This is a genomic window from Clostridium chromiireducens (assembly GCF_003575225.1).
GTDB lineage: Bacteria > Bacillota > Clostridia > Clostridiales > Clostridiaceae > Clostridium > Clostridium chromiireducens.
In genome coordinates, this window is the sequence record NZ_QXDJ01000003.1 from 752,179 (window position 1) to 809,849 (window position 57,671).

The following is a 57,671-nucleotide window of genomic DNA, read 5'->3' on the forward strand; positions in this document are numbered from 1 at the left end:
CATTTGTTGTGCTGCTCCTCCAAGGTTAGTTGTAAGAAGTCCAACAACTAAATTTATACCAACAAAGCCTATACCAATTGTCATACCTGATCTAAATGCCTTTTTAAATCCTTGTCCAAATATTATACCGATAATAGTAATTGTTAATGGAAGCATAACGGTTGGTCCTAAGTTCAAAATGTATTGTACTACCTCTAATAACATTCTTTTTTCCCCCTATATTATCAATTTCTATTTATTTTAATAAATTCTTAATTAACATGTTGCTATCCTAAGCTTCAAATATATATTTTTATGTGTTATAATAGTGTGTAGTTCAATTAATTTAATTTTTTATATAGGTCCACCTTTAAAGTGGCCTATTTTTTTACTTTAAAGCTTCAATTATTCCTTGGTCGACTTTGCCTGGATTAATATTAGTTAGATAGTTCATAGCGTTTATTACAGGAAATTTATAATTTCGTGATGAAATTGTAGTTGTTACTAAAAGATCTGCCTGATCTTCATAACCAGATACTTCTGAAATCTTACATTGTATAATTCTCGCATTAATGCCATTAGTTTTAATTAGATCCTCCACCTTTTTACATACAACTGTTGAAGTTGCAATTCCTGTCCCACAAGCTACTAATATTAGTTTTTGTTTGTCCATTTTTTTACCTCCTTAAAATATAATTCTATAATTTAAATAATTGCTCATTACTTATTCGCAATTATAATTAAAGCTTGAAACGATATCATATACCTTGTCACTATTTTTTGCTTGAAGCATATTTTCTAGAATACTTTCATTCTGGATTAAAAACATTAATTGCTGTAACATTACTATCTGGCTGTGAGGTTCATTTAAGGCCATGGTAAATACTATATTAACAGCCACACTTCCATTTCCATCCATACAATTAAATTCAACAGGATCTTTTAGTGTTGCAATAGCTATAGCTGGCTTTTTAACATGAACAGCATCTGTATGAGGTATTGCAACATTGTATTTTCCAAGTAATAAACCTGTTGGAAATTTATTTTCTCTATCTACTAATCCATTAAAAAAGGAATTTTCTACAAATCCTGCTTCAAACAATATGGGAGACATCTTCTTAAAGACATCCTCTGCTGATTTAGCCTCAAGGTTGCTTACTACTAAATCTCTTCTTAAAAATTCTCTAATACTTCTAGTCATTTAACTTCCTCCTTTTTTATAAGTCTTTTATACGTTTTCATCCATGATTACATTCTCATATATTTATTAAGCAATTGTCATGCCAAAACTATGTTGAAAAAGTAATATGTTATTTTAAATATAAAAAACAAGGTAGATTTTTTTATTTTCTACCTTGTTATTTAAATAAATGCTACATTTTAAGTAATATGTCTGAAATTTCTTTAGCTGAATTTGCATGCCTTATTCTATCAGCTACTTCACTCCTTGATAAGGTATCAAATAATTGTTTTACTATTTTTCCATCGCTCTCTTTTAGCGCAAGCATAATAACAACATCAACTTTACAATTATAATCCCATAAGATTGGATTATTAAGTTTAAAAATAACCAATGATGATTTCTCCACAAACTCTGAAAAACCATGAGGTATACCGAAAGTTCCTTCAAACAAGGTTCCACCCATCATTTCTCTTTTATATACACTTATTGTAAAATTTTCTTTAACCCTTTCTTTTGTAATGAGCATGTTACACATTTCATCTATTAGATCACTTTTTACAGATACATTATCCCTAATTTGTATGAATTCTTCATCAATTACATTAATTAAAGGATTGATACTCTTTTCTATTCCAAGTAAATCTTTTAGTCTTGATTTACCTGACTCTTTTAGAATATCTTGAAAAGATATAAATGGAATATTATCTAATTCCGGATCAATGGTTCCAACAATTGCGGCTATATTATTTTCTCTAGTAATTTTAATTATCTCATCCTGAGCATTCTTTCTATTCATGATTCCGATTGGTATAATATTTAAATTTTTATTTAAACTCCCCAATACATCTTCAAGATATTTTTTTATTTTTAAAGCCGTGCCTTCTCCAGTTATACATACTGTAATTATAGTTTTAATATAGTTCTTTACACCTTGTACTTTTCCAACATAGGCCTTGTCCCCATCAAGTGCCTTAGAAATTTCATACAGATTGCTATTTTCAATTAAAGATCTTCTAACAGCTTCCAATACCATTACCGTATCTACCCTTCCAATAACCATTGTTGGAATTCCTGTTTCTTTAGTTATGATTTCTCCAAAGGTAACTAATGACCCCATATCCACTAATAATAAGCATCCTTTGCCTTCATGGACTTTCTTTACAGCCTCTATAGTTCTTTCAAGCAAAATTTGAGGACTTTCATCAAGTGACATTTCTATTCCTATGGCAAGATTTGTACCTAACAGCTTATTTGCTACATCGGCCATACCACAAGCAACATGTCCATGACTTAATACAATAACTGCCACTCTGCGTACATTTTTATCCACCTCCGAAAACGTTTTTAAGTACATGGCAATAAAGCCTATTTCATCTTCTGGAAGTTCAATATCTAAACTTTTATTTATCTCTTTAGTTAATATTTTTGCAATTCTATATTCGTTATAATATTCCTTTTTAATATAGTCAGACTCAGGATTCTTTATTATCCTGCCCTGTTTTAATCTATCAAAGGTTGAATTTAAGTGCATTGCTACACAATAATAAAAATTTTCCTGGATATTTTCTATATATTGTTTTGCAATATTAGTTACTTTTTCAACCACATTTAATATCTTTTCATCTATTATATTTTTTAATTCTTCCTTAGGAAAAAATATATTTGCTTCTATATTTTTTGCAAATTTACTTAAATTTGATTCCACCTTACTCCATAATATTTTGTTAATTTCATCTTTACTGAGTCCTTGCTTTTCGAGTTTATAATACTTCTCCTCTATATTACTATATATTCCATCAGGTAACATATATCTATCATCTTTTGATTTTTGAGTAACAACATCATTAGGACTCGCAACTAAATCTTCATTAAAAATTTCTTCAGACACTAGTTCTCTATCCTCAACGCTTAATATCCCTAATGGAACGTGCTTAGGTAAATTCTTTATATTAATAACTACTTCATTTGAATTATTGCTTAATGAATTACAAAAACCTCTTGCACACGCAACTTGTATATCACTTCTTAATTGCCCTATGTTTCCTGGACAATTGTATAATAATAAGGATCTAATAACCTCATAGCGCACGGTAATTTCTTTTCCGACTCTTGCTGATTCTTGTGAAAAAAAGCTTTTGACTAGTACATATTTTTCATTAATAGGCCTGTTATTAATGGAAGGAAGCTCAATTATCATTGGTATTCTTCTTCTAAATGTTAATAACAAGGATGATTTAGGATCTTCTGTAGTTGCTGCAATTATCATTACATTAGCTGTTCTGCTATTTTCAGTTTCACCAAGCCTTCTATACTTTCCCTTATCCAGCAAATAGAATAATATTTCCTGTCCTTCGCTTGGCAATCTATGCACTTCATCCAAAAATAATATTCCATTATTTGCTTTCTCAACTAAACCAACTTTGTCTGTATTAGCACCAGTGAAAGAACCTTTACTATAACCAAATAGTTGAGAAAGGAGTAATTGTGGATTATCTACATAATCAGCACAGTTAAATAGTATAAATGGTGCATTTTTTTCAAAGTTGGAAGAATTGATTGCAAAGTTAAACATGGCTTCTGCAAAAAAACTTTTTCCAACACCTGATGGCCCAAGTAAAAGAGTGTGTAGTCCATGAGGTGGATATAAGACCGCTGCTTCTGCTTGACTAATAGCATTTTTTAATGAACCATGATATCCTATAATTTTTCTTAAACAATTATTCTTTTCTTTATTTTCTTGGTTAATTGTATCTACAATTGCTTGATCACTTATTTCTTGTATGTTTTCGTTTACCAAACATTTAACTTCAGTTGAGCTTTCCGGTAAATTCTCCGCCACTCTCTCTACTCCATCCAGATTCTGTTGAAATATTTCTGCAATTATATTCTTTTTTATCTGAGTCACAGAATATCTAGAAATATCATATCCAAGAAGAGATAATTTTTTGCATAATTGCCTGTCTGAAATATCTTTATCTTCAATTACTATTTTTTTTATATCACTGTATAATATAGATTCTTTTCTTTGGCGAGAATTATTTATATTTTTTTCAGTCCTAAATTGAGTTATATATTCTCTAGTTGTATTTACTAATCTAGCTATATCACTATCTGTCAATGGATTTCTTTTATCTTCATTCTCAATTAGTTCAAGGATTCTATTTTCGAGCAAAATTCTTCCCCCTCGGTTAATGAATTCATATTTACAAACATAATAATTATATTATAATTCATTTTCCTATTTTTTCCATAGATTTATTTGCTCATTTCTCTTTAATATCTTGTTTATTTTTATCAATAAATATCGTTGCTATTTAACTTCCTAACTGTTTATAATAGAAATATTAAATATCCTTATTCAATAAGATCATTTAAATCCTTAATTATAATTATTTTACCTCGTTCTAATTTTATATATCCTTTTTTCTCAATTTGTTTTAATTTCCTGCTTACAACTTCTCTTACAGAGTCAATTTCAAAAGCTAATTCACTATGAGTTGCATATACTATATTATTTTTTTTGTTACTTAATAATTTTATAAGTCTTGTTTCCAACGATTCATGAACTATTTCCTCTTTATTTTCAATGACTTTCTTAAATTTATTATATAAATCTTCATATATATATGATAAAAATTCAACATCTTTTATAACATAATATCTCATGACATCTATTGGAATAACGCAAATCTCTGAATCTTGAATTGCTTTTCCTATTATATTTAATGACTCAAAATTTGATATGCAGTATAGAGCGGCATGACAAAATTCACCTTGTTTTAAGTTATATAAGTTTGTTTCATCACCATTTTGATTTATTTTTTCTATTTTAATAGAACCTTTTAATACGAACAAAATTCCAGTACATAGCCCTTCTTCTGACTTTACATATTCATCTGCATAAATAGTTTTAAAAATTGCATTTTTACTTATTACATTATTATTTTTTTCATTTATTCGTTTTAGTATTGAGTAGTTATCATATAAAGTTTTTATATTATTATCTCTTATATCACTGATTTTCATTGTGTACCCTCCATGAAATAATTACATTTATATGAACGTAAAATATTTTTTATACCTCCCATAATTCATACTAAAACCTTACTTTAACTTTTTATTTCTCATATTAATATTTTTAAACCAATACCACTAACCTTTTGTGACTTAGTCATATTATATATTATTCATATATAGGACTACATAAGAAAAGAGTGTTACAAAATTCAAAACACTCCTTTCTTATATATCTATTAGCATTTACATACCTTCATCAATTACTTTTTATGATTCAGAATAAGTTCTTAGGTGTATTATAAGCCTTATTCATCCTTTTTTTACATTCAATTCGTTAAAGCCACATGCCATTCAACTATTTGTCCTAAGGAGGATGAGTATATTGCTCTTAACTCTGAGGTGCACTTGTTAATGTAGCATTAAGATACATACCTACACCTTCTTTTGCTGAATCAAGCATACTTGAAACTATTATTTCATGAAAAATCTCGATTATACAAAGACATTATTAAAATATGCTTCCATAAATTTTAGGGCTTTTCTTTAAATCGTCACTATAATTATCAGAATATTTGTTAAAACTATTTACTTTGACTATATCATTACTTGTTGATGAATGAACAAAATTTCCTTTTTCTAAATACATAGCAACATGTCCAGGAAAAAATATCAAATCACCTTTTTTTAATTTTTCACAAGTAATTTCTTTAATTGGAAAACCTTCTTTAATCTTAGCATCTCTATAAATTAATATCCCATTTAACATATATGCCATAGAACAAAGGCCCGAACAATCAATCCCTAAAGGGGTTTTTCCTCCCCATCTATATTGAGTTCCTAAATAGCTTAACGCAGATTTAACTAAATTTTCTCTTAAAACCTCTTCCCCATCTATAGTGTAAGTTTTTTTCAAATCCGAAATAAAATTTTTTCTTATCCACCCTATTTTAGAATTAGGTAATATCACTTTTACAAATTTTTGATTTTCACTTATATGGTTAGTTGAAATTAAATTAGCTCCCCGTGTTAAATTTGCTAGTTGGTATCCAGATGCCTCTGGTTTATTAAGTACATCTGCAAAGGAATTTATTACTACTACATTCTTTTCTTTTTCCCATTGTTTCGATATTTTATCACTTATCATTAATGCTTCTTTATTAATGTAACCTTCATATTTATAGAGTGTTTTTATATAAACCCAGTTATTCAGTGATTCTTTTATTATCTCAACATTCATTCCAAATAATACTTCATCAACATTTTCAGAATTATCCTTTGGTTCACTTTTTAATACTCCAATGGTTTTATTGACTACTGCATATTTCATCATCTACTCACCTCATATTATTTTAATTGTCTTAACACTAGAGTACTTGGCCTACGGTATAATGTATTAAAGTACAGTTATTTTACACTTATCCCCATTGATTTTCACTTTTGATCCCATTGGAAGACTTAGAGTAGGCATACAATGACCACAAGCTAAATTATAAATTGTTGGCTTATTTTCCGGTTTTATTAGCTCTTCGAATACTTCTATTAAATCTAAGCTATTTTCTCCTTCCTTTGCTTCGCAATTTGTCCAAGCTCCTAAAATAATTCCTTCTGCATCTTTAAACTTTCCACATTGTTTCAACTGCAGAAGCATTCGATCTATTTTATACGGCGATTCATCAACCTCTTCTAAAAATAATATTCTTCCTTTTATATCCAATTCATATGGCGTTCCCATAGATGAAACGACTAAAGAAAGATTTCCTCCAATTAATTTTCCTTTTGCTTTACCACATACCAAACTTTTAAGTTCTTGTCCATTAGGATTATCAATCGCACCTAAAGGTTCATCTGAAAATATATTTTTCTTAAAGTAATCTAGTGTGTAGTCATCTATCCCCTTATAAAATTCTGTTGATGCCATTGGAGTATGGAAAGTTATTAATTTACATTTCTCATTTAATACATTGTGCAGTGCTGTCACATCACTGTATCCAGCAAATACCTTAGGATTTTTCTTTATCATATCATAGTCTAACAGGTCTAATAATCTCGCTGCACCATAGCCACCTCTTATAGCAAAGATACCATTTATATTTTTGTCATGAAACATGAGATTTATATCATTTGCTCGTAACTCATCATCTCCAGCAAGAAATCCATGATAACTTCTACAGCTCTCTCCTAAAACTACTTTAAGTCCTAAATCTTCCATAGCTTTAATTGCTCGTTCAATTCTTTCTTGTTTTACAGGTCCCGAGGGAGCTAGTAAGCCTATTTTATCTCCTTTTTTTAATGGTTTTGGCCTTATCATTTTATCACTTCCTATATAAAATTTATTCATAAAATCAAAATCATTATAGTTTAATACACTGCCCCTATTTAATGTATATTTAAATTTTAATTAAACATTACATTTTATAAATTTTTCTTTATAATTTAGTATTCTTGATACGTAAACTTTTCATAATAATACTGATATTATAAATTCCAAATAAATTAATTTGACATATATTTTAAACGATGATGAGGTCATGAAATATAAATTATTAAGCATATTTAGACTATAATTTAAAATTAAAAAGCATCTAAAATCGGGTGTAGCGCACACGTGAACACAACACCCGATCTTAGATATATAAAAATTGTTTGTTAAAGCTTATTCGCAAGCAACTTTAACTACTACTTTTTTAACTTTTGAGCATTCATTTAATGCACATCCAGGCTTATGACCATCTTCCGGAAAGAAGATAGCATAATCACCACTCTTAAATTTTATATTTGCGCCATTTGTAGTTTCATTGTAAAAAATCAAATCTTTATCCATTCTAAAATCTTCTTTAATCTCAAGGCAACTTACAGGTGCAAAACCCATTACTTCTTGTCCATCAACTATTAATTGAATATCAATATATTTTTCATGAGATTCCCAATTCTTCTGTTCTTCCCTTTCCGTAGTATATTCTTGAATCATCGCAAATATTTTTTCTCCTTCTATTTCATATTTTCCTACGGCTAGCTCCTTTAAATTTTGCCCTCTTAAATACTCAAAAGCCTTCTCAAAATTCTTATTAATACTTGAATAATTTCTGTTAATATTTATGTTCTCACAAATCATAACTAACTTCCTCCTAAATTCTTATTAGTTTTATTTCATAATTTAACTACATATTTCATATGATATACTTACTATCAAAAAATTTCAAATAATTATTAATATTCTAAATGTGTAAATTTTTTCTACAAATACATTCTTTCTATTACAAATAAAAAGAGCTATAAGAAAATCTTATAACTCATTAAATCCAAACAATACTATCTTCTGTTGTTTTGTTCTTTTTTTATTCTTCTACAAGCTATACATCTTGTAGGTTCATTTGTGAATCCTTTTTCTTGGTAAAATTCTTGTTCTCCAACTGTGAAAACAAATTCATTTCCACAATCTCTGCACACTAAAGTTTTTTCTGTCATATTAAGTTCCTCCTTTTTATTAAAGATTAATATATTGATTCATATAATTCTCAAAAAGGAGAAGTTTACATATCTATAAAAAACCTTCTTAAATTTTAACTACATATTTTATTATAACAAATTTCAAGAAAATAACAAGCCTTTTCTTTTTATTCTAAATCTAATTATAAAATCCCATTGAAACATCCAAAAGAGTAGTTGCTTCATCATTAGTTACCTTCTTTGATTGAGATATCTCTTCTATTACTATTTTTTTTGCATTAACTAGCATCTGTTTTTCACTTGAATTCAAATTATGTTCCATTTTTAGTTGAGTTAGATTACATATGATTTCAAGATAATTTTCTAATGTTCCAGATTTTAATTTCGAGTCGTTAATAATTTTTCTTTCTTTAAAATTAACTTTTGAAAGCAAACCTGGTTCAACTGTATATTTATAAATATTCTTAAGGCTACTATCTAAAGTTTTAGAATCACTAATTAACCTCATGTTTGATGATTCTATCCTGCAAAATGGCAAAGTTAATTTCATAGAACTATTATTCAATTGTATTGTATAATAGTTTTGTTTTTCACCTTTAAACTCTTTTTCTTCAATAATATCAATTACTCCTACCCCTTGACTTGGATAGACAATTACATCTCCTATATTAAACAAATAATGACCTCCTTAATTACTTCCCTAATACACATTATAACATACAAATTACTTTTTGTAAAATTTTTATTTTATCACGAATATATTATAGTGTCAATATTTTTTATATTAGATTTTTTTCAAAGTAATCATTGTTTTTTAATCTCCGTAATATACCAAATAATTAAATGATTCAATTTATCTTACAGATTTATTATGTAGCAATGATAACTTAATCCTTTAAATAAATAAATTCGTAATAATTATAATTATAAAACATATATCAAGCCAGATTAATGCTCATTTTCGTAAAAATATATTTAAATTGTTTATTGTCATAAATATTAATAATATTGAGAATACTATTCTTATAATCATATGGCTGATTATTTTCATATTGTTATTGTAAACAATACTTATTAATTTACACAATAAGAGCATAATTTTCAATTTTATGTTTTCATATAGTAAATTTTAGAGTATAATTAAATTGAAAAAGGAAACTTAGTATGAAAAATGTAATAATAGGTTTTCTTGAGATATTATAGTTTTTATAATAAATATACAAGTATACGGAGGTCGTAAAATGTTAACATCAGCTAAAGAAATGTTAAACAAAGCTAGAGAAGGAAAATACGCGGTTGGTCAATTCAACATCAACAACTTAGAATGGACTAAAGCTGTATTATTAACTGCACAAGAAAACAATTCACCAGTTATATTAGGTGTATCTGCAGGTGCTGGAAAGTACATGACTGGATTTAAGACTGTATCAGCTATGGTTAATGCTATGATTGAAGAATTAAAAATTACTGTTCCAGTAGCATTACACTTAGATCATGGTACTTATGACGAATGTTATAAATGTATTGAAGCTGGATTCTCATCAATCATGTTTGATGGATCTCACTATCCAATAGCTGAAAATATTGAAAAGACTAGAGAATTAGTTGCTGTAGCTAATGAAAAAGGTCTTTCTTTAGAAGCAGAAGTTGGTTCAATCGGTGGAGAAGAAGACGGAATCATCGGTAAAGGTGAAGTTGCTGATGCAAATGAATGTAAGCAAATTGCTGATTTAGGAGTTACAATGTTAGCTGCTGGAATTGGAAACATTCACGGTAAATACCCTGCAAACTGGGCTGGATTAGATTTTGATGCATTAGCTAAAATAGAAGAAGCTGTTGGAACTTCTATGCCATTAGTATTACATGGTGGTACTGGAATTCCTGAAGATATGATTAAGGAAGCTATATCTCTTGGAGTAGCTAAAATCAACGTTAACACTGAATGTCAATTATCATTCCAAGAAGCTACAAGAAAATATATTGAAGCTGGAAAAGATTTAGAAGGAAAAGGATTTGATCCAAGAAAGTTATTAAATCCTGGATTCGAAGCTATTAAAGCTACAGTTAAAGAAAAAATGGAATTATTCGGTTCAGTGAATCAAGCATAATTTCATTATATATAAAAGGAGCATCTATTTTTAGTTGCTCCTTTTTAAATTGTTATTTTGATTAAACTCCCTTCAGAATCTGTGATAAAACCTTCATAATATCTATCACTAATTATCCTAGTTTCTTTATCTTTCTCATATCTGGCTTGTCTGATTCTTTTAGTTAAATCATATAGTTTTTCTTGTCCTCTATTAGAGCTTACTATCCTAGAATACATGTCAGTTGAATTCTTATTCTCTTTAGGATTGTTATATTTTTTATTTATTAACTTTAAGTTAGCTCCAGCTCTAAAGTCATTAAGATATGAAGGTAAACATCGATTATTATCAACAGCATTCTCCTCTATTCCTATATTAAAAATATTATCAGCGCGATTTTCAAATGGTGTCACATTATTAATTAATGTATATAAATTAAATTCTGAATTTTCTTCTAAACTCATTTTACTATTTAGTTTTTCAAAAATCCAATTATTACTTTTATTTTTTACAAGCTTACCTAAAATATCTAACTTCTCTCCACCAGTCAAATTATATTTACTTAAAATTTGAATAACCTCAGCAATCCTAGCATTTACTTCTACAAAATCTAACCCTTTTTTTATACAAGCTAATTGAGAAATATATTTTGTATCATTTATAATTGCGCTAGTTGAACGTTCACAATTACTTTCTTTTATTTTCTTCAAACCATCGTTTAATAAATTTAATATATATATAAACATTTTATCATCTCCTTGATTGGAATAAACTTATAAATCTATACGTTTACATCTATTGCATAATTATATTCTATTTTTCGTTTTATTTCTACATAAATTAGTGATTTCCTTATTATTTTTAATAATATTAATTTATTTTTATTTAATTTATTATTTCTCTATGATGTAAGTTAATATAATTAAGTTTCCTAATTAATTTAATAGTTTAATTAACTATTTTATTTCGATTTGCAGACTCTATAAATTTCTATTATCAACCTCTCAAAGAAATTATTATTTGCAGTTTTTAATTTGAGTATTATATTTGCTTTTGTATATATAATAATATATAAATACTATAATTTATACAATGGAGGTATCTTATGAATAATAAATATAGTGATTTATTTGATGAATTGGTTAAATCATACTATAACGGCAATTTTGACGAAACTCTTAAACGCATTATGGTATGTCATAAAAAATCACCTCAAGAAACCTTTAACATCATTAAGTCTTTATGTGGAGTTGATTTAGAGTTTGATAATAATTATGTATATAATTTAAAGAAAGCAATAACTGATTATACTGTTGAGACAAGATTGCTTGATAAAATTAAAGGATGCCCTGAATCTTGTATTAAAGATGAAAATGGAAAATACAGTTGTCAAGCAGCATGTCCTTTTGATTCTATAATATACGATAAAAAAGTAAAGAATGCTTACATAGATAATGATCGCTGTTTACAATGTGGAAAATGTGTAGACTCTTGTAAAGAAGGGTTAATTTTAGATAAGGTTTATTTCCTACCCGTTTTAGATTTAATAAAAAATAATGAACATGTTTTTGCGGCTGTGGCTCCTGCAATAACAGGACAATTTGGAGATGAGGTGACAATGGATCAAATAAGATCTGCACTTATTAAAATTGGTTTTACTGACATGGTAGAAGTTGCCTTTGCTGCTGATGCTTTAACAATTAAAGAAGCAGTAGAATTTGATAAACACGTTAGTGGACCAGACGATTTTTTTATCACCTCTTGTTGCTGCCCTATATGGATAGGAATGTTAAAAAAGGTATATAAAGAGCTCGTTCCAGAGTTATCTCCGTCTGTCTCACCAATGGTTGCTGCTGCAAGAATGATTAAAAGACTAAATGAAAATGCTAAAGTTGTTTTTATAGGTCCATGTATTGCTAAAAAAGCAGAAGCTAAGGAAAAAGATTTAAATGACGCTGTAGATTTTGTATTAACTTTCCAAGAACTTGATGATGTATTAAGAGCTTTGGATATTGAACCAAGTAAACTTGAAGGCGTTCCTTCAATTGAATATGCTTCAAGAGGTGGAAGATTGTATGCTCGAAGTGGTGGTGTTTCAACTGCAGTTGCTGATACTATTGAGGAGCTCTACCCCGAAAAATCCCAACACTTTAAATCTGCATATGCTTCAGGCGTTAAAGAATGTAAGGAACTCTTAGATAATGCTTTAAAAAGAAATATAGATGCGAATTTCTTAGAAGGTATGGGCTGCGTTGGCGGATGTGTTGGCGGTCCAAAAGCACTCATTCCACCAGAACAAGGAAGAGAAGCTGCTAATGACTTTGCTTATAACTCGGCAATAAAAGTACCTATTCATAGCAGATTACTTGACCAAGTGCTTGAAAAACTTGATATTCACTCTGTTGATGATTTTAAAAATCATGAGAAAGTTAGTATTTTCGAACGTGAATTTTAATTTTATACGTAATTTCATCTCAAAAATGCATTAAAAAATATAAAAGAGGTTAATCCATTTTTTATCTTATTAAAAGTATTAGGATAAAAAATGAATTCAACCTCTTAATAATAATCTATATAATTTTTAGAACTAATTTCCCCAAAATTTTCATAGATAAATATTATATTATTTTACAGTTTCTAATGCTTTCTTAACTTTAGGGACTACATAATGACTTCCTCCCTTATCCTTTACATCTTCAACCATCATTACAACTAACAAATTATTAGGTGCTTTATTTGTTGTCATACCTACAAACCAACCAAGTTCAGTTCCGTTTTTATCAGTTTGTGAAGTCTTTATTTCAGCAGTACCGGTTTTACCAGCTATAGTTAAACCTGCTGTATATGCTTGATGCCCTGTACCCCTCGGATTTTCTACAACTTGAACTAAATCTTGCAATACAGTATCTGCTGAATCTTTTGATACAGCACTTTCCTTCCATATTTCACTTTCTGGAGTATCCTTATAAACAAGATATGGAGTCAGAATATTACCGTTATTTTGAAACATTGTATATATTGATGCCAGGTGTACTGGATTTATTAAAACTTCAGCTTGTCCGTATCCGCTGTCTGCAAGCTGTATTTCTGTCTTAAAATTCCCATCACTTGAGAATTGTGAATTAAATAAAGGATATTCAAAAGGTATTTTATCAGAAAATCCAAAATTATTTAATTTCTCTTTAAATGTATCTTTACCTATGTCTAATGCTGCTTGTGCAAAATATATATTATCTGAATAAACAAGTGCATTTGAAAGATTTGAAGGTCCTCCATAATCACTTACTCTTGTAACAGAATAATTTCCCCAGCTACTATTCTTTTTCCACGAAAGACCTGTAATATTTTTATTAGCATTTGGATCAATTTTCTTAGTATCAACTCCTATAGCAGCAGTAATTGGTTTAAATGATGAACCCGGCACCGAAATTGCTTGAAATCTATTATATAAAGGCTTATTAGGATCATTATTCAAGCTATTCCATTTATCGTTAGATATACCCAAAATAAAATCATTAGGATTATATGATGGAGTACTTACCAATGCTAATACTTCCCCTGTGCTAGGATTCATAGCAACTGATGCTCCTTTTTCCTTTGAAAGTTCATTATATAATATACTTTGCATATTACTATCAATTGTTAATTTTAAATCAGAACCATCTTTAACTTCCTTAGTTAATAGGGACTTCTTTTTTTCTCCTTCTTTATTTTGAATGTATATTTCTACCCCATCAATTCCTCTAAGTGTATCTTCAAAAGTTTTTTCTAGGCCAGACTTTCCAATCATAGAATTTTCATTATATTCTTCATCTTTATGCTTATCTAAATCATCAGCATTTATTTGTTGGATATATCCCGTCAAATGTGCGGCTTGTTCGTCAAATGGGTATATTCTTGCATCCTTATCATTAATTTTAACACCGGAAATCTTAAGTAAACTTGGAATTCTTGCATCACCTGCTGGTATAGTCTTTATAGGTACAAACATATCTGGCTTTACATAAGATGCATTCAATTGGCTGTTTATATAATCTACTGATGTTTCTAACAACTTAGCAATATCATTTATTGACTTATCCTTATCAGACCCTAAATTTCCTGGAACAATCCCAACATTAGATGCAACAGAATCAGTTGCAAGCTTTACACCATTTCGGTCTAAAATATCCCCTCTTTTAGCTTTTATTGTTTTTACTCTAATCTTATCATTATCAGTTAGATCCGGGAAAATCGTTTTTGAATTCCAATTTATAAAATAATCTTTTCCAAGATCCTTTATCATAGTTATACTATTCATAAATTCAAACTCACCACATATTGTATCCATACTTGTATCATAAGTAACAGTAGCCTGACTTCCATTCTTCTCAATATTTTTAATTGTTACTTTTAAATTACCTGCTTTAATCCCTTCATAAATGTTTTTATTTCTTGTAACAAAGTCGTCTTTTGATAACTTTTGTTTGGTCTCAGCATCTGTTAATTCATACATTTTTTCATAATCTTTAGCATTAATTAAGTTGACATATTCAATTAATCTATTTTCGGGTTTATGTTTGTTATTATATATGAAAAATGCTATTACGCTTAAAATAAACGGAATAACCACTATGCCAACCCCAACAAATATATATGTGTTTTTCCTTTTCTCCATAACTATACCTCTTTACTTTAATCTATGAATAAATTATATCACAAGCACTTCTACAACGATACATCCGCCTCATATTCTGTAAATTTCAAAAGAGATTGCTTTAAAACAAAACAATCTCTCTAACTCTTAACTAACTTATAAACTCAACTTATATTATATAGTACTATTTACTCAATAAAATACTTACTATTTTCTTATTACTTCTACCATATATCCATCTGGGTCAGTTACAAAGTAATATCCCGGTTTTTCTCCTGGCAAGCCCTTTAGTGGAGTAACTTCATATCCCATTTCAATATGTTTTTCTCTCATTTCTTCTAAGTTTTCAATACCTATTGCAGTATGACTAAATCCATTTCCAATATCATACTTCTCCACTCCATAATTATAAGTAAGCTCAATTTCATATCCACCAATTTCATTTGATAAATAGACAAGAGTGAATTTATGTTCAGGAAAATCTTTTCTTCTAGTTTCTATAAGTCCCAAAGCATCTCTATAGAATTTTAAAGATTCCTCTAAATTTTTAACTCTTATACACGTATGCAACATTTTTACTGCCATTCTAGTACCTCCTTAGTTATTATTAATTTTAAAATTCCTAATCAGTTCAAACCTAATCTTTAAATTAAGCGTAATAAATAATAAGCAATTTATTATTTTATTATACAATATTTTCTTATTAATAATATACCATATAATTTAAATTCTAAAAATAGTTTGAAAAAAAATTATAATTCAGTTATTATTTATTGAAATAACTAGCAAAATATAGCATAATTAAGTTTTATAAATTATAATATTATATATCGCCAAATTATTGGTTAAGCGCATATTAATATTTGATTTCAACTTTTTTAAAATTCATAATTAAGTTATAGAATTAAGTACACAGTAAATTAAGGAGGATAATTATTTTATGAAACCATTAAAGTATATGCTTATTTTTATTCCAATAAGCATTATTGCAGAATTTATGCATGTGTCTCCATCAATTATGTTTATACTTGCAGCATTGTCGATAATTCCTTTAGCAGGACTCATGGGAGAGGCAACAGAAGAAATTTCATTTTATTCTGGCCCTAAAATAGGAGGCTTTTTAAATGGTACTTTCGGAAATGCTACAGAATTAATAATATCTTTTTTTGCTCTTAAGGAAGGCCTATTTGAAGTTGTTAAATCTTCCATAGCTGGTTCAGTGATAGGAAATATTCTTTTAGTTCTTGGAGCAAGCATGCTTGCAGGTGGCTTAAAACATAAAACCCAGACTTTTAACAAAAAAGTTGTGGAAGTTTCTTCTAGCATGCTTTTATTTGCCGTAGTTGGCTTGTGTGTGCCTGCATTATTTACACATACTGTTGATTCCTCACTTCTAAACACAAAATATGAAGGATTAAGCATTATTGTTGCTATAATAATGTTTGTAATATACATATTAAGCTTAATCTTTTCTTTCTTTACTCATAAAGATATCTATTCAGTCGATCACGAAGATGAAGGTGCTACGGCAAAATGGACATTGAGAAAAGCTATATTAGTATTAGTTGCCGCAACAGTATTAATAGCAATAGAAAGTGAGTTTTTAGTAAGCGGCATAGAATCTATTACTGAAAGCTTTGGACTTAGTGAATTTTTTGTGGGTATAATCTTAATACCAATCATAGGAAATGCTGCCGAACATAGTACATCTGTTGTAATGGCAATGAAAAATAAGATGGATGTTGCTATCGAGATAGCTATTGGATCAAGTTTACAAATTATACTATTTGTTGCCCCAGTTTTAGTATTTTTAAGTTTACTCTTTACTCCAATGAGCATTATATTTAATGAATTTGAATTAATTGCATTGATAGTCGCAGTGTTAATAGCTAACAGAGTATCTAATGATGGAGAATCCAATTGGCTGGAAGGAGTGCAGCTCCTTGCTGTATATTTAATAATTGCAGCATCATTTTTTATATTATAAATTGAAAAAGTACCTAAAAGCTAACTATTAAAGTTTACTTTTAGGTACCTTTTCAGTTTAAAATATACATTCTTATTTCAAATAATTATGTAACTTCTGATTTTTCAGCCAATTTACTAATTTCTTCTGATACAACTTGAAAACCACATTCGTAATCAATATCTGAAATCTATATTTTAATTAGATAATTCATATAATGAATTAAAACCATTTATTTTTTTTGAACCAAAGAATACATAAAACAACTATACAAATACTTACGAATATAACAACTGGGTAACTATAGCTCCAACTATATTCAGGCATATTAAAATTCATTCCATACCAGCCTACTATAAGAGTAAGTGGTAAGAATATTGTTGTAACAACAGTAAATAATTTCATTAAGTTATTTTGATTTATATCCACTTGAGCTTGATATGCTTCTCTAACTTGTGTAACATAATCCCTTAAATTATTTACTCCTTGATATAGACGATTCGTTCTATTAGTAAACATTCTGAAATATTTTATTATCTTTTTTTCAATTAATCCGTTATCATTTTCTTCAATTGATTCTGCAATATTTATGAGCCGCTCATAATATCTTTTTAATTTCAAAAGCTTCTTCCTTAGAATAATTATTTTGTTTAAATAATTGTCTTTTTTAGAAGTTATTAATCCCTCCTCAAGTTCTGCAATTTCATATTCAATCTTTTCAATCCAAGCTGTATCCTCAAATGTAAGTTTATCGAAAAAGTAATATAATATCTTACTAAGACTTGTAAATTTCACTTCCCCACTTTTAGCCCTTGAGATGATATCATCAATAATGTGAAAATTATCGCCTATAAATACAAGAATACTTTTTGTAAAAAAAATACAGACTTTTTTAGATGGCTTTAAAACATCTTTTACATTTGGAATCTTTATTGAGATATAATCAAAGCCTTCATAACTTTCAAACTTTGACGTTTTGCCATTTAAACATTCAAAAAGTATTTTTTCATTTATAGATAATTTTTCTGCATATTGTGAAAGTTGAGCAAATGTTATTTTACAAATAAAATACCTTTCACCGTTTTGGCTGATGTTATCAATTGATTCTTCAACGAGTATATCATTTTTTAGTGTATATATCATATTAATCACCTATTTTTAATTTTCTTCTATTTTACTATTTTTTCAATCAACGCATGTAAAATAATCAATAATTATTTTGTAAGCTTTAAAATTAATTCTTTATATTGGGGATATTTTTCCAACAAGTATATTTTTTCAAACAATTCAAAATCTTTAAATTCAAATCCAGGCGAAACCATACATCCTACTAAAGCATATCCTTTATTATTCATTGCGGAACCAAATATATAGTTTTTTGGCACCAATACTTGAGGTTTCTCACCTTTTTCAATATTTAAGCCAAGCTGTTCTATAATGAGCTCCCCTTCTGGATTAATCATATAGATTGTTAATGGTGAACCAGAATGGTAATACCACATTTCATCTGATTTTAATCTATGAAAATTTGAAACCTCACCGTCTCTTAATAAAAAATATATGCTCGTCCACAGCCTTCTAATTTCTGTAGATTCAGAGGTTGTTCCTCTTACAGGAATGTTTTCATCAGATGCATAAACCTCCTTGTAATAACCCCCTTCTGGATGAGCAGTCATATTTAAGTTTTTAACAAAATAATCTGCTGTATACATATTATTACTCCTTCTATAACTTATTAATTTACTATGTAAATAATATTATAAACAAATTTATTTTGAAAAACTATGTTTAAATAAAATAATATAAAATCTATTTTTGCACATAATAAAAATAGTATCAAAAGGAGGTTTATTTATGAATAAAGGTATGAAAATTGCAATTATTGTAATTGGAATCTTAATTATTATTGGTATTCCTGTTAGTGGATATAATCAATTAGTATCTTTAGAGCAAACAACAAATTCTGCTGCTTCAAATATCGATACACAATTACAAAGAAGATCTGATTTAATTCCCAATTTAGTTAATACTGTTAAGGGTTATGCTGCTCAAGAAAAAACTATATTTACAGACATAGCAAATGCTAGAAGTAAACTTGCAGGCGCTACAAATGTACAAGAGCAAGCTACTGCTGATACTCAACTTTCTGGCTCTCTCTCAAGATTATTAGCTATAGTTGAAAATTATCCCGAATTAAAGTCAAATCAAAATTTTAGAGATTTATCAGTTCAGTTAGAGGGAACAGAAAATAGAATTGCTATTGCGAGGCAAGATTATAATACAGCTGTAACAAATTACAATACTAAAAGAAGAAAATTCCCTATTAATATAATTTCATCAATATTTGGGTTTCAAGAAAAACCACTTTATAAAGCAAGTGAAGGTGCAAAAGACGTTCCTTCAGTGGATTTCACTAAATGATAGAGACGTTCAAAAATAAACGTATATATTGTTTTATATGTTTTCTTCTTTTAATAACATCATTTTTTTGTTATGAAGTAAAAGCTGAAACTAACATTCCTTCTCCTACAACATTAAAATATGTAAATGATTATTGTAAAGTAATTAGTCAATCGGAGTTGAATTCTATAATTTCTATCGGAAAAGAATTAGAAGACAAAACAGGAGCACAAGTTGTTGTAGTAATAGTAAATTCTACAAATAAAATTCCCATTGAAGATTATTCTCTTAATCTTTTTAGAAACTGGGGAATTGGGCAGAAAGGTAAAGATAACGGGTTACTTATTCTTTTATCATTAAATGATAAAGCATGGCGAGTAGAAGTGGGGCGTGGACTTGAGGGAGCAATACCTGATGTTCTCAGTAATAGAGTTATGGAATCACTCGCCAAACCATACTTTGTTAAAAATCAATTTGGAGAAGGTCTTCTTAATTCTTATAGTACTTTTTGCGATTATATTGCTAAAGAATATAATGTCACTCTAGATAAGTCGTTAAATATATCTTTACCAAATTCAACTACAGTAGTTAATAATACAATGTGGAAAATTTTTGGAGGCATATTAATTAGTTTATTTCTTTTAGATATTATTTTTAATAAAGGAAGAATATCTTATTCACTATTACATTTTATGTTTTGGAGTAGTTTTTTTAGAGGTAATGGTCCAAGAGGCGGTTCGTCTGGAGGAGGTGGATTTGGTGGGTTCGGCGGTGGTTCTTCAGGTGGCGGCGGTTCAAGTGGTAATTGGTAAGGGATTTTATTAATTAAGATAGTTTACTGTATCATTTCCCTATGAAGAAATTACACTTACAATTTCTTCATATGACTAATTACTATCTTAATTAAATATACCTATTTGGGTTTGTTATCTATCATGATTAGGGTTGATACTAACTTTATTAATCGCTTTAGTAACTTGTACTATAATATCCGTTTCTACTTGTTGTTTAGTACTTTCTAGCTTAGCCATTATTTTACCTAAAGGTGTAGCAACATAGTATGGCTTAAGATTATTTAAAGCTAATGTGTAAATATCTCTTTTACATTTATCACATTGACAACCATCGATTTTTTCAATCAAAACCTCCATATATTCCCTTACCCATATTTCCATGTAGTTAATAACATTATCCATTATCTTTTCTCTCCCTTTATTGTTACAGTAAATATACTCTTATTAAACATTGCATTTAATAATTTCCACATAATTTACTGATGGCGCAATTATACTTATTGTACAACATTTTCACTTAAATGAAAAGTATTGAATCAGTAATATTTTCATATATAATCCATTTTTTTAAATTATAGTATATTTTTTTATTTTACCATGTATTTACACAATTGATTATACTGTCTTTTACATAATATGTAAAGGTTGAAATCTAGTCTACTAACTTTTTATACATTATATTAATATGCTTAATAAAAAAACAAAAAATGAATAAAGAAGGTAAATTTGTTTTTTATCACCAAACAATTATTGTACCTTCTTCATTTTACATAATAATCCACTAAAAAAACAAATTCTATACCACTTGGCCGTTCTTACTATTTATTATCTATTATTCATCTTTAATCTTTTTTGCTATTTCAAAAAGATCTTGCTGATTATTTAATTCTGGATATTCTATAACTATCTCTAATAATTTTTGCAATGTCTCTCCTATTTCTTGGCCTTTAACAAATCCTAAACTTATTAAATCTCCCCCATTGATCTTCAAATCCTTTAGATTAAAACATTCTTTTTGAGCTATTATTAGATTTAATTTTTCTTCAACTTCAGCTAAATTCTCTAGCCTTTCCCATCTATAATCGGGATTTTGAGCTAATATATCTGCTCTTTGAACTTTTATGAGATCTCTTAAAAGTTCCTCACCAATCTTATTTAACATTCTTTTTACTGATAATTTACTCTTCAAAGTACAATCATGGTACTGTATAAGTGTTAATATTTTTTCTATTGAATTATTATCATATTTTAATGATTTAAGTATTTCTTTTGATAATCTCACTGATTCTTTTCCATGACCATAATAATGTGAAATACCTTTTTTATCAATGCTTTTAGAAATAACCTTTCCCAAATCATGTAAAGCCATAGTTAATCTTAAATATAGACTCGGCTCTATTGACTCAATAGACAATAGAGTATGACTATAAAGATCATGTATATGATATGGATTATTTTGATTGAAATTATAAGTTCCTTTGAACTCAGGAATAATGAATTCTAAAAGTTCACATTCTCTTAAAATATCTATTTTTCTTGGGTTATAAAGTAATATTTTATTGAATTCATCTCTTATTCTTTCTCGTGATATATTTTTTATATTATTTTTAAGCTTTTTTATTGAACACAGAACATTTTCACTAATGTTAAAATCAAGTTGGGCTGAAAATCTAACTGCCCTTAGCATTCTTAAAGAATCTTCATTAAACCTTTTTTCTGGTTCACCTACTGTTTTGATAATTTTATTCTTTAAATCTTTAGCCCCTTCAAAATAATCTATTAATCCCACTTTATAGTTGTATGCCATAGCGTTTATTGTAAAATCTCTCCTTGCTAAATCTTCCTTCAATGAATCTACAAACTCTACTTCCTTTGGATGTCTGTTATCCTCGTATTCTCCGTCAGTTCTGTAGGTCGTCACCTCATAATTTTCTCTATCAAGGACAACCGTTACAGTTCCATGCTTTAACCCCGTTAAAATAACTTTATCAAATAATCTTATTACTTCTTCAGGTCTAGCTTTAGTTGTTATATCCCAATCTTTGGGCTCTTTATTTAAAATAATATCACGAACACAACCGCCCACGATAAATGCTTCAGATCCACTTTCGATTAATGTGTCAATAATATATTCAACATTTCTAGGCATATTCACTAACATACTCATAAATCTATCTCCTTAAAATTTCAACTTTTTATATTCTTACTTTAGTGAGTTCCATTGTATAAAGCAATAATAATCTTCCACTGACAAATAAGCACTATAATACATGATTATTTTATAAAAGTGAGCTGTTCTCGTATTTTTCCGAGAACAGCTCACCACTTATATTATCTTTATATATGTTTAATCATCAGATACATTTCTATTATTGTATGAATAAACATTATATGTTTGCCATATTTGTTCTAAATTTCCGAATATGTCTGAAATATTTTCTTTTTCTCTCATTCCAACAGCTATTATCAATGCATTAATTACTGATAATGGTGCAACTAATGAATCAACAAAAGATGCCATATTACTTTGTGCTATTAATGTATAATCAGATCTTGATGCTAGTGGCGATAATAAACTATCTGTAAGTGCTACTACTTTTGCACCCCTATCTTGAGCAAATTCTAAAACATCTATTGTCTTGGCTGCATATCTAGGAAAACCAATTCCAATTACTAGATCCCCATCACCTACATTTATCATCTGCTCGAATACATCGGATATCCCATAGCTTACAATTTTGACATTTTGAAGTATTATATTAAGATAAAATCCTAAAAATTCAGCAATAGCTGTTGAACTTCTAAGGCCTATGATGTAAATTCTTTTTGCATCAAATATGCTTCTTACAACGTCTTCAAATGTATTTTGATTTATTTTTTCTAAAGTTGCTCTTATATTTTCCATATCTGCTTTAAGAACACCCTTTAAAGCGTCTCCATCCGAAAAATAATCATTTCTAAGTTCTAGCCTTTGAACTGTAGTCAGCTTATTTTTTATAAGTTCTTGCAATGCCTTTTGTAACTTAGGATAACCTGAAAATCCCAGCTCGTTTGCAAATCTAACTACTGTTGATTCAGATACTCCTACTGAAATTCCAAGCTTTGCTGCTGTCATAAATGCAGCTTTGTCATAATTTTTTAATATGTACTCTGCTATTAGTTTTTGCCCTTTACTTAACCTAATAAATTTCCCTTGAATTAATCTCATCAAATCTTTACTATTTTCGTTATTTATTTCGTCCATCTTTTGCCTTCCTGTTATCACTTTGAATAATATTAATTTAATTCTATCATCTTATCTCCAAATGTTCAATAAATAACTGATTATTCACAGAAATTATTAAAAATCTGCAAGTTTTTATTTACTTACTGTTATTTTCTATAAATTATTTATATATTCAAGTTCTTCTTTACTTAACTTTCTATATTCCCCTCTTTTTAAGTAACCTAATTTTATTTCTCCAACAGCTATTCTCTTTAATGATAAAACTTCATGATTTAAAGCTGCGCACATTTTTCTTATTTGTCTGTTCTTTCCTTCATGTATTCCAATTTCTACTGTTGAAACATTCCTATCATAGCTTAAAACATTTATTGTAGCTGGAGCTGTTATATATCCGCCAATATCAATACCAATTTCAAATTTTTGAATATCTCTCTCTAAGATTTCACCTTTTACCACAGCTATATATTTTTTTATAAGCTCTACTCTTGGATGAATAATCTTATTATAAATTTCTCCATCATTTGTTAATAATATCAATCCTGAGCTATCATAGTCCAATCTACCTATTGGATATATCCTTTCAGTTGTTTTAACAATATCTAGAATTGTTGTCCTGCCTTTTTCATCCTTAACAGAGCTTATATACCCTTCTGGTTTATTAAGCATTATGTATACTTTATTTTCTTCTTTCTTTATAATTTCACCATCAACCTCAACTATATCTTTTGATGGATCTATTTTAATTCCTGGTTCATTTACTAAAACCCCATTGACTTTAACTTTTCCTTCGGCTATAATTTCTTCGCATTTCCTTCTAGATGCAACACCACAACTAGCCATATATTTCTGTAATCTTTCTTCCATAACTTTAATCACTCCATAATTTTAGTTCTTTATATAAATAATTCCTCTTCCGTAATTTAAATTATATCTTTTTAAATAGTATAATACAACTTTCAGAATATTATTATTTATGCATAAAAGATAATAGAAACGCTGATTACAGCGTTTCTATCATCTAATTATAAGGCCACTATACAGTTGATTCCTTAAGATTAATCAAATTACCAGAAAAATCCTCCGCAACCTGCTCCGCCACCAAGGAATAAAATTAATAAGATCCAAAGCCAGCTTCCGCAGCCTCCAAAGCCACCGCAGCCTCCTCCGAAACCTCCACCGAGGCCTCCTCCGAAACCACCACCGTAGCCACCGCCACCATATCCACCACAGCCACAACCACAGCTATTACAGCAGCTAGGTTGGCATTGGCAACATGGAGTACATTTACAACAGCAACAATCTTTTGAACGTCTAGACATGTTTATCATCTCCTATTCTTTTGTTAATATATACTATTCAATCTTAATATTTTTTGTTCTTTTTTGATTGAAATAAATATTATATAAGAGACTTTTTATTATTCTTTATACGAAATTTCTTATTATTTTTCTAAGAATTTTATATATAGCGAATGCTACTATTGCAATACATGCTATATCGGCTCCAAATGCTTTAAGAAAATTTTCTCCAAGTAAAGCTGGTCCCCCATTTTTATGCTGCATGTTGTTAATATAATTCTCCAAAAGAAGAAATGCACCAAATGAACCTACAGCTACTGATATTATTGTGACAATAATTTTCTCATTAATCTTAGATGAAAATATTTTGTTGCAATTCTCTAATCTAAATTTTCTTTGAACAATATTATATATTATCATCAATGAAACAATTATTATTGCAGTGACTACAATTTCAATTGAAAGATTATTAAAAGTAATATCTTTTACTGTAATCTCATCAATTAAAATTTTTGAATATCTTCTAAATTCTTGATTAGGATTAACCAATTCTATTTTATCTAATAAACTATAGTTATCCCCCACTCCAAAGTATCCTAAAATATTAACTATTTTCATAAATGTTATAAAAATAGAAAAAGGAACTATAGAAATCATGCTCATAAAACCTATTACTGAATTTGAGAACATTGAATCTATAATTAACATAGAAATGATTCCAATTATACCAAACAAAACTATTTTCAGAATTTCTATCAATATAATAGTTTCATAACCTTCAACAATATACAATAATTCTCGATTACCTATATAAGACATAGTTGCAATATATGCATAGGTTATAACAAAAAATATTAATGTAACTAGTAGACTTATTAATTCGTTGTATTTAATTTGTTTCTTTGTATAAGGGCCACTAGATAAGAACATTTCAGTATTCCTTTTATTAATCCCTTTTGCCATAGAATAAATGCCTATAAATATTACCCCTAACATTATATATTCATATAATCCAGTAGCATGATAATAATTATCGAAATTATTTGCTATCTCATTTTTTACCATGGATAAGTTTCTTTTTATAATTATGTTTGCAATAATACCCCATACAAAAATGCCAATTCCAATAGGTGCTTTTGCAGAGTTGAACCATGCATATAATAATCCCTTATTTAAATACTTTTTCATCGTTCTCCTCCTTGTCAACTTTATATATAAAAACATCCTCTAGGCTAAGATCAATTTCCTCAATAAACAATGGATTAAATTTCCTTAAACTTTTCATAAAATTTTGGTCATACTCATCTGTTATTATAGTAAACACTCTACCAACTTTATTTATTTTAAAGATTCCTTTTAAATCTAAGTCTTCCTCATAAACAGGCTCATTAAATGCTACTTGTATTTTTCGTATTTTATTTTTCATATTCTCTACCGAGTTTTCATAGGTAATTATACCATCATCTAAAATAGCAACATCATCACAGATTCTCTCAAGTTCATTTAAATGATGTGAACTTATTATAATTGTTGTATTATTCTCAATAACCTCATCAATAAATATCTTAAGAAGCTTATTTTTTAGTATTGCGTCTAAGCCTGATGTAGGTTCATCTAATATTAAATATTTTGCATTAATTGAAAATGCAAGAACTATTGAAAGCCTCATCTTCATTCCTTTAGAAAGTTGAAAAATATATTTATTTAATGGGATATTAAATGTTCTATTCAACTCATTAAATTTTTCTTCATTAAAATCCTTATATGAATATCTATAATATTTTAATATGTCGCTTACTTTGAAATTAGTTTGCATTATATTTTCATCTGCCACATACCCAATTTTACTTTTAACTTCAATATTATCGTAAACTTCTTGTTCATCATAAATTACGCATCCTGACGGAGAAGAATATATTCCAGTTAAGCACCTTAGTAACGTCGTCTTACCAACTCCATTTGGTCCTATTATACCAAATATCTTCCCTTCCTTTATTTTCAAGTTTATATTTTTTAGGATTTGTTTCCCCTCAATTTCGAAAGAGAGATTATTTACTTCTATCATTATCACTCACCCCTAATTCAGAAAATATCTGAAGTGTCAATTTCATAAATTCTTCCTTACTAATTCCCCCATAACTAGCTTCAAGTATAAGCTTTTTTAATTCCCCTGAAATGTACTCCATTTTCTTCTCATCTACTTTCCCTTTATAATTATTTGTTATGAAAGTCCCCTTTCCACGTAGAGTTTCAATTACCCCTTCTCTTTCAAGTTCTCCATATGCTTTACTTATCGTATTTGGATTGATAGTTAAAATTGATGATAATTCTCTGACAGATGGTAATTTTTCTCCACCTTTTAATGCACCTTTTAATATTAGTTCCTTTATACCAAATTCAATTTGTTCATAAATAGGAGTGCTACTCCTCGGATCTACTCTAAGCATCAGCGTTGCCTTCTTCGTCAAATCTATCAGTGTTATATTCCTTAATATAATCTATAACTAAGCCTTCCCCTTCATCAACAAGTACCAAATCAATGGTAATTTTTTGTGGGTCGTTATATTTCAACTTTCCTTGACCAGTATACATATAATGATATGCATCAACATTTAATCTAATTGGCTCTTCAATTGTGATTGGATGTCGTTTAGAAAAATTATTTCTAAGGATTTCATATTCATTTAAAATAGATTTCTTTTGCTTATCATTTAGATCATAAATTCTCTTAATATCAATTTTCCCGTAATAAAAATTTAAATCTGTTAGTCTCTTCCTTTCTGAAAAACATTCTTTCAAATCATTTGTTTGCGTTATTTCTCCATTATCTTTACTTCCTACAAGTGGTTTATCTTTCATTTGTTCTAACAGCTCACTAGCAGTATTAAAGTATTTTTGTTTCTTATACATCAGTTCTTCACTCATTCCAAGAAAAGCTGTGAGTATAATAAATACTCCAATTATCACTACAACAGTAGATTTTTTCATATTTCATCCTCCTATTTGTATTAAGTGTACTATTTCAAGTAGTACACTTAAATTATATTAAATAATAAATAGGTAATCAACTAAAAACTTCTTTATTATTTCTTAAGATTTTCTTAAAAATCCAATTAACGGAAACTACTTAAAAAACTTTGAATATATTTATATCTCCAATTAATATAACAAATGATCGTACATCTTTTATCAATCCATAAAAAATAACTAGAGTCAAAATCACTCTAGTTATTATATAAATCATTATTTATTTTCTCTTTTCACTACTTCCATAAATTAAAGACGCCAGGATAATAAATAATATCGGTCCTGCAATCATAGCTATTGCTGAGCTATAATTTCCATTTAAAGCTGGTTCTATGATAGTAAATATGTTCGCAAAGCCAACCACAGCAGTTACTATCATTCCTACAACTACTGCATTTTTTTTATTCTTTATCATTAAGAAAGGTTTCTTTATGTTATCTTTTTTTCTAAACGAAATATACGCAATAGACAAAAATAAATATGGTAAAGTCATTGCAACATTTGTCATATCAACTAATAATCTAAAAAATACTTTCGCGCTGCTTCCCCCCATTGAAACAAATATTACCATAACTGCTACTATAAAAGTCTGAATTTTCATCGCATTTATTGGCATTTCATTTTCATCAATAACAGACATCTTTCCAGGCCACAGTTTTGCAGGAGTACCTTCGATTAATTGTTTTAGCGGTGCATATGATAGTGTAAAAAATGCTCCCGTTAATGCTAAAAACATGGATAATCCAACAAACCTAGCAAGCCAATTCCCCATTTGTGTTGCTATATCAACACTTAGCCCAAGTGATTCTCCAATTGTATACCCTAAGTTGTTCATAACCACATAAGCGATGTTTCCCATATTTACATTTTCACCTGATAATTTTCCAGCCCAATTTGTAAATATACCTATCAAGAAAATCCCAAGAGAGTATCCAACTGAAATTATAGCTGCTGCTATAAGAATGCCTTTAGGAAATGTCTTTTCCGGATTCTCTGTTTGATCAACAAGTCCACTAACTGCTTCAATGCCACCATATGCAAATAAAGCAAAAACCAAAAATGATAAAATCGAACTGATAGTTTGATAGCCCGGATTTGGCGAATTAACAAATGACATAGCTGATGTAATAGGTTCTCTAAATTGTCCCTTATTGAGTGCAAATACAATAATTGCCCCTATTATAAGAACTATATTTAAGATCGCAACTGCCATCCCACCAACTGATGTTATTTTAGTTATCTTACTTATTCCTCTTTTTGATATTGTAAATGTTGCGTACACCCACATAACCCCAAGTATTCCTAGCACTTGAGTTGAATTCAAACCAGCTATTCCCCACTTTGATGTAGTATCTACTCCGAAGATTGTATTTGATAATGGTATCCAAATAACTGAACATATATTTATCATCCAAACTACATATGAAGCATACCACATAAAAACTCCCATAAATGCGAATTTAGGACCTACAGATTTCTCCATCCAAGAATAAATTCCACCTTTTTCATTTTTAAAAGCTGATCCATATTCTGCCATCATGAATGCAAATGGAATGAAATATGTTATTCCACCTAGGATGAACCATGGAATTGCTCCATAACCCATAAGATAAAAGGATCTAGGCATATTTGCAAATCCAAAGACAGAAGTAAAAATCATTAGTATTAATGTAATTAAAGTCAATTTCTTTTGTTTTTCGTTTTTAGTCATTATTATAACTCCTTATTTTTTTCATTTCGTGTAATAAAATTTAATCTACTTTTATTATTTACTTGTATTATTAAAATTATTGATGAAATAAATAATTAGCTTTGTTTCTATATATTTACTTCATTATGATTTTAATTTGCATCTGAAAAATTCATATCAGCATATACTAAGCCATAAATATAATACTATCTATATTTCGTCATTTCAAATTATTTATTTTATCTTTTACTTATAAAAATTTTAATATTTTTGACAATTTATTAAATCAACTCAGCTTTAAGATTTAATTTGAAAACCATTTATCTAAATTACTACCTTATTGCTATTAATTTTTTAATAGCAAATATAGATAAGTAAGCTCTCTTTATAAGCAACATAACAAGATTCTAATTTGCTCTAATTTCATTTTTTCAAAGGAACTCTCAAAATATTACAATTAAAATATAAATAAAATATAAAATTATATTCTAACTAATTTTAATAAGCTATTTTTGTAGCAAAATAAGTCTTTTGAAATAATCTATTATTAGAAGCAATTTTATCTTAGGAGAGAAAATGGTAAAAGAAGCTATTGATTGTATAGATGCTGGAACTGAATACTGCCCCTGTAAACTTGCAGAATATGGACAATGTTTAATTTGTTCTCAATGTCAAGGTCAAGTATTTTGCGACTGTTTAAATTGGAAGGGAGTTTGTATTTATCAAGAACTTCATAATAATGGATATAAATCAAAGGAAGGACGAAAAACTTTTGACTGCAATGTAGAAGAGGTAATTAATCATAATAATAATCTTATTGTTATTAAATTCAAAGCGCCACATAAGTTAGTTTTGGATTTAGTTAAGCCTGGAAGCTATATTTTTATAAGGACAGATGGAAATCAGTACTTTGATATTCCTATTTCAATTATGAATTCTGATATAGAAAATGATATAATTTCAATTGCTGTTGAAATTAGAGGAATAAAAACTGCTAAACTGCTAAACACAAAAGCTAATGAAAACATAGTAATAAGAGGTCCTTATTGGAATGGTGTATTTGGAATTAAAAATATATTAGCTCAAAATAATACTAAAGCATTAATTCTTGCAAGAGGTATTGGATTAGCTCCTATGATACCTGTTATTCGTAAGTTACTTTCTCAAAATAATGAATTGTATGCGGTTTTGGATAAAGATCCCTTTAATATAAATTTTGCAACTGAGTTTTTAGATAAATATAAAATTAAAACTTCTGAAAATTCTTTATTAGAAAAAGGCCAGCTTTCTGATCATGCAAAAGTCATAATTAAAGATAATCTTGAAAATGGAGTAACATTCATCCATATCGCAGGTGCTGACATTTTGACCTATTCTGTAATTAATTACCTAAACGAAATAAATAGAAATGACATTACTCTTTCCTGCTGCAATAACTTTAAAATGTGTTGTGGTGAAGGTATTTGTGGCGCTTGCACATCTAGATTTTCTGGACATAGAGTAAAAAGATTCTGCAAGGAGCAGGCTGACCCAAGAAATATTTTTGAAGGGAGAAGGTTTATATGAAGGTTATTATTATTGGTGGAGGTTGGTCTGGTTGCGCCGCAGCAATTTCAAGCAAGAAGGCTGGTGCAGATGTTACTGTAATTGAAAAGACTGATTTATTACTTGGTCTTGGTAATGTTGGCGGGATAATGCGTAATAATGGGCGATTTACGGCAGCTGAAGAACTTATCGCTTTAGGCTGTGGCGATTTAATTGAAATAACAGATAAAATATCGACTCATAGAAATATAGATTTTCCTGGACACAAACATGCCACCCTTTATAATGTAAATATGATTGAAGGTGAAGTTAGTAAATATCTAAAATCTTTAGGCATAAATCTAATGATGGAAAGTAGAGTAAATGATATTAACTTTGATGGACAAAAAATAAACGGAGTTAATTTAAGTGATGGAACTTATATTGATGGAGATGTATTTATAGAAACCACTGGTACAACTGGCCCTATGGGCAATTGTTTGCGTTATGGGAATGGATGCTCAATGTGTGTCTTAAGGTGTCCATCATTTGGACCTAGAATAAGCATTAGTGAACGATGTGGCGTTCCAGATATTCAAGGAGAAAGAGGCGATGATATATTAGGGGCATTCTCTGGGTCTTGTAAGTTAGCTAAAGAAAGTTTATCTGATGAGATTAGAAACGAGCTCGACTCTAAAGGTGTTGTTATTTTAAAAATACCTCAAGAAGATATAAATTATGATAAATTAAGCACAAAGGTATGTCAACAATATGCTTTAAAAGAATTCGCCGAAAATATCATTTTGCTTGATACAGGACATGCAAAGTTAATGACTACTTACTACCCACTGTACAAGCTAAGAAAAATTAAAGGATTAGAAAATGCTAAATATGTAGACCCATATGCAGGAAGTAAAGGTAACTCAATACGATACTTGTCTGTAGCACCACGAACTAATGACCTAAAAGTCACTGGTGTGGATAATTTATTCTGTGCTGGTGAGAAAAGCGGTTTATTTGTCGGCCATACAGAAGCAATTTGTACAGGTACTTTAGCTGGTCATAATGCAGTAAAACTTGCAATGGGAATGCCACTTTTGATATTACCATCTTCTATTGCAATTGGAGATATAATAACTTATGCAAATGAAAAGTCTTTGACTAGAGAAGGAAGAAAGGACAGATATACGTTTGCAGGATCTGTATATTTTAATAGAATGAAAGATTTAGGTTTATATACAACTGATATAGATGAAATAAGAAAAAGAATACAAAAAGTAAATTTAGATAATATATTTAACCAAAAAATTTGCTAACCTATATTCATATATAAATTAAAGCTACCTAATGTTTAGGTAGCTTTAATTTATAGTTATACTAATTCTTTTACCGTATGGTTTCCAAAAGCAACTTTTTCTAGTACATGATTATATATTTTATCTGTCACATTCCATCTATCTGGACAGTTTAAAACAACAATTATTATATCTTTACCATTATTATTTACGGATGATACTAAACACTTTCCGGCTTGGCCTGTATACCCTGTTTTGACGCCATTTGCTCCCGGAATTTTCCATAATATCTTATTGATATTATTATAATCTCTAGTAAAATTATATTTATCTTTTGAAATTGATTTACTTCCTACAACTTCCCTAAATAACTCGTAATCCATACCTTTAGCCGTAAGTATAGCTAAATCATAAGCTGATGAATAATGATTACTGCTGTCAAGTCCATGTGGTGATTCAAAATGTGAATCTAATATTCCTATTCCCCGTGCATAATGATTCATAATTTCAGAAAATCCTTCTATAGATCCACCTAATTCTTCAGCGATTGCAATAGCTGCATCATTTCCTGATTTAAACATCAGTCCAAAGATTAATTCTCGTAAAGTTATTTCTTCATTTACTTTATAACCAACTGTAGAACCTCTAATACTTGCTGCTTTTTTACTTATAGTAACTTTTTTATCTAACTCGCCATGTTCAATAGCAATAAGAGAAGTAAGTATTTTAGTTGTGCTTGCCATTGGAACTATTTCATAAGCATTCTGCTCAAATAAAACAGCCCCCGTTTCTTTGTCCAATGCAATCGCACATCTTGCATTAACTCTAAAGTTTGTATCATTCTTCCCTTTAGCACTTACACTAATATTTAATATTTGAGTCAAGATAAGGCCTAGTATTAATATCGAAATCTTTGTAGTACCCTTCCTCATAATTAATCACCTTCTAAACTTACTATTTGGTTCTAGTTTCCCTTTAAAATAATTTTTTAAACCTAGTTTTATCAAACTTTAGGTTTAAAATTTTTCTATTAGTCAATAATTAGGATGTATACCTATTGGGGAGGAACTTTATGAAATTATTTTTTATTGTTTTTGGAATTTTATTAATATTTTTTATTCCTATTCCTATTAAGCTTAGTATGTACTTTTCTACAGTAGATTATTATATAAAATTATATAAAATTACTATTTTCTCAAAAAAAAAGCGTAAAAGCAAAACTGATTCTCGAAATAGCAAACCGGTCGTAAAAAAAGAAGGTGAATTTTTCTCTAAATTTTATAAGAAAATTAATTTTAGCTCTTTAATAAAATCCCTATATCATCTAAATTTGAAATTCAAGCCGTCATTGCGCATAAAATTATCACTTGACTACTCATTAAATGATGCTGCAAGAACTGCAATATTTTATGGTATATTGTCTCAACTTAACCCAATTATATATATTACACTAAAACGTCCTTTTCACGTAAATAGATATAATATTAAAATTAACCCAATATTCGAAGACAGGTTTTTACTAAAAATTGAAACTTCAAGTATAATTTTCTTGTCCTTTGCAAACATTATATATATAACAATTATATTTCTAAAAATATTATTAAAACAAGGGAGGTGACCCCTGATTTTAGGGGGGTAATTATGTCAAGCGAAAAACACGTTGAAAATTTAATGTCTAGTACAATGGAAAATCTTAAAGATATGATTGATGTAAACAAAGTAATTGGAGAAGCAATTGAAACGAAAGATGGCACATACATAGTTCCTGTCTCAAAATTAAGTTTTGGTTTTGTTTCAGGCGGAAGTGAATATCAATATGAGAATTCCGACATTTCTAGTTCAGCTTTTCCATTTGGTGGTGGTTCCGGTGCAGGTGTTTCAGTTAAGCCAGTTTCATTCTTAGTTGTAAAATCTGATGGTGTTAGAATGCTGCCAATTAATCAAGATACTACTTATGATAGAATTGTTGATACTGTTCCACAAGTACTCGACATGGTTAAAGGTATGATAAAAGATTTGTGTAATAAAAATAAAACAAATGAAACAAATAGTACTACTAATATAACAAACATTACAACTACAGATGAACATTTAGCAAGCGAGGATGATAGTGTTGATTAATTAATCAGAAACTTTAATAAAATTCATAGGAGAAATAGAATTTGTTTATTATACAATTTCTATTTCTCCTATTAGTCTTTAAGTGTAACTATTCCATCTCTACTTCCTTTTCAATTAAATTATCTTCAAGCAGATCTTCTTGTCCAAATAAATCTAGTGAAGGTAGCTGCTTTAAATCACTTAATTCAAATTGTCTTAAAAATTCATCTGTTGTCCCATAAAGAATTGGTCTTCCTGGCACTTCCAATCTTCCAACTTCTTTTATAAGTTCCTTTTCTATTAATCGTTGAATCGCGCTATCTGATTTAACTCCTCGAATTTCATCTATATCTATTCTTGTAATAGGTTGTTTGTATGCTATTATTGCTAAACTTTCTATTGACGCTTGGGAGAGTGACTGCCTTTTATTTTTCTTTAAAAGTTTTTGTATGTAATCAGAATTATCAGCTTTTGTGACTAGCTGATAATTCCCTTTAATACATATTATTTTTATCCCTCTACTCAAAACTTCATATTCTTCTATCATCTCTTGAATAAGTATTTCAACAAACTTGTCCTTTTCTTCAAGATGATTTACTAATTCCTGCAAACTTAACGGCTCACCACTTGCAAATAATAATGCTTCAATTGCCGATTTCAAAGAATTCTTTTTTATATCATCCATAAATGGAATTTGAAGCCCTTCATCTTTATGCATCTTCCGTTCTCCTCTCTATCAATATATTTCTAAAATTATCACTCTGATATACTTTAACCATTCTTTGTTTTATCATTTCAAGTAAAGCTAAAAAAGTTACAACACACTCTAATTTACATTCACAATTTTCTATAATTTCATAAAAGCTGTTTATATTTTCATACTTAAGTTTATTCATAATATATTCCAGCTTATCTTCTATTCTGTATTTGTCTACATATATTTTCTTCTGTATAACATTATTTCTATTCTGTTTATTATTATATATTTCTAGTAAATTATTATATATATTATATAGTCCTATAAGACTTATTTCTTTAAACAAGTCTTGCTTAATATTTTCCTCCTTTTTCTCTTCTATTACCTCAGGCTTTTTACCATATACTTCTCCAGCACTTATATATCTTTCTTTAAAAAAGGCTGAAACACCTTTAATTTTTTTATAAACAATAAGTTTTTCTAAAAGATTTCTTTCTTCATCTTCTTCGTTTTCATCCTCTTTTTTAATTTTAGGCAACAAATGTTTTGATTTTATTTCAATAAGTGTTGCCGCAACCACAATAAATTCTGATGTAATATCTAAATCCATTTTCTTCATTTCATTAATATAATTCAGATATTGATTGGTAATTTCGAATATTTTTACATTATATATACTCATTTGATTTTTCTTTATTAAGTGTAATAGCAAATCAAACGGTCCCTCAAAATCATTTATCTTTATTCTTGGAAGTTCCATATGTTGTTTTTATACCTCCACTATTAATTCATATATTATAGTTATACTAAATTATGTTGCTCCACTATATATAATACCAATATATATCTATCAAAACAAGAATGTTTAGTAACGTTCATATAAAGGTTTAATACGATTTTAATTTTAAAATATTGCTTATTTTCATTATCAAACTTTAGAAGAAGCTATATGAACAAAATATATCAAATAAAATTAACATAGCTTAATAATAAAGATTTCCTCAAATTATTAAGCTATGTTTTATTCTGTTTTTCTATTATATTTATTAGAAAATTAGTATTTTATTTAAACTCCCTTTTCAAATAAATTCTTAATATTATGCTTAATGTTATCAATTATATTACCTTTCTTTATATCTCTATCGCAATATATTGATACCTCTCCAACTTTTTCATCACCTAAATAAACTTCATATTTACCAACTATATCTCCGGCTTTATACTCTTTTTGTAATTCTTCAATAACAATTTTCTTTTCTAACTCTTTGTTTTCTCCCTTAGGTAAAATTACAACCAAGTCATCTTTTGCCATTGCCATAAAGAATTTATCAGTTTGTTCATCCATATAAACTTTATCTATTTCTTGATCCTTTGACACAAGTTTTTTACCTTCGTATTTTGAAAATCCGTGATTAAGTAACAAACCTGCATCACGATTCCTTATTTTATAAGTTGGTGCTCCCATAATTACAGATAGCATTCTTACTCCGTTCCTTGTTGCCGTAGCACTTATACAATATTTGGCTTCATCTGTAAAACCTGTTTTTAGTCCGTCGCATCCTTCAAAAAACCTTACCAACTTATTATGATTTACAAGTTCTATTGGAGATTTTCTTCCCTCAGATATGGTCTCCATATAAGTTCCTGTATACTTTAAAACATTCGGATGATTTAGTAGTTCCCTAGACATTATCGCAATATCCTTTGCTGTAGATAAATGTCCTTCTGCAGGTAAGCCATTGCAATTTTTAAAAGTTGTATTATTCATTCCTAGCTCTTGTGCTTTTTTGTTCATCATATTAACAAAATCTGCCTCAGTACCACCTAAATATTCAGCAAGTGCAACAGCAGCATCGTTCCCTGAAGCAATAGCTACTCCTTTTAAAAGTTCTTCTACAGTTCTTATTTCCCCTGTATCGAGAAGCATTGTACTTCCACCCATTTTCTTAGCGTTTTCACTACAAGTTACTTTATCATCAATCTTGATTTTTCCGCTATCAACTGCCTCCATGGTAAGTAACATTGTCATAATTTTAGTTACAGATGCAGGTGCAAACTTTTCATCTGCATTTTTTTCATATAGTATTTTTCCGCTCATAGGCTCCATTAGTAAGGCTGATCTTGCTTCTATTTTAGTTCCTTCAGCCTTAGCATTTTCATTTGCTTCTACAGCATATGCTAAGTTAATTGGCAAAAGTAATATTGTAAAAATAAATATCAAAGTTAAAGATAAAATTCTTTTTATTTTATTTTTCATTTTACTGCCTCCTTTCAGAATTAGTGTTACCATAAGAACAAATAATATAACAAGTAATCCAAAATTCCTCAAAGATTTGACAAGAAATTTATCTCATATTTAATTTTATATTCCAAACTTCTATTCTAATATTTTTTGAACTCTTCCAACAATATTATCTTCAAGCATAACTTTTATGCCTCGATTATGTATTTGAGAATTCGTAAGTATTCTTTTAACTATTCCTTGTGTTAGCTCACCTGTTCTTTGGTGCTCTTTTTTTACTACAAGTACCTTTGACCCAATCTTAATATTTGACCTATTAATTCCGTCCATTATTCCGCCTCATTTACATTTTATTTATTATCGAATTTCATGCCACCTAAAAGTGCAGCAAATGGATTCTCGTTAAAATCTTCTGCTTCTTTTTTCATTTTTTTCATATAATTATTTACTTCTCTTTTATCAACTTTTCCATTATTTTCGAACCTCTTCTTAAATTGCGCAGCCTTTTCTCTAAAATTGCAAGTACTTCCTGTGCATACATATATAGCACCTTCTCCATGACCGCGAAGCTCTAATTTCTTTTTACATTCAGGACATCTTGCGTTTGTGATTTTCGCTACGCTTTCTCTATACCCGCATTCTCTATCCTGACAGACATTCATTACACCATTCTTACCTTTAACTTCTAATAGATATTTTCCGCAATTAGGACATTTTTTTCCTGTTTTATTGTCATGAACGAATTTTGTATTTCCACCCTTTACGTCTTCCACAAGTGCAATTGCATAATTCCTCATTTCTCTGATAAATTCATGATCACTTGATTTACCTTTTGAAATTTCATCTAATCGCTTTTCCCACTTTGCAGTTAATAGTGGTGATTTCAGTTCATTAGGAACTAATTCAATTAATTGTTTTCCTTTAGATGTTGGAACTATATCCTTGCCTTGTTTTTCTATAACAAAAGAGTTAAATAGCTTTTCTATTATATCTGCTCTCGTAGCAACTGTGCCAAGACCTCCAGTTTCATCTAATGTCTTAGCTGCATCCTTACCTACACTTACATATTTATGTGGATTTTCCATAGCAGATAATAATGTTCCCTCATTAAATCTTGCAGGTGGATTAGTTTGACCTTTGTTTAATTTAACATCTTCTATCTTAAACTTATCGCCTTTATTAACTTTAGGTAATACTTGTTCCTTGATGTCATCTTCTGAGGATTCATCTTCAACCTTATCATAAAGTTTCTTCCAACCTTTAGATGTAATCACTTTACCTTGAGCTATAAATTTTTCTTCTTTAACTCTTCCCTCAATCGTTGTTTGTATGTATTCAAAAGGAGGAAGCATTACACTTAAAAATCTCTTAACTACTAAATCATAAATTTTTCTTTCTTCTGAGCTTAAAACAGCTAAATTAGGTTTTTGCTCTGTTGGAATAATAGCATGGTGATCACTTACCTTTGAATCATCCACAAATCCTTTATGTCCATTAATCTTTCCTCTTAATAATTCTTCTGCAGCAATTCTATACTCTCCAATGGAAATAGCTTTTAATCTTTCTGGAATAGTTGCAACTATATCTTTTGTAATATATCTTGAGTCAGTTCTTGGATAAGTTAGTATCTTATAATTTTCATATAATCTTTGCATTATCCCTAATGTCTGTTTAGCCGAATATCCCCATATCTTATTGGCATCTCTTTGTAGTTCTGTTAAATCATAAAGTGCTGGTGAAAATTTCTTTTTACTTACTTCGCTGACATTTACAATTTCACCTTCCTCCCCTTTAACTGATGCGACAATTTTATTAGCATATTCTTCTTCAAAAATTCTAGAATTATTATCTTTATTCACCCACGAAAGATTATATCCTTTTGTTTTTGCTCCTATTGTATAATACGTTCTCGGCTTAAAGTTTTTAATATCTTCTTCTCTTTGAACTATAATGGCTAAAGTTGCAGACTGCACACGTCCTGCGGATAATTGAGCATTATATTTACAAGTTAATGCTCGTGTTACATTTAGTCCAATAAGCCAATCTGCTTCTGCTCTACAAACTGCAGCCTTATATAGATTTTCATATTCTTTTCCCAATTTAAGATTTCTGAACCCATCTAAAATTGCCTTATCTGTTTGGGATGATATCCACAATCTCTTAAGCGGTTTTTTTACTCCAGCTTTTTCTATAATCCATCTTGCAACTAATTCCCCTTCTCTTCCTGCATCAGTCGCTATTACTATTTCATTTACATCTTCACGTAACATTTGCTTTTTCACTTCATTATATTGTTTACCAGTCTTTTTAAGCACAGTTAGTTTCATATGTTTAGGTAACATCGGAAGTGTCTCCATGTTCCATGTTTTATATTTAACATCATATCCTTCTGGATCCATAAGACCTACCAAATGTCCCATAGCCCAAGTAACTATATATTTACTTCCCTCTATATATGAACCTTTATTTTGTGAACATTTTAATACTTTCGCTAAATCTCTACCTACACTCGGCTTTTCAGCTAATACAAGAGTTTTACTCATCAATTTTCTTCCTCTCTCAATGACTTTTAAAATATTTTTAATTACATTTACCCATTATATCATATAAAAATACAAAGAGTTACCTTTAAAATTTTAAGCGGTAACTCCTTATAATTTAGCATTTATTTTATAATGTATTTTATCCTCTTTGTTACTTGTAAATATTTTTTAATTTCTTCCTTGTTTTCTGCTTTAAAAGTCACTTTCTTTTGACCAATATTAGTTTTATATTTAATTATGTATTTATTATCTTTTTCTTCTGACGAAAAACTCTCAACTCTATCCCAAATCATTACATATGAGTTTACCAAGAATCCGTTTTCTGTTATTCCACGCTTATTACCAATAAAAGCCAGAGGTAATATCGCTATTCCAACTATTATGTCTTGTAATCTATAATTATTTGAAAGGAATGTAACAACTACAAAGCCAACTACTAGTATTGGCATTATTATTTTATATTTATTAATTCCTTTGAAAATAAGTTTATTCTTTATGTCGATTCCTATAAGAACTATATCTATAATAAGAATAAATGCTATAATTAAAATCGTTGATATATCCAAATTTCTCACTACTTTCTATAAAAAAATTCTATTTAAATTCCCTTTTTTCTTAAATATTATTAATGTATTTCTTCAACTCACTTTCATCTTCTTTTTTAAATACTAGCCTTCTCTTAATATTTTTATCTGTGATATAAAATTTTCTCCCAAAGCACCTTATTATAGCATATTTTATATATTTTCTCTATAAATGTGCTACCTGTTAAAATATATATTATCCTTTTGACACCGTTTTATATTAATTACATAGTATATCAATTTGTAAATATCATTCTATTTAGTTTAATTGTCGTATATATTTAAATATATGCATTTTGAGATTAAATTACGTATTGGATAAATATTATACAACTAAAGGAGGTATTTCATGAGAATTAAAAGTTGGACAACGACAATAAACAACATTACCTATAATATAAAATATACTTCGTCATTTTTAAAAAAAGAATTATTTGTTAATGATAAACGTATTAGGCTTCAACCTTCAAAAACTTTTGGAGTAACTCGAGAAACATCATTTGATTTAGGTACTAAAACTGCTATTTTGGTAAATATAGATAATGATTGTGATATTTCTATTGATGGTTATTACTTAGATTCTGGAGAGAAATACATTGAAGTTAGGAATATACCAATTTGGAATTATATTTTCTTATGTATAGTATCTACAATCTTCATGTTTTCTCATGGCAATATATGTTCTGCTCTCTTCACCTTAGTTGGTTTTTATTTTCTTATAAGGACAAGTATCGAACCATCTTTAACTGTAAAAAAACGTATAATAATTTGCTCAGTAATAACATTTTCTATGCATTTGTTTTTTTGGAAAATTTTATATATATTGCTTTCTATACTATAGATTACTTAGATTTTAGTTAGTTGAATTATTTATTTATTCTTAAATTATTAGAAACATATTAAATTTACTATTATTAATTTTGATTAATGGCACATACTATATTTGTACACAAGAAAAAAGGAGATGATTCTATGGATAATAACAATAATAAAGATTACTCAAAAAGTAATTACTTGCGAAATGGGAATAAAACACAAGGACAGTATGGAAAAAGCAGTTATAATACCACTATAAAAAGACCTGGAATAAACGAAAGTGGATTAGAAGCTGAAAAAAGAGGTTTCTAAAACATTACTTAAAATTATATATTTTTAGCTTTGAATAAAAAATGAGTTTCTTATAAAAACTTTTTATAAGAAACTCATTTTCTATTTGCAAATAAGTATCTTTAAAACATATATCTTTATAATACTAAATTTTTAAAAATTAATATTATATTCTTCAAGTAAACCTAATATTTTCTTTACTGCATGTTTAGCGTCTTTAGGAAGTTTGTCCATGGCTTGCTGCCTTTGATTTTCATCTCCTATCTGAGCTATTTGTATTACTTTCTGTTGAAGCCCTGGAACTTTATTAAGTTCTAATACTACTTTATTAAATTTATTGGCAAATTCCGGGTCCTGTTGCATTCTTTGTTGAACCATAATAATTAATTGATAAGGATTCACTTATATAGGCCTCCTATATTTCCTTGTTACTTGATATCATCATATTCATAATTCAATTAAATGTGCACTATATTTTCTGTTAGAAATTAAAACCTAAATACAACTTTTATTCTATGTACATTATGCCAATAGACTTTAATTTAAAAATAAAATTGCTTCTTATTATAAATAGAATTAATAACAAAGAGGTTTCATTAATTTAGAATGAAACCTCTTTGTTTATTAGTTATATAATGGATGTTTGTCACAAAGAGCTTCCACTCTTACTTTTAGTGATGATAAATCTCCAGCTCTATTATCTATTGCTTCGCCTATAATTGCTGCAATTTCAGCCATATCTTCCTTTACAAAGCCTCTAGTTGTTATAGCTGCAGTACCAATTCTTATTCCAGAAGTAACAAATGGACTTCTTGTCTCATTAGGCACTGTATTTTTATTAACTGTAATACCTACTGAATCTAATAACGCTTCAGCTTCTTTTCCAGTAATGTCTTTATTATTTAAATCAACTAAAAATACATGGTTATCTGTTCCACCTGATACAATTTTAAATCCTTTAGCTATCAATTGATTTGCAAGTTCTTTACAGTTTTCCACAACATTTTCACCATATATTTTAAAGCTTGAATCTAACGCTTCTTTAAAACATACTGCTTTAGCAGCAATAATATGCTCTAGCGGACCACCTTGGATTCCTGGGAAAATGTTTTTATTTAAAGCTTGAGCATACTGCTCTTTACAAAGTATTAGCCCACCTCTTGGACCTCTTAAAGTTTTATGAGTTGTTGTTGTAACAAAATCAGAATATGGTACTGGTGATGGATGAACACCTGCAGCGACAAGTCCTGCGATATGAGCCATATCTACCATTAATAATGCTCCAACTTCATCAGCTATTTCTCTAAATTTTGGGAAATCTAATATTCTTGCGTATGCGCTTGCACCTGCTACTATAAGCTTTGGTTTATGTTCAATTGCAAGCTTTCTTACATTTTCATAGTCAATCATTTCAGTTTCCTTATCAACTCCGTAAGATACAAAGTTAAATAATTTTCCTGAAAAGTTAACTGGAGAACCGTGAGTTAAATGTCCACCATGGCTTAAATCCATACCTAAAACAGTGTCTCCTGGTTCTAATACTGCAAAGTATACAGCCATGTTTGCTTGTGAACCTGAATGTGGTTGAACATTTGCATGTTCTGCACCAAATAATTCTTTAGCTCTGTCGATTGCGATTTGTTCTATTTCATCTACAACGTGACATCCGCCATAATATCTTTTATTTGGATATCCTTCAGCATATTTATTAGTTAAATAAGAACCCATGGCTTCCATAACAGCTTCACTTACAATATTTTCTGAAGCTATTAATTCTATTCCTTTTTGTTGTCTAACTAATTCTTTCTCAATTAGATCATAGATTTCTTTATCTTCTTTTTGTATATTTTCAAAATTCATCCTAATAATCACCCCAATATTTTTTTTATATTCAAATTATAAGATTTCTTAGTAAATTTATCAACTATTTTTTTACCAAGTAGATCAATTTTAGTAAAATTTGTTGCAATTTATATCATTTTGATATTAATTATGTTAATTTTATTGCACAGTTTATACTATTCACTAAATAATATGTTTTTCACAACCATCATATAATATTATCTCCCTATATGATTTTTTTATTATATGTTATAATTCTGTTATTATAAAAATTCAATGGAGAATAAAATTATGGACTTAGATAAATTACTTAAAGTTTCTACTCTTGCAGGAAAAATTATGTTGGAAAGTGGCGCTGAAACTTATAGGGTTGAAGAAACTATTAGCAGGATATGTCTTGCTTTTGGTGCTCACACTGTGGATAGCTTTGTGATCCCAACTGGAATTATAGTTACAGTTACCTACTATGATGAGGTTTCAACACTAGTTCAAAGAATTACTTCTAGAGGCGTAGACCTACATAAAGTTGATTTAATTAATGATCTTTCAAGAAAAATTCAAACTGAATCTATTGATATTGATGATTTTAAAAATGAAATCATCAATATATTAAAGGAAAATAGATATTCTCGCTTAGTTACTCTATTATGGTCTTCTATTGCAGCTGGATGCTTTAGTATTATGTTTGGTGGAAATATTAAGGATTTCTTTTCTGCGTGTTTAATTGGTGCAGCAATTAAAATAGTTGTTATAATCTGTGAAAAATTAAATATAAACGAGTTCTTTATCAATTCTTTAAGCGGAGGTTTATGTGCGCTTTTAGCTATAATACTCGTGCAATTAAACTTTGCTAACAATTTAGATAAAACTATTATAGGTTCTATTATGCTTCTTGTCCCTGGACTTACAATTACTAATGCTATCAGGGATACTATAGCCGGTGATTTCTTGTCCGGCATAACAAAAGCTTCTGAAGCATTTTTAGTTGCAGTATCTATTGCTGTTGGCACTGGAGCAATTTTAAGTGCTTATATAAATAATTTTAGTTAGTTTATTACATAAAATAAGAACAATTTAACTTTGTTATATCTTTATTCACAACATTTAGGAGGTATCATGGTTACACAAATTGCAAGTGCATTTTTAGCATCTTTTGGTTTTGGAATAATTTTCAATATAAAGGGTAAACATTTAATATTTGCTTCAATCGGGGGAGCCCTAAGCTGGTATTCTTATTTATATTTAAAAGAGAATAATGTAAGTGATATTTTATCGCTATTTATCTCTTCAATATTCTTTAGTATATACTCTGAAATTTGTGCAAGACGTTTAAAAACCCCTGTAACAACTATAGTAGTCTGCGCACTTATCCCACTAGTCCCTGGCTCCGGCATGTATTATACTATGTATGAAACCATAAGCGGAAATATAAATAATGCTGTAGAGCTCGGAGTAAATACATTAGCCAGCGCTGGAACATTGGCATTAGGCGTAATATTTGTATCTACCATAACAAAACAAGTAACAAATATTAAAAAAGTTAAAGAAAAATTATTGGAAAAATAATTTAATTAAGTTATTTTTCCAATAATCTCTTAATTTCCTGTATTTCTTCCTTCAACTCAATTATGCATAATTCCAATTGTTTTATTTTATCGTTTTTATTTTCATCTGAACCTTTTTCCTTACTGTCATTTTTTCTTGAATTATTAGAATCACCCATGTTTGAATTGGAATTTTGTGATGTATTACTTTGATTTTGAGTACAGTACTGATTAGCTGAATTGTAGCTTTTAGGATGAAAGTATCTTCCAGGACCACTTTGGAAATATTGCTGCTGCGCATTATAAGTTTCAATTACTTGACCAACTAACTGCAGCCAATTTCCTAATGCATTTTGAATATTAAAAGGGAGCCTTCCAGATATTATATTTCCTAATATCTCTCCCACTAAAATAAATAGCTGGGGATCTAAACCTTGGAATCCATTTGGAATATCATTACATCCTATATTATTAAATTCATTATTTATATTCCCTGTATTTGAATTGCTATTTTCACTATTTTCATTGCAGTTAGTGTATCCGCAGGCTCTAACTAAATCATCGAAACTGCCCCATCCCTTAAACTCCATAGATGCCTCTTTTAAATAATTACTTCCCTTTAGTATATTTTACATTCTTCAGGAATGTTACATTTACATCTCAAGTCTTCTTTCAAGTTCTAAAAGTCCATCTTCTACTTCTTCTAGAGGAAGATTACCTTCCATTAACTTATCGTGATTCATTTCTTTAAGCCTATTGTAAAATTTTATTCCTTCTAAAATAATACTTCCATCATTATTAGTTTTTCTAATCATATAAAATAAAGTATCCTCTGCTTTATCAAGTTTATTAGCTAATTCATAAATTCTTAGAATCTTCTTATCAATATCTAAAGAACTTTCATATTTACTTAATTCTTTTGCTACATAAGCTGCATCATCTAAGTACTTCGGATTTATTTCATCATCTTCATTATAGGCTTTATAAAAACTTTCTATAGCCTTTTCATAATAATCAATTTGAGAATTTTCCTTATTTTCTTTTCCACTAATTAAACCCTGCAGCTTCATAAAACAGCCAAATGCAATAAACTTTTCAGCATTGTAGTGCATTTCATTAGCAATAAATCTTTCTAAACTATTAAACGAAAAAATATCTACTGTTCCTATATCTATTCCAATTATAGATTTAAGTCCTTTATTTACTATTTCTTTTGCTTCGTCTATATTACCAGTAGATATACTTTTTTCAACCTCTTCAGTTGTTAACATCAGAGTATTCTCTAATTCTTTCATAAAATCATTTTTTATCATTTAATTACACCTCATATTTAAAAGTTCTATAATATATATTCCCACAAATGATACCAAACATCAATCTTTATCGAAAGTCAGGCACATACCTAGTTATACTAAAAATAAATATTAAAATTACTATACGGCACATTTTTACACAATTTTCATACTATATACTATAAATAGAATCTCAAAAACGAATTTTAAGAGAAAAATATGATAAACTTATGATAATGTGGAGGTAATTTATGAGTTATATTTGTGAAGACGAACGTGATTATGAATTTTGTGACAATCGTCCTGTTTGCAGGACTTATAACCGTGCTCCTGAACCTGGTAGAGCTTTATTAAACGTTGGTTCAGGTGGGGTTGGATCTCTTCCTGTAATTTCAACACCACTATCTAGACCAATACCTGTAGCTAGTGTTTCTATAGATACAGGTAGAATGTGCAATCCTAAAGTTCTTTTGACATTTACTAGTATAATTGCTTTACCTGTAGGTATTTTAGTAAATTTAAACTTTACACTAATTAAAACAGTTGGTAACGGATCTCCTCAGCCAATAGGTGGAACTTTCACTTTTGCTGAATCAGTTGAAGTATTAGAATCTGAGTCATTTTCTTTCCAATTCTGTGATTGCAATGCAGCTTATGATAATACAACTTATACAGTTCAACTTGAACCAAGTAGCTTAATTTCTGTAACAGCTGGTTTAACAATAACTAATGCAGTATTATCAGCTTTAGCTGTTGAAACTTTATAATTAGGAATAATTATAATATTAGGGAGCTCTTTTCAAGAGCTTCCCTTTTATTTTTGTATAAATTGCCTTAGTTATCATATATATAATCATTTAAATAAATAAGCCATTTTAAACACATTAGTTTTATACTAAAAAAGTATTTATTACTTATGTTCAAAACAGCTTAGTTTATTAAATTAATTCTAGAACTTTTAACACTTCTACACCAATATTTCTTTCAACACCCTTATAAGGATAGCAGTGAATATGAATAGCAGGATTAAAGTTCAGCTCAATTATGGCATAATTTGAATTTTCATTACAATAGTCCTCTAACATCATATCCACACCACAAATTCTAGCATTTACTGCTCTAGCTGCTTCGATTGCTATTTTTTTAAACTTATCTGGAATATCATCCGTGTAGTCTATGCTATCTCCACCAGTACTTATATTAGAATTCTCTCTTAGATAAATTACTTCATCTTTTTGAGGGATATAATTAAAATCTTTGTTTTGCTGTTTTAAAAATAACTTGGCATTTTCATCCAATATAATTTTTTCTAAAGGTGTTACATAATGATATCCTCTAAGAGGGTCTTGGTTCTTTATTTCAACTAACTCAGTGATAGATCTTACACCGTCACCTTTTACATTAGCAGGTACTCTATGAAGTATTCCCACAACCTCATCATCTATAACCAAGAAGCGGTATTCCTTTCCTTTTATAAATTCTTCAATAAGAATTGTGTTATCATGATTAAAAGCAATCTCCAATGCCTTCTCGATGCTTTCCGAGTCCGCTCCCTCTTTAAATATACTTATGCCTAAACCAAAATTAGTTGATTTCGGTTTAATTACTATTGGAACTCCGATAAAATTCTTTATTACATTTTTAGCTTCATTAATTGAGTTAGATTCTATACCTTTTGGAACGTTAATATTATTATCCGCCAGTACTTTCTTTGTAACACTCTTATTCTCCATAATCAAAACAGTTACATAGTTATCTTTAGACGTCTTTGTGGCTTGTTTAATATATTCAACTTTATTATTCCTCGTAAGTGATATGAAATTCTCAACTCTATCTAAAACTTCGACAGTTATACCTCTTTTTATCGATTCTTTCAATAAAATTTGAGTTGATAATTCTAAATCTTCAAAACCTTCCAACTTAAATCTATTACTATAAGAACTCTTTTTATATACTTTAGCGATATTTATATGTGCTCTAATATATCCTTCTTCTTTGACTTTTTTCTCAATCTTGTAGGCGTATGTTAATTTATGATCTTTTATCTTTTCGATCATATTATTAATAATTTCTTCTTTATCAAGATTAAGTTCTTCATTTATACATTTAATCTTATTTAATATTTCTAATCCAAATGCTTCCTTAGTAATTAATTGACCATCTTTTTTTAGCATAAGTTCCTTTTGGCCAAACTTTGAAATTATGTTTTGATTTTCATTTCCTTCTTCTTGCCACTTAGCGTAATCACTCTCATCATTGATAAGCAAAAATAAGTTAAATAATTGCAGAAAATATAAATCATTCAAGCTTATTCCTCCCTTTTCAAAAGGATTAATATCAATGCTTCTGTATTCTAGATACTGGATTCCGTCATTCTTCAATGAATCAAAGAATTTATCAACATTTTTAGGTTTTAACCTCACACAGCTATATAATTCTTTATAGCTGTCAATGAGTTTATCATTTATAAAACCTTTTAAACTATTAATATACTCGTCTACTGAATTATAATTTGGAAATAAGTCAATTTTATTTTTATATCCACATTCGCTATTTCTATAAGACAAAGCTCCCTCATTAGAGAAACTATCTTGAGCAATTTCTTTTGATGAATTAACACAAGTTTTAATGTAGCTTTTATCTACTACACCGCTTGCACCTAATAGGTAAATAAGAAGCCATCTATATCTTAAGTAATTTCTTGTTACCCTTAAATATATTTTATTTTTAAACTCTTTATAATCAACATCCTGATTACAGCAACCTGAATCTCCTAAGAAGTGAATATGTTTTTTATTATTAAACAATTTAGTAATCATATCATCACTAAAAGAAAAATTGTAGTGTATTCCACATATTAGCTGCTTTTTACCACCATACTTTTCTATTAAACTTTGTCTATATAGTCTTGCTTGTTTTCCTTTATTATTTTCACCATATTCTGCAATCCTAATCTTATCATCATCTGGTACTATCCCTGGCATTGATTGTGGCCAAAGATATTCATCCCCTATTTCCATCGCAACAATATCATAAAGAGCATTTGTAAAATTATAAGTTTCTTCAATATTTTTAAATGGAGGTGTTATAACTTCAATTTGACTTTCTGCAAAATCTGTTGTTATATATCCATTTTCAATCTTATCACCAAATACACTTGGGTGGGAAATTAGTGATAACTCTCCTTTATCGTTAACTCTTAAACTCTCCCTTTCAATGCCAAAATTTCCTTTTAATAATTCTTGAGGAGAAAATAATTCTTTCAGTTTGCCTAACATTGATTGCCTCCTTATTAATAATTTATAACTATCTAAAATTCTTTTTTACTTCAATTCTATAAAGTAAATATGCTACTATCCCCTTTAAGACACTGGATAATGAAATACTTATCCAAACACCAGCTAATCCAAATGGTTTTATTAAAATCATGGCCATTGGAATCCTTAGCCCGGTAAATAATACACTTATAACTGATGAAATTTTTGGTTTACCAATACCTGTAAACAATCCATTTGATACTGTTTCTATTGTACTAAATATCTGTGAAAATGCTACAACTTGCAAGTACGTTTTTGATATTTCTATTGTCATATCATCTTGAACAAACAATCGAATAAGTGGTAAATTAAAAAACATAAAGATAAGCGCAGTAATCAATGAATAAATAATGCCAATTTTTAATGCAGCACTATAGCCATCTTTAATTCTATTGTATTTCTTAGCACCGAAGTTCTGCCCTGTGAAAGCTGCAATTGCACCGTGAAGTCCTCCGATAACCATGTAAGTAATTGATTCAATTTGAAGACCTATTTTTTGTGCAGCAATAGCATTGGAACCAAACAAAGCTATAATTCTTGCTAGCAATATATTAATAACAGTAAATAAAATCCTTTGGATAGCCATAGGAAACCCTAATTTTATTATTTCTTTAACTTTTTCATAACTAAATTTTATATTATGATTATATTTTAATATTTCTGAGGATTTAAATAAATATAGGATAAACATTATAATATTAGCTATTAAAGTTGCAATTGATGCCCCCAATACACCAAGTCTAAACACATAAATAAATAATGGATCTAATATTATATTCACAATTATCCCTATTGTATTAATCTTAAAAGCTAATTTATTATTTCCAAAGCTTCCTAGAATTCTCGCATATAATAAATTAAAAAATACTAAAAATATCGTTGGTCCGCTCAAAACCAAATACAAATATGCGTCTTTTTCAACATTCTGGTTATTTAATTGCAAAAAATCTATAAGATTTTTTCCACCTACCATTAATATTAAAGCAAATATAAAACCAATTACAATATTTATTAAAATTCCAGAATTAATATAGCTCTTTACCCCTATATCATCTCTACGACCAATAGCGTGAGCTACTTTTATTCCTGTCCCAATAACCACCAAGGAATTAATTGAATACCCTAAGCCCAAATAAAAGCTTGCTGAACCTATACTTGCCACTGCATTGCTGCCTAGCGCTCCAACCCAGACCATATTAACCAAATTATATGTAAACTGCAACAAAGAGCTTCCCATTATTGGAACTGAAAGGTTAGCTAGAACTTTTATAGATCTTCCTTCTGTAAGGTCTATTTTCTTCATTCCATCCTCATTCCTGCTTTGTAAATGTTGTTTATAAATTATTTAACGAATAATTTATGTATGAGTATATTTTATTATTAAAAGTGCAAAATTTCTTTAAATACAATCGGTAGTTTCTTTGTAATCAGTAGATTCTCTTTTAATGTTATTAATATAATCGTATTTCTCACTACATATACAATCATCTTTTTCCGTAACTAAATTCATTATAAATAAAACTAATCTATTACAATTATTTATATTAAGTTTATATAAATTCCAAATTCCATCTTTTCGAGCTTCAACAACACCACAATCTATTAGAACTTTCATATGATGAGATAGCGTAGGTTGAGTAAATTTAAAACTTTCTAATATCTCACAAGCACACTTTTCGCCTCCTGAAAGTAAATCAATAATTTTAATCCTATTTAAATCACTTAAAGCTTTGAGTATCTTTGCATTTTTTTCGTAGTTTGTACTCACATTATACTCCTTTCTCAATATTATCCATATTGAATTTATATTATATAGTATAGATATTCATCTATGTGTAGTCAATATTTTTTATTCTTTAAATACACTAATTTTAATTCATATACATATTTATCTATTTGTCTCTAAAAAGTAAGAGGATTGGAGTTTTAATTCCAATCCTCTTACTAATAAATATATAATTCTAAAAGCTAATTAAAACTTGCACTATAAATTCAATCTATTAATCAAACCTTCTAACTTATCTGCAAGTCCATTTAGAGTATTTACCAATTCCAAATTCTTTTCGACACCAATTAATTGTTCTTTTGTTGAACTTACAACTAATTTTGACTGACAGCTTGTCTCGTCTGATATATTTCTCATTTGCTCAACAGATTGAGCTACCTCCTCAGATTGTGCTGACATTTCTTCTGATAATGCTGTTAAATCGTGAATTAAATTAGTTAAACTATCAGTACCCTGAAGTATACTATTAAATGTTATACCTGTTTCTTCAATCAATTGCTTACCTATAGAAACATCTCTTATTTGACTATTAATTGAATTTACTACGGTTTGAGTATCCAACTTAATTTCAGCAATAACTTTAGAAATCTCTCTAGCTGAATTTGTTGATTGTTCAGCCAACTTTCTTACTTCATCTGCTACTACTGCAAAACCTTTACCTGCTTCGCCTGCTCTTGCAGCTTCTATTGATGCATTTAATGAAAGTAAGTTTGTTTGTTCAGCAATTTGAGTTATCAACTCTGTTATATTATTTATTTTACTTGATTGCTCACTTAATTTTTTTATCAACTTAGCCGAGATTTCTGCTGATTGATAAATCTGATTAATCTGCACTATAGAATTTTTAATTTGATTAAATCCATTCTTAGCTTGATTAGTAACATCTATCGAATCACTAGAAATTTTAGTTGATGAATTTGCCAATTGAGCAATCCCCTCAGACATATCATTCATTGACTGCTCTGTTTGATTTGCACTCTCAAGCTGTGTTTCCGCACCCTCACTAACATCATTAATTTTTTCTATTATATTGCTACTTATTGTTTTTGTTTTTTGTGTGCTTTCTAATAATTCTTGTGAAATTGAATATGTATCTTTAGTTGTATTATTGAGTTCTTCAATTATAGCCTTAATCAAATCATCTTTTTCCAGCTTTTCACTCTCTAAACTTTCTGTATATTTTTTTTTATATACTATTTGCATTATTGTAGCTCCAGCTGTTAGAATTAAAAATAACGCATGGTGTAAAGCCATATCTAAAGGATATATATCACTTCCAAATATAAAATCTGGCATGATTATAACCCCAAAAAAATGGTGTATAGCAAATAAAATAGTCATAGTAATTATTAGGTCGACTTTTTCATAGTACGCTAATATCGCGATAACCATGAATATTGAAAAATGATACTCTAACATGCCTCCTCCACCTGAAATCATTGACATACTAGAAAATGTTAACGTAATCATTATTACCCAAGGAATTAGATAATGTTCATCATCTTTCTTATATAAAATATATGCTACAGATACCGTAATAATTGGAATAATAAGAACAATGTTTAGTCCAATACTACCATTTGCTTGTACCATTGATTTTTCAAATAAATGCAGAATTCTATGAATAAAATGAATTATCATAGATATTATAACAGCAACCATCGATAGTATTAGCATTAGCCTATTCTTTTGCTTTAACATAAAACCACTCTTCCCTTTTTTAAACTTCTTTTTAATATTATATCAATTTTTGTCGTATTTAGTCAATTTAAGTTTTATTTTCCCAGCTCATAACAGATATTTAGTTCATTCACCTCAATCAAACACATTTTTCGACTTTCCTCAATGTATTTTCTAACAATTTAGATCTAACCACTATTAAATAGGTGGATTATCCGAAAAACTAAGCATTGTACTAAAACCATAAACACTGCTGTCCGCCCCTCCCTATTCTTGTCTCGCATTTCCTCGTAAAATCAAATAAACCTTGCAGAAAATTTTCCGCAAAAACCATGGTATTGAATACCGTTTTTTCATCAAAGTTTAATCGGAAAACCACTAAAATTTGACGATATCAGGATTAAGGGATAACCATTTTTCTTTCAAAAACTCATCATAAAAATTCACCCTTAAACCTGTTTTCTCCTCGCCAAAGGCGTAGCCGAGGTCATTCAAAATCCACACTCAAATCCTGCTAAAACCATTGATATATCTGCTTTAGGTCTATTTCTTATCCCTTAACCCTAACCTCCGTTTCCCCCTTGAATCTAAAATCAATCAAAAATCCGGAACAAAAGATTTTCTCTTTTGTTCCGGATTTTTGACTGCTTTTAAATCTGGTACAATTCCACCCCAATTATCGATTTCGTCAACGTTTAGTAGAATCGGCAGGGTTTAAGCGGAATTGATAAGGTTTAGGGGAGGTATTCAAGAATTTACTATTTCCCCACCATTTACATGTATTACTTGGCCAGTAATATAAGAAGCACATTTTGATGCTAAAAACACATATGCTCCTGCACATTCAACTGGTTGACCTGCTCTCCCAAGGGGGGTATCTGATCCAAATTTAGAAACCTTATTTTCATCAAAACTTGCAGGAATAAGTGGTGTCCAAATAGGTCCTGGCGCCACAGCATTTATTCTTATTCCAGTTTTGCCTTTTGCCAAAGCTGTTGATAAAGATCTCGTAAATGCAACTATCGCTCCTTTTGTCATAGAATAGTCAATTAGAGTTTCATTTCCTTTATATGCTGTAACAGAAGCTGTATTTATTATACATCCTCCGGCTTTTAAATATTTTAGCGAAGCCCTTGTCATATAGAATGTTCCATAAACGTTTGTCTTAAATGTTTCATCAAAGTTTTCGTTTGTTAATTGTTTCAAATCTGTACATTCAAATTGGACAGCTGCATTATTTACCAATATATCGACTTTACCAAATTCTTGAATTGTTTTTTCTAATACGCTATCACAAAAATTAGAATCTCCAATATCACCATCTATAAGTGTACATTTTGTTCCTATTCCATCTATGATCTTTTTTGTTTCCTCAGCATCACTGTTTTCATTAAAATACACTATTACAATATTGGCTCCTTGCTTAGCATAAGCAATTGCAACAGCTTTACCTATTCCACTATCTCCACCTGTAATAATAGCAACTTTATCCTTTAAATTATCTCCCTTTTTATTATACTCTGGATCATCAAATATTGGTTCTGGGTTCATCTCGTGTTCTAACCCCGGTTGCTCATTCTGCTTTTGTTTTGGAAATGATTTTGGAAAATCCATAATAATCCCTCCTATTTGTTAAACTATTTTTTCTAACAAATAGTTTTTCCTATATATTAAATATTATTAATAATAATAAAGCTTCTGATAAGTGAAAGAGCCTATTAAATTCTCCCCTAACTTATCAGAAGCTATTAATATTATTTAATTTATTAATCGACTTTCTCAATTGCAAGACCAACTAAACCTGGCCCAGTATTTACCCCTAACGCTGGACCAATTGTACCAGTTATTGTACATTCCACTACATTAGGAAGGTCTTTTATTGATTCATATAAGCTCTCAACTTTATCTAAACCATGGCCATCTAAAATCCAAGCTTTATATTTTCCTTTTTCTAGGTAACTTTTGAATATTTCTGTTAACTTAGATACAGATTGTTTTGAACCTCTTACCTTTGCTGCTGTTCTATATGTGCCATCATTAGCTACTGTAATTATTGGTTTTAAATTTAAAAGCTCACCAACAGTACCAGCAACTTTTCCTATTCTTCCTCCTTTTTGAAGATATTCTAATGTATCTATAGTAAAAAATAAATCTATTTTTTCTCTAAGGGTTGGTAATATATTTACAATGGTGTTAAATGATTTACCTTCTTTAATTAATTCTGCTGTTTCTAATACCATTGCGCCCTCTGCCATTGTTAGTGTTTTAGAATCAAAAACATGCGTTTCAAGTTCTGGGAAATTCTCACTCACTAATCTTACAGCATTATATGTCCCAGAAAATGCCGCTGATATTGTTATTACAATTACATGCGTATAACCTTCCTCAACTATTCCCCTAAAGACATTATTAATCTTCTCTATGCTTGGAAGGGATGTCTTTGGAATTTCTGTTTTTAGTCTTTTATACATCATTTCAGGAGATATTTCTATTCTATCTTCAAATTCTCCATCAGAGTACAAAATCTTAAACGGCAACATTTTTATGTTATTTTCTTCTAGTATTTCAATACTTATATCTGAAGCGCTATCTGTTATTAGTGCAATTTTTTCCATAATAATTCCTCCTAATTTTAATTTTTGTTAATATTTATACCGTTTGTGAGCAATCTCTAAATTTCCTACAAAAATATCAATCTAATTGAATATTAGAACTTTAGATTGTAGCAATACATTTACTCAATTAAACTAAATAATAATTTTTTCTATTTAATTATAACACCTAAAAGCCGAGCAAGTTCAACGGCCTGTATTGGAGATACAATTGCATCTTTCAATTCTTTTCCTATTAATGAAATCTCTGATATATCATTATCTCTTAAGTCAATATTTTTAAGTGCAGTATTGGTAAATTCAGAGTTACTCAAGTCGCATTTTGTATAAGAAATTTTGTTAAAATTGCATTCTAAAAAAATTGTCCCTCTTATGTTAGAATTATTAAAACTTGTATTTTTCATTTTTGAATATCCAAAATTCATGTAATTCCCAAGAACCTCATCAAAAAAGACATCCTGAATATTACTTTCACTAAAATTCGCTCCAGTAAGTTTACAACTTTTAAATTCTACTCTATGTATACTACTATCAGAGAAGTCTATGTTGGATAAATCGCAATTTTCAAATATTACATCTAATAAATCAATATTTTTAAAACAACATTCATTAAATGTCACATTTACAAACTTACACCTACTTACCTCAACTTTTTCTTCATTTATATAATCTAAACTAGTATTGTTAATTATAACTCCTTCTAAATATCTTTCAGTTGTTAATTCATAATTTATATCACTATTTTCCTTTAATAATTTATCAAATTTAGGTTTTGCTATTTTAATTAATTCTATCATGTGTACTCCCCCTTCTGAATAATATAATTATCTATAACTATAGAATATACTAATTACTATTATATCAAATAATTCAGCTTTTCAAGGACACATTTTCCATAAGATATTATCTTTCAATAATTAAAAAGATAATATCATCTAATCCCACAGAATATTATAGCTAACTATTAAAAATCCTTTACTTACATTTTATCCAATTTTTCTTGAAATCCTACATTACTTATTTAGTGTAAAAACTATTTTTGACATATTTATTGGTAATAATTTATATAGATTAAGAAGATCATCAACTTTTCTATTATTCTGTAAACTCCTTTTACAATCTTCAGTAATATAAAAAAGAAAGTTTAACCCAAAGTTAAAACTTTCTTTTTTAAATAGAAAATTAAACTTAAAAGCAATTATTTATATATCTATAATTATTTTATCTAAAAAGTATAAATTATTCACTATTTAATTATTACTTACAAGTATTTCTATAATATTCTTCAACTTTTCCCCAATTTATTATATTCCATATGTTTTTAACGTATTCAGCCCTTAAGTTTTTATACTTTAAATAATAGGCATGTTCCCAAACATCAATTGTAAGAATCGGAGTATAACCAAAACTAAATGGACTGTCTTGATTTAGCGTGCTCATAATTTTTAATTTCCCACGTTTATCCTTAACTAACCATCCATAACCCGAACCAAATTGATTTACTGCTACCTCACTTAATAATTCCTTTAAGCTTTCTACTGTACCAAAAGTATTATTTATTTCATTTAGCAATTTTCCTTCCGGGCATTTTTTAGGATGTGGAAAGAGAATTGAAAAATATAAATTATGATTTGATACTCCACCACCTTGATTTATAACATCTTCTCTAATCCGTTTAGGTATTCTATTTATATTTGATAAAATTTCTTCTAGGGACTTACCTGCAGTGAATTTTTCGTAGCCCTGTAAAATATTA

The 57,671-nt window shown here is 28.8% G+C and carries 58 protein-coding genes (2 of these 58 only partly in view); 14 read left to right on the plus strand and 44 right to left on the minus strand.

The genetic code is table 11. The annotated features are described in order from the left end of the window. From D2A34_RS14985 to D2A34_RS15035, 10 genes are all read right to left on the minus strand, one after another. A protein-coding gene (locus D2A34_RS14985; protein ID WP_079441765.1) for a PTS galactitol transporter subunit IIC crosses the window boundary here: on the minus strand, positions 1–204 show its start. 1,071 nt of this gene lie to the left of the window's left edge; the window shows 204 of its 1,275 coding nt (coding positions 1–204); its start codon is at positions 202–204; its stop codon lies off the left edge, out of view. Positions 205–367: 163 nt separating this feature from the next. Then, positions 368–652: a PTS sugar transporter subunit IIB gene (locus tag D2A34_RS14990; protein ID WP_119367176.1), complete on the minus strand. Its 285-nt coding sequence runs from the start codon at positions 650–652 to the stop codon at positions 368–370. Positions 653–703: 51 nt separating this feature from the next. After that, positions 704–1,180, minus strand: coding sequence for a PTS sugar transporter subunit IIA (locus D2A34_RS14995; protein WP_079441763.1), 477 nt, complete (start codon positions 1,178–1,180; stop codon positions 704–706). Positions 1,181–1,352: 172 nt separating this feature from the next. Further along, a complete protein-coding gene (locus D2A34_RS15000) occupies positions 1,353–4,334 on the minus strand; it encodes a sigma 54-interacting transcriptional regulator (RefSeq protein ID WP_119367177.1) in 2,982 nt (993 codons plus the stop codon). A 182-nt stretch (positions 4,335–4,516) separates the two neighbouring features. Next, the gene (locus D2A34_RS15005; protein ID WP_119367178.1) at positions 4,517–5,188 is read right to left on the minus strand and encodes a Crp/Fnr family transcriptional regulator; all 672 of its coding nucleotides are present in this window, start codon (positions 5,186–5,188) and stop codon (positions 4,517–4,519) included. A gap of 499 nt (positions 5,189–5,687) precedes the next feature. Then, a complete protein-coding gene (locus D2A34_RS15015; RefSeq protein WP_242966168.1) occupies positions 5,688–6,509 on the minus strand; it encodes a C40 family peptidase in 822 nt (273 codons plus the stop codon). Between the two features lie 63 nt (positions 6,510–6,572). Further along, complete coding sequence (locus tag D2A34_RS15020; RefSeq protein ID WP_119367179.1) at positions 6,573–7,487, minus strand: S66 peptidase family protein; 915 nt, start codon at positions 7,485–7,487, stop codon at positions 6,573–6,575. A 345-nt stretch (positions 7,488–7,832) separates the two neighbouring features. Beyond that, positions 7,833–8,291: a NanQ anomerase/TabA/YiaL family protein gene (locus tag D2A34_RS15025; RefSeq protein WP_079441759.1), complete on the minus strand. Its 459-nt coding sequence runs from the start codon at positions 8,289–8,291 to the stop codon at positions 7,833–7,835. 197 nt (positions 8,292–8,488) lie between these two features. After that, positions 8,489–8,644, minus strand: a complete 156-nt coding sequence (locus D2A34_RS15030) for a zinc-ribbon domain-containing protein (protein WP_079441758.1) — start codon at positions 8,642–8,644, stop codon at positions 8,489–8,491. Between the two features lie 160 nt (positions 8,645–8,804). Beyond that, a complete protein-coding gene (locus D2A34_RS15035; protein WP_079441757.1) occupies positions 8,805–9,302 on the minus strand; it encodes a CarD family transcriptional regulator in 498 nt (165 codons plus the stop codon). Between the two features lie 565 nt (positions 9,303–9,867). Here D2A34_RS15035 and fba point away from each other — a divergent pair. Next, positions 9,868–10,734: a class II fructose-1,6-bisphosphate aldolase gene (gene fba / locus D2A34_RS15040; protein ID WP_079441545.1), complete on the plus strand. Its 867-nt coding sequence runs from the start codon at positions 9,868–9,870 to the stop codon at positions 10,732–10,734. A gap of 44 nt (positions 10,735–10,778) precedes the next feature. Here the strand turns inward: fba and D2A34_RS15045 are convergent, their stop codons facing one another. After that, on the minus strand, positions 10,779–11,459 hold the full coding sequence (locus D2A34_RS15045) for a hypothetical protein (RefSeq protein ID WP_119367180.1): 681 nt from the start codon (positions 11,457–11,459) through the stop codon (positions 10,779–10,781). A 359-nt stretch (positions 11,460–11,818) separates the two neighbouring features. Here D2A34_RS15045 and D2A34_RS15050 point away from each other — a divergent pair, with 359 nt between their 5' ends. After that, positions 11,819–13,168: a [Fe-Fe] hydrogenase large subunit C-terminal domain-containing protein gene (locus D2A34_RS15050; protein ID WP_079441547.1), complete on the plus strand. Its 1,350-nt coding sequence runs from the start codon at positions 11,819–11,821 to the stop codon at positions 13,166–13,168. A gap of 168 nt (positions 13,169–13,336) precedes the next feature. Here the strand turns inward: D2A34_RS15050 and D2A34_RS15055 are convergent, their stop codons facing one another. Continuing rightward, the gene (locus D2A34_RS15055) at positions 13,337–15,370 is read right to left on the minus strand and encodes a penicillin-binding transpeptidase domain-containing protein (RefSeq protein WP_119367181.1); all 2,034 of its coding nucleotides are present in this window, start codon (positions 15,368–15,370) and stop codon (positions 13,337–13,339) included. A gap of 186 nt (positions 15,371–15,556) precedes the next feature. Then, a complete protein-coding gene (gene gloA, locus D2A34_RS15060; protein WP_079441549.1) occupies positions 15,557–15,934 on the minus strand; it encodes a lactoylglutathione lyase in 378 nt (125 codons plus the stop codon). Between the two features lie 355 nt (positions 15,935–16,289). Between gloA and cax the strand changes: the two genes are divergently transcribed. Next, the gene (gene cax / locus D2A34_RS15065; protein WP_079441550.1) at positions 16,290–17,336 is read left to right on the plus strand and encodes a calcium/proton exchanger; all 1,047 of its coding nucleotides are present in this window, start codon (positions 16,290–16,292) and stop codon (positions 17,334–17,336) included. A gap of 201 nt (positions 17,337–17,537) precedes the next feature. On the opposite strand, the gene D2A34_RS15070 is transcribed toward cax, so the two are convergent. Together D2A34_RS15070 and D2A34_RS15075 are read right to left on the minus strand one after the other, a co-directional pair. Continuing rightward, a complete protein-coding gene (locus tag D2A34_RS15070) occupies positions 17,538–18,458 on the minus strand; it encodes a magnesium transporter CorA family protein (protein WP_119367182.1) in 921 nt (306 codons plus the stop codon). A gap of 71 nt (positions 18,459–18,529) precedes the next feature. After that, positions 18,530–19,027, minus strand: a complete 498-nt coding sequence (locus D2A34_RS15075) for a cupin domain-containing protein (protein ID WP_079441552.1) — start codon at positions 19,025–19,027, stop codon at positions 18,530–18,532. 142 nt (positions 19,028–19,169) lie between these two features. Here D2A34_RS15075 and D2A34_RS15080 point away from each other — a divergent pair, with 142 nt between their 5' ends. After that, a complete protein-coding gene (locus D2A34_RS15080) occupies positions 19,170–19,736 on the plus strand; it encodes a LemA family protein (protein WP_079441553.1) in 567 nt (188 codons plus the stop codon). After that, positions 19,733–20,527 carry a TPM domain-containing protein gene (locus tag D2A34_RS15085; RefSeq protein WP_119367183.1) on the plus strand — a complete coding sequence of 265 codons (795 nt, stop codon included), beginning with the start codon at positions 19,733–19,735 and terminating at the stop codon, positions 20,525–20,527. The genes D2A34_RS15080 and D2A34_RS15085 overlap by 4 nt, the downstream gene beginning before the upstream one ends. Before the next feature lie 114 nt (positions 20,528–20,641). Here D2A34_RS15085 and D2A34_RS15090 read toward each other — a convergent pair whose 3' ends face one another. From D2A34_RS15090 to yjeM, 10 genes are all read right to left on the minus strand, one after another. Further along, positions 20,642–20,911, minus strand: a complete 270-nt coding sequence (locus D2A34_RS15090; RefSeq protein ID WP_079441555.1) for a late competence development ComFB family protein — start codon at positions 20,909–20,911, stop codon at positions 20,642–20,644. A gap of 430 nt (positions 20,912–21,341) precedes the next feature. Beyond that, positions 21,342–22,676, minus strand: coding sequence for a CCA tRNA nucleotidyltransferase (locus D2A34_RS15095; protein ID WP_119367184.1), 1,335 nt, complete (start codon positions 22,674–22,676; stop codon positions 21,342–21,344). Positions 22,677–22,856: 180 nt separating this feature from the next. After that, positions 22,857–23,753 carry a MurR/RpiR family transcriptional regulator gene (locus D2A34_RS15100; RefSeq protein WP_079441557.1) on the minus strand — a complete coding sequence of 299 codons (897 nt, stop codon included), beginning with the start codon at positions 23,751–23,753 and terminating at the stop codon, positions 22,857–22,859. Between the two features lie 135 nt (positions 23,754–23,888). After that, positions 23,889–24,599: a pseudouridine synthase gene (locus tag D2A34_RS15105; RefSeq protein WP_079441558.1), complete on the minus strand. Its 711-nt coding sequence runs from the start codon at positions 24,597–24,599 to the stop codon at positions 23,889–23,891. Between the two features lie 200 nt (positions 24,600–24,799). Then, positions 24,800–25,054, minus strand: a complete 255-nt coding sequence (locus D2A34_RS15110) for a ground-like protein (protein ID WP_079441559.1) — start codon at positions 25,052–25,054, stop codon at positions 24,800–24,802. A gap of 105 nt (positions 25,055–25,159) precedes the next feature. Next, positions 25,160–26,221 (minus strand): hypothetical protein, encoded by a 1,062-nt coding sequence (locus D2A34_RS15115; RefSeq protein WP_119367185.1) that lies wholly within the window; start codon positions 26,219–26,221, stop codon positions 25,160–25,162. Further along, positions 26,202–27,098 carry an ABC transporter ATP-binding protein gene (locus D2A34_RS15120; RefSeq protein ID WP_119367186.1) on the minus strand — a complete coding sequence of 299 codons (897 nt, stop codon included), beginning with the start codon at positions 27,096–27,098 and terminating at the stop codon, positions 26,202–26,204. The genes D2A34_RS15115 and D2A34_RS15120 overlap by 20 nt, the downstream gene beginning before the upstream one ends. Further along, a complete protein-coding gene (locus D2A34_RS15125; RefSeq protein ID WP_119367187.1) occupies positions 27,082–27,480 on the minus strand; it encodes a GntR family transcriptional regulator in 399 nt (132 codons plus the stop codon). The genes D2A34_RS15120 and D2A34_RS15125 overlap by 17 nt, the downstream gene beginning before the upstream one ends. After that, positions 27,473–28,021, minus strand: a complete 549-nt coding sequence (locus D2A34_RS15130; protein WP_119367188.1) for a hypothetical protein — start codon at positions 28,019–28,021, stop codon at positions 27,473–27,475. The genes D2A34_RS15125 and D2A34_RS15130 overlap by 8 nt, the downstream gene beginning before the upstream one ends. Positions 28,022–28,280: 259 nt before the next feature. Continuing rightward, positions 28,281–29,771, minus strand: coding sequence for a glutamate/gamma-aminobutyrate family transporter YjeM (gene yjeM / locus D2A34_RS15135; RefSeq protein ID WP_119367189.1), 1,491 nt, complete (start codon positions 29,769–29,771; stop codon positions 28,281–28,283). A gap of 555 nt (positions 29,772–30,326) precedes the next feature. Here yjeM and D2A34_RS15140 point away from each other — a divergent pair. After that, the gene (locus D2A34_RS15140; RefSeq protein ID WP_119367190.1) at positions 30,327–31,316 is read left to right on the plus strand and encodes a sulfide/dihydroorotate dehydrogenase-like FAD/NAD-binding protein; all 990 of its coding nucleotides are present in this window, start codon (positions 30,327–30,329) and stop codon (positions 31,314–31,316) included. Then, positions 31,313–32,590 (plus strand): FAD-dependent oxidoreductase, encoded by a 1,278-nt coding sequence (locus tag D2A34_RS15145; RefSeq protein WP_119367191.1) that lies wholly within the window; start codon positions 31,313–31,315, stop codon positions 32,588–32,590. The genes D2A34_RS15140 and D2A34_RS15145 overlap by 4 nt, the downstream gene beginning before the upstream one ends. A 56-nt stretch (positions 32,591–32,646) precedes the next feature. Here D2A34_RS15145 and D2A34_RS15150 read toward each other — a convergent pair whose 3' ends face one another. Further along, positions 32,647–33,501 (minus strand): D-alanyl-D-alanine carboxypeptidase family protein, encoded by an 855-nt coding sequence (locus D2A34_RS15150; RefSeq protein WP_119367192.1) that lies wholly within the window; start codon positions 33,499–33,501, stop codon positions 32,647–32,649. A gap of 140 nt (positions 33,502–33,641) precedes the next feature. On the opposite strand from D2A34_RS15150, the gene D2A34_RS15155 reads away from it, so the two are divergent. Together D2A34_RS15155 and ytfJ are read left to right on the plus strand one after the other, a co-directional pair. Then, positions 33,642–34,187 carry a DUF2953 domain-containing protein gene (locus tag D2A34_RS15155; protein ID WP_079441569.1) on the plus strand — a complete coding sequence of 182 codons (546 nt, stop codon included), beginning with the start codon at positions 33,642–33,644 and terminating at the stop codon, positions 34,185–34,187. A 23-nt stretch (positions 34,188–34,210) separates the two neighbouring features. Beyond that, entirely contained in the window at positions 34,211–34,690 is a 480-nt protein-coding gene (gene ytfJ, locus D2A34_RS15160) for a GerW family sporulation protein (RefSeq protein ID WP_079441570.1), read from the plus strand. A gap of 88 nt (positions 34,691–34,778) precedes the next feature. Here ytfJ and scpB read toward each other — a convergent pair whose 3' ends face one another. From scpB to D2A34_RS15190, 6 genes are all read right to left on the minus strand, one after another. Further along, positions 34,779–35,387, minus strand: coding sequence for an SMC-Scp complex subunit ScpB (scpB, locus tag D2A34_RS15165; protein WP_119367193.1), 609 nt, complete (start codon positions 35,385–35,387; stop codon positions 34,779–34,781). After that, on the minus strand, positions 35,380–36,126 hold the full coding sequence (locus tag D2A34_RS15170) for a segregation/condensation protein A (RefSeq protein WP_119367194.1): 747 nt from the start codon (positions 36,124–36,126) through the stop codon (positions 35,380–35,382). Before D2A34_RS15170 ends, scpB begins: the two co-directional genes overlap by 8 nt. Before the next feature lie 306 nt (positions 36,127–36,432). Continuing rightward, positions 36,433–37,623, minus strand: coding sequence for a D-alanyl-D-alanine carboxypeptidase family protein (locus D2A34_RS15175; protein WP_119367195.1), 1,191 nt, complete (start codon positions 37,621–37,623; stop codon positions 36,433–36,435). Between the two features lie 120 nt (positions 37,624–37,743). Next, entirely contained in the window at positions 37,744–37,938 is a 195-nt protein-coding gene (locus D2A34_RS15180) for a YwbE family protein (protein ID WP_079441813.1), read from the minus strand. A 20-nt stretch (positions 37,939–37,958) separates the two neighbouring features. Beyond that, positions 37,959–40,151 carry a DNA topoisomerase III gene (locus D2A34_RS15185; protein ID WP_119367196.1) on the minus strand — a complete coding sequence of 731 codons (2,193 nt, stop codon included), beginning with the start codon at positions 40,149–40,151 and terminating at the stop codon, positions 37,959–37,961. 122 nt (positions 40,152–40,273) lie between these two features. Further along, the gene (locus tag D2A34_RS15190) at positions 40,274–40,726 is read right to left on the minus strand and encodes a DUF5673 domain-containing protein (protein WP_242966170.1); all 453 of its coding nucleotides are present in this window, start codon (positions 40,724–40,726) and stop codon (positions 40,274–40,276) included. A 358-nt stretch (positions 40,727–41,084) separates the two neighbouring features. Here D2A34_RS15190 and D2A34_RS15195 point away from each other — a divergent pair, with 358 nt between their 5' ends. Together D2A34_RS15195 and D2A34_RS26800 are read left to right on the plus strand one after the other, a co-directional pair. Next, the gene (locus D2A34_RS15195) at positions 41,085–41,576 is read left to right on the plus strand and encodes a hypothetical protein (RefSeq protein WP_119367197.1); all 492 of its coding nucleotides are present in this window, start codon (positions 41,085–41,087) and stop codon (positions 41,574–41,576) included. 131 nt (positions 41,577–41,707) lie between these two features. Beyond that, complete coding sequence (locus D2A34_RS26800) at positions 41,708–41,863, plus strand: hypothetical protein (protein ID WP_169896861.1); 156 nt, start codon at positions 41,708–41,710, stop codon at positions 41,861–41,863. A 132-nt stretch (positions 41,864–41,995) separates the two neighbouring features. On the opposite strand, the gene D2A34_RS15200 is transcribed toward D2A34_RS26800, so the two are convergent. Then, positions 41,996–42,244: a hypothetical protein gene (locus D2A34_RS15200; protein ID WP_079441809.1), complete on the minus strand. Its 249-nt coding sequence runs from the start codon at positions 42,242–42,244 to the stop codon at positions 41,996–41,998. 222 nt (positions 42,245–42,466) lie between these two features. Next, complete coding sequence (gene glyA, locus D2A34_RS15205; protein ID WP_079441808.1) at positions 42,467–43,702, minus strand: serine hydroxymethyltransferase; 1,236 nt, start codon at positions 43,700–43,702, stop codon at positions 42,467–42,469. A 273-nt stretch (positions 43,703–43,975) separates the two neighbouring features. Here glyA and D2A34_RS15210 point away from each other — a divergent pair, with 273 nt between their 5' ends. Further along, positions 43,976–44,734 carry a threonine/serine exporter family protein gene (locus D2A34_RS15210; RefSeq protein ID WP_119367198.1) on the plus strand — a complete coding sequence of 253 codons (759 nt, stop codon included), beginning with the start codon at positions 43,976–43,978 and terminating at the stop codon, positions 44,732–44,734. A gap of 66 nt (positions 44,735–44,800) precedes the next feature. After that, a complete protein-coding gene (locus tag D2A34_RS15215; RefSeq protein WP_079441806.1) occupies positions 44,801–45,250 on the plus strand; it encodes a threonine/serine exporter family protein in 450 nt (149 codons plus the stop codon). A 10-nt stretch (positions 45,251–45,260) separates the two neighbouring features. On the opposite strand, the gene D2A34_RS15220 is transcribed toward D2A34_RS15215, so the two are convergent. Together D2A34_RS15220 and D2A34_RS15225 are read right to left on the minus strand one after the other, a co-directional pair. Beyond that, positions 45,261–45,818 carry a hypothetical protein gene (locus tag D2A34_RS15220; RefSeq protein WP_119367199.1) on the minus strand — a complete coding sequence of 186 codons (558 nt, stop codon included), beginning with the start codon at positions 45,816–45,818 and terminating at the stop codon, positions 45,261–45,263. Between the two features lie 63 nt (positions 45,819–45,881). After that, positions 45,882–46,541, minus strand: coding sequence for a DUF6483 family protein (locus D2A34_RS15225; protein WP_119367200.1), 660 nt, complete (start codon positions 46,539–46,541; stop codon positions 45,882–45,884). A 230-nt stretch (positions 46,542–46,771) separates the two neighbouring features. Between D2A34_RS15225 and D2A34_RS15230 the strand changes: the two genes are divergently transcribed. Next, the gene (locus D2A34_RS15230; RefSeq protein WP_079441803.1) at positions 46,772–47,287 is read left to right on the plus strand and encodes a DUF4489 domain-containing protein; all 516 of its coding nucleotides are present in this window, start codon (positions 46,772–46,774) and stop codon (positions 47,285–47,287) included. A 171-nt stretch (positions 47,288–47,458) separates the two neighbouring features. On the opposite strand, the gene gshAB is transcribed toward D2A34_RS15230, so the two are convergent. The 8 genes from gshAB to D2A34_RS15270 form a co-directional block, all read right to left on the minus strand. Beyond that, on the minus strand, positions 47,459–49,798 hold the full coding sequence (gene gshAB, locus D2A34_RS15235) for a bifunctional glutamate--cysteine ligase GshA/glutathione synthetase GshB (RefSeq protein ID WP_119367201.1): 2,340 nt from the start codon (positions 49,796–49,798) through the stop codon (positions 47,459–47,461). Positions 49,799–49,826: 28 nt separating this feature from the next. Then, entirely contained in the window at positions 49,827–51,140 is a 1,314-nt protein-coding gene (locus D2A34_RS15240) for an MATE family efflux transporter (RefSeq protein ID WP_119367202.1), read from the minus strand. Positions 51,141–51,236: 96 nt separating this feature from the next. After that, entirely contained in the window at positions 51,237–51,605 is a 369-nt protein-coding gene (locus tag D2A34_RS15245) for an ArsR/SmtB family transcription factor (RefSeq protein ID WP_079441800.1), read from the minus strand. A 216-nt stretch (positions 51,606–51,821) separates the two neighbouring features. Continuing rightward, positions 51,822–53,324, minus strand: a complete 1,503-nt coding sequence (locus D2A34_RS15250; protein ID WP_119367203.1) for a methyl-accepting chemotaxis protein — start codon at positions 53,322–53,324, stop codon at positions 51,822–51,824. 726 nt (positions 53,325–54,050) lie between these two features. Then, positions 54,051–54,917, minus strand: a complete 867-nt coding sequence (locus D2A34_RS15255) for an SDR family oxidoreductase (protein WP_119367204.1) — start codon at positions 54,915–54,917, stop codon at positions 54,051–54,053. A 152-nt stretch (positions 54,918–55,069) separates the two neighbouring features. After that, positions 55,070–55,918, minus strand: coding sequence for a DegV family protein (locus D2A34_RS15260; RefSeq protein WP_119367205.1), 849 nt, complete (start codon positions 55,916–55,918; stop codon positions 55,070–55,072). A 149-nt stretch (positions 55,919–56,067) separates the two neighbouring features. Next, a complete protein-coding gene (locus tag D2A34_RS15265; RefSeq protein WP_119367206.1) occupies positions 56,068–56,712 on the minus strand; it encodes a pentapeptide repeat-containing protein in 645 nt (214 codons plus the stop codon). 460 nt (positions 56,713–57,172) lie between these two features. Beyond that, positions 57,173–57,671, minus strand: partial view of a superoxide dismutase gene (locus tag D2A34_RS15270; RefSeq protein ID WP_119367207.1) — the 3' portion only. Its footprint extends 116 nt past the window's final position; the window shows 499 of its 615 coding nt (coding positions 117–615); its start codon lies beyond the right edge, outside the window; the stop codon is at positions 57,173–57,175.

What these genes read in the sequence shown, in the direction of transcription:
- D2A34_RS15110 (WP_079441559.1), bottom strand. Translation starts at nt 25,054, where the DNA reads ATGTCTAGACGTTCAAAAGATTGTTGCTGTTGTAAATGTACTCCATGT.
- D2A34_RS15255 (WP_119367204.1), bottom strand. Translation starts at nt 54,917, where the DNA reads ATGGATTTTCCAAAATCATTTCCAAAACAAAAGCAGAATGAGCAACCG.
- D2A34_RS15085 (WP_119367183.1), top strand. Translation starts at nt 19,733, where the DNA reads ATGATAGAGACGTTCAAAAATAAACGTATATATTGTTTTATATGTTTT.
- D2A34_RS15090 (WP_079441555.1), bottom strand. Translation starts at nt 20,911, where the DNA reads ATGGATAATGTTATTAACTACATGGAAATATGGGTAAGGGAATATATG.
- D2A34_RS15130 (WP_119367188.1), bottom strand. Translation starts at nt 28,021, where the DNA reads ATGAAAAAATCTACTGTTGTAGTGATAATTGGAGTATTTATTATACTC.
- D2A34_RS15225 (WP_119367200.1), bottom strand. Translation starts at nt 46,541, where the DNA reads ATGATAAAAAATGATTTTATGAAAGAATTAGAGAATACTCTGATGTTA.
- D2A34_RS15105 (WP_079441558.1), bottom strand. Translation starts at nt 24,599, where the DNA reads ATGGAAGAAAGATTACAGAAATATATGGCTAGTTGTGGTGTTGCATCT.
- D2A34_RS15230 (WP_079441803.1), top strand. Translation starts at nt 46,772, where the DNA reads ATGAGTTATATTTGTGAAGACGAACGTGATTATGAATTTTGTGACAAT.
- gshAB (WP_119367201.1), bottom strand. Translation starts at nt 49,798, where the DNA reads ATGTTAGGCAAACTGAAAGAATTATTTTCTCCTCAAGAATTATTAAAA.
- fba (WP_079441545.1), top strand. Translation starts at nt 9,868, where the DNA reads ATGTTAACATCAGCTAAAGAAATGTTAAACAAAGCTAGAGAAGGAAAA.
- D2A34_RS15055 (WP_119367181.1), bottom strand. Translation starts at nt 15,370, where the DNA reads ATGGAGAAAAGGAAAAACACATATATATTTGTTGGGGTTGGCATAGTG.
- D2A34_RS15155 (WP_079441569.1), top strand. Translation starts at nt 33,642, where the DNA reads ATGAAATTATTTTTTATTGTTTTTGGAATTTTATTAATATTTTTTATT.
- D2A34_RS15220 (WP_119367199.1), bottom strand. Translation starts at nt 45,818, where the DNA reads ATGGAGTTTAAGGGATGGGGCAGTTTCGATGATTTAGTTAGAGCCTGC.
- D2A34_RS15140 (WP_119367190.1), top strand. Translation starts at nt 30,327, where the DNA reads ATGGTAAAAGAAGCTATTGATTGTATAGATGCTGGAACTGAATACTGC.
- D2A34_RS15185 (WP_119367196.1), bottom strand. Translation starts at nt 40,151, where the DNA reads ATGAGTAAAACTCTTGTATTAGCTGAAAAGCCGAGTGTAGGTAGAGAT.
- D2A34_RS15100 (WP_079441557.1), bottom strand. Translation starts at nt 23,753, where the DNA reads ATGGACGAAATAAATAACGAAAATAGTAAAGATTTGATGAGATTAATT.
- yjeM (WP_119367189.1), bottom strand. Translation starts at nt 29,771, where the DNA reads ATGACTAAAAACGAAAAACAAAAGAAATTGACTTTAATTACATTAATA.
- D2A34_RS14995 (WP_079441763.1), bottom strand. Translation starts at nt 1,180, where the DNA reads ATGACTAGAAGTATTAGAGAATTTTTAAGAAGAGATTTAGTAGTAAGC.
- D2A34_RS15180 (WP_079441813.1), bottom strand. Translation starts at nt 37,938, where the DNA reads ATGGACGGAATTAATAGGTCAAATATTAAGATTGGGTCAAAGGTACTT.
- D2A34_RS15240 (WP_119367202.1), bottom strand. Translation starts at nt 51,140, where the DNA reads ATGAAGAAAATAGACCTTACAGAAGGAAGATCTATAAAAGTTCTAGCT.
- ytfJ (WP_079441570.1), top strand. Translation starts at nt 34,211, where the DNA reads ATGTCAAGCGAAAAACACGTTGAAAATTTAATGTCTAGTACAATGGAA.
- D2A34_RS15175 (WP_119367195.1), bottom strand. Translation starts at nt 37,623, where the DNA reads ATGAAAAATAAAATAAAAAGAATTTTATCTTTAACTTTGATATTTATT.
- D2A34_RS15265 (WP_119367206.1), bottom strand. Translation starts at nt 56,712, where the DNA reads ATGATAGAATTAATTAAAATAGCAAAACCTAAATTTGATAAATTATTA.
- D2A34_RS15260 (WP_119367205.1), bottom strand. Translation starts at nt 55,918, where the DNA reads ATGGAAAAAATTGCACTAATAACAGATAGCGCTTCAGATATAAGTATT.
- D2A34_RS15125 (WP_119367187.1), bottom strand. Translation starts at nt 27,480, where the DNA reads ATGCTTAGAGTAGATCCGAGGAGTAGCACTCCTATTTATGAACAAATT.
- D2A34_RS15050 (WP_079441547.1), top strand. Translation starts at nt 11,819, where the DNA reads ATGAATAATAAATATAGTGATTTATTTGATGAATTGGTTAAATCATAC.
- D2A34_RS15045 (WP_119367180.1), bottom strand. Translation starts at nt 11,459, where the DNA reads ATGTTTATATATATATTAAATTTATTAAACGATGGTTTGAAGAAAATA.
- D2A34_RS15120 (WP_119367186.1), bottom strand. Translation starts at nt 27,098, where the DNA reads ATGATAGAAGTAAATAATCTCTCTTTCGAAATTGAGGGGAAACAAATC.
- D2A34_RS15145 (WP_119367191.1), top strand. Translation starts at nt 31,313, where the DNA reads ATGAAGGTTATTATTATTGGTGGAGGTTGGTCTGGTTGCGCCGCAGCA.
- D2A34_RS15025 (WP_079441759.1), bottom strand. Translation starts at nt 8,291, where the DNA reads ATGATTTGTGAGAACATAAATATTAACAGAAATTATTCAAGTATTAAT.
- D2A34_RS15095 (WP_119367184.1), bottom strand. Translation starts at nt 22,676, where the DNA reads ATGAGTATGTTAGTGAATATGCCTAGAAATGTTGAATATATTATTGAC.
- D2A34_RS15195 (WP_119367197.1), top strand. Translation starts at nt 41,085, where the DNA reads ATGAGAATTAAAAGTTGGACAACGACAATAAACAACATTACCTATAAT.
- gloA (WP_079441549.1), bottom strand. Translation starts at nt 15,934, where the DNA reads ATGGCAGTAAAAATGTTGCATACGTGTATAAGAGTTAAAAATTTAGAG.
- scpB (WP_119367193.1), bottom strand. Translation starts at nt 35,387, where the DNA reads ATGCATAAAGATGAAGGGCTTCAAATTCCATTTATGGATGATATAAAA.
- D2A34_RS14990 (WP_119367176.1), bottom strand. Translation starts at nt 652, where the DNA reads ATGGACAAACAAAAACTAATATTAGTAGCTTGTGGGACAGGAATTGCA.
- D2A34_RS15080 (WP_079441553.1), top strand. Translation starts at nt 19,170, where the DNA reads ATGAATAAAGGTATGAAAATTGCAATTATTGTAATTGGAATCTTAATT.
- D2A34_RS15170 (WP_119367194.1), bottom strand. Translation starts at nt 36,126, where the DNA reads ATGGAACTTCCAAGAATAAAGATAAATGATTTTGAGGGACCGTTTGAT.
- D2A34_RS15070 (WP_119367182.1), bottom strand. Translation starts at nt 18,458, where the DNA reads ATGATATATACACTAAAAAATGATATACTCGTTGAAGAATCAATTGAT.
- D2A34_RS15030 (WP_079441758.1), bottom strand. Translation starts at nt 8,644, where the DNA reads ATGACAGAAAAAACTTTAGTGTGCAGAGATTGTGGAAATGAATTTGTT.
- D2A34_RS26800 (WP_169896861.1), top strand. Translation starts at nt 41,708, where the DNA reads ATGGATAATAACAATAATAAAGATTACTCAAAAAGTAATTACTTGCGA.
- D2A34_RS15075 (WP_079441552.1), bottom strand. Translation starts at nt 19,027, where the DNA reads ATGTATACAGCAGATTATTTTGTTAAAAACTTAAATATGACTGCTCAT.
- glyA (WP_079441808.1), bottom strand. Translation starts at nt 43,702, where the DNA reads ATGAATTTTGAAAATATACAAAAAGAAGATAAAGAAATCTATGATCTA.
- cax (WP_079441550.1), top strand. Translation starts at nt 16,290, where the DNA reads ATGAAACCATTAAAGTATATGCTTATTTTTATTCCAATAAGCATTATT.
- D2A34_RS15115 (WP_119367185.1), bottom strand. Translation starts at nt 26,221, where the DNA reads ATGAAAAAGTATTTAAATAAGGGATTATTATATGCATGGTTCAACTCT.
- D2A34_RS15250 (WP_119367203.1), bottom strand. Translation starts at nt 53,324, where the DNA reads ATGTTAAAGCAAAAGAATAGGCTAATGCTAATACTATCGATGGTTGCT.
- D2A34_RS15020 (WP_119367179.1), bottom strand. Translation starts at nt 7,487, where the DNA reads ATGATAAGGCCAAAACCATTAAAAAAAGGAGATAAAATAGGCTTACTA.
- D2A34_RS15215 (WP_079441806.1), top strand. Translation starts at nt 44,801, where the DNA reads ATGGTTACACAAATTGCAAGTGCATTTTTAGCATCTTTTGGTTTTGGA.
- D2A34_RS15005 (WP_119367178.1), bottom strand. Translation starts at nt 5,188, where the DNA reads ATGAAAATCAGTGATATAAGAGATAATAATATAAAAACTTTATATGAT.
- D2A34_RS15210 (WP_119367198.1), top strand. Translation starts at nt 43,976, where the DNA reads ATGGACTTAGATAAATTACTTAAAGTTTCTACTCTTGCAGGAAAAATT.
- D2A34_RS15015 (WP_242966168.1), bottom strand. Translation starts at nt 6,509, where the DNA reads ATGATGAAATATGCAGTAGTCAATAAAACCATTGGAGTATTAAAAAGT.
- D2A34_RS15150 (WP_119367192.1), bottom strand. Translation starts at nt 33,501, where the DNA reads ATGAGGAAGGGTACTACAAAGATTTCGATATTAATACTAGGCCTTATC.